The 57,671-nt window shown below is 57.9% G+C and carries 51 protein-coding genes (2 of these 51 running past the window's edge); 28 read left to right on the top strand and 23 right to left on the bottom strand.

Annotated features, from left to right (window positions below):
• Nucleotides 1-1,086, bottom strand: partial view of a toxin VasX gene (locus GHN86_RS05980; protein WP_323369206.1) — the 5' end (the start) only. It extends 2,589 nt beyond the left edge of the window; the window shows 1,086 of its 3,675 coding nt (coding positions 1-1,086); its start codon is at nt 1,084-1,086; the stop codon falls past the left edge of the window.
• A gap of 354 nt (nt 1,087-1,440) precedes the next feature.
• Here GHN86_RS05980 and GHN86_RS05985 point away from each other — a divergent pair, with 354 nt between their 5' ends.
• Entirely contained in the window at nt 1,441-2,481 is a 1,041-nt protein-coding gene (locus tag GHN86_RS05985) for a threonine aldolase family protein (protein WP_153377950.1), read from the top strand.
• A 111-nt stretch (nt 2,482-2,592) separates the two neighbouring features.
• On the opposite strand, the gene GHN86_RS05990 is transcribed toward GHN86_RS05985, so the two are convergent.
• The 3 genes from GHN86_RS05990 to gbcB form a co-directional block, all read right to left on the bottom strand.
• Nucleotides 2,593-2,895, bottom strand: a complete 303-nt coding sequence (locus GHN86_RS05990) for a cell division protein ZapA (protein WP_153377949.1) — start codon at nt 2,893-2,895, stop codon at nt 2,593-2,595.
• Nucleotides 2,892-3,122 carry a hypothetical protein gene (locus GHN86_RS05995; RefSeq protein ID WP_122785406.1) on the bottom strand — a complete coding sequence of 77 codons (231 nt, stop codon included), beginning with the start codon at nt 3,120-3,122 and terminating at the stop codon, nt 2,892-2,894. The genes GHN86_RS05990 and GHN86_RS05995 overlap by 4 nt, the downstream gene beginning before the upstream one ends.
• A gap of 123 nt (nt 3,123-3,245) precedes the next feature.
• On the bottom strand, nt 3,246-4,346 hold the full coding sequence (gene gbcB, locus GHN86_RS06000; protein WP_153386229.1) for a glycine-betaine demethylase subunit GbcB: 1,101 nt from the start codon (nt 4,344-4,346) through the stop codon (nt 3,246-3,248).
• A gap of 246 nt (nt 4,347-4,592) precedes the next feature.
• On the opposite strand from gbcB, the gene gbcA reads away from it, so the two are divergent.
• Nucleotides 4,593-5,885: a glycine-betaine demethylase subunit GbcA gene (gene gbcA / locus GHN86_RS06005; RefSeq protein WP_153377947.1), complete on the top strand. Its 1,293-nt coding sequence runs from the start codon at nt 4,593-4,595 to the stop codon at nt 5,883-5,885.
• A gap of 1 nt (nt 5,886) precedes the next feature.
• On the opposite strand, the gene GHN86_RS06010 is transcribed toward gbcA, so the two are convergent.
• The 7 genes from GHN86_RS06010 to GHN86_RS06040 form a co-directional block, all read right to left on the bottom strand.
• The gene (locus GHN86_RS06010; RefSeq protein ID WP_153377946.1) at nt 5,887-6,456 is read right to left on the bottom strand and encodes a GNAT family N-acetyltransferase; all 570 of its coding nucleotides are present in this window, start codon (nt 6,454-6,456) and stop codon (nt 5,887-5,889) included.
• Nucleotides 6,457-6,978: 522 nt separating this feature from the next.
• Nucleotides 6,979-7,749: an electron transfer flavoprotein subunit beta gene (locus GHN86_RS06015; RefSeq protein WP_153377945.1), complete on the bottom strand. Its 771-nt coding sequence runs from the start codon at nt 7,747-7,749 to the stop codon at nt 6,979-6,981.
• A 192-nt stretch (nt 7,750-7,941) separates the two neighbouring features.
• Entirely contained in the window at nt 7,942-9,153 is a 1,212-nt protein-coding gene (locus tag GHN86_RS06020; RefSeq protein ID WP_153377944.1) for an electron transfer flavoprotein subunit alpha/FixB family protein, read from the bottom strand.
• Entirely contained in the window at nt 9,150-11,093 is a 1,944-nt protein-coding gene (gene dgcB / locus GHN86_RS06025; protein ID WP_153386231.1) for a dimethylglycine demethylation protein DgcB, read from the bottom strand. Before dgcB ends, GHN86_RS06020 begins: the two co-directional genes overlap by 4 nt.
• Before the next feature lie 118 nt (nt 11,094-11,211).
• Nucleotides 11,212-13,272, bottom strand: a complete 2,061-nt coding sequence (gene dgcA, locus GHN86_RS06030) for a dimethylglycine demethylation protein DgcA (protein WP_153386233.1) — start codon at nt 13,270-13,272, stop codon at nt 11,212-11,214.
• A 15-nt stretch (nt 13,273-13,287) separates the two neighbouring features.
• The gene (locus GHN86_RS06035) at nt 13,288-13,818 is read right to left on the bottom strand and encodes a 4-vinyl reductase (RefSeq protein WP_153377941.1); all 531 of its coding nucleotides are present in this window, start codon (nt 13,816-13,818) and stop codon (nt 13,288-13,290) included.
• 178 nt (nt 13,819-13,996) lie between these two features.
• On the bottom strand, nt 13,997-14,974 hold the full coding sequence (locus GHN86_RS06040) for a dipeptidase (protein WP_153377940.1): 978 nt from the start codon (nt 14,972-14,974) through the stop codon (nt 13,997-13,999).
• Between the two features lie 193 nt (nt 14,975-15,167).
• Here GHN86_RS06040 and GHN86_RS06045 point away from each other — a divergent pair, with 193 nt between their 5' ends.
• Together GHN86_RS06045 and GHN86_RS06050 are read left to right on the top strand one after the other, a co-directional pair.
• Nucleotides 15,168-15,569 carry a lysozyme inhibitor LprI family protein gene (locus GHN86_RS06045; RefSeq protein ID WP_153377939.1) on the top strand — a complete coding sequence of 134 codons (402 nt, stop codon included), beginning with the start codon at nt 15,168-15,170 and terminating at the stop codon, nt 15,567-15,569.
• Nucleotides 15,570-15,753: 184 nt separating this feature from the next.
• Nucleotides 15,754-16,161 (top strand): DUF3010 family protein, encoded by a 408-nt coding sequence (locus GHN86_RS06050; RefSeq protein ID WP_153377938.1) that lies wholly within the window; start codon nt 15,754-15,756, stop codon nt 16,159-16,161.
• Here the strand turns inward: GHN86_RS06050 and GHN86_RS06055 are convergent.
• A complete protein-coding gene (locus tag GHN86_RS06055) occupies nt 16,151-17,185 on the bottom strand; it encodes a hypothetical protein (RefSeq protein ID WP_153377937.1) in 1,035 nt (344 codons plus the stop codon). The genes GHN86_RS06050 and GHN86_RS06055 overlap by 11 nt on opposite strands.
• 177 nt (nt 17,186-17,362) lie before the next feature.
• Here GHN86_RS06055 and GHN86_RS06060 point away from each other — a divergent pair, with 177 nt between their 5' ends.
• Complete coding sequence (locus tag GHN86_RS06060) at nt 17,363-17,620, top strand: hypothetical protein (RefSeq protein WP_153377936.1); 258 nt, start codon at nt 17,363-17,365, stop codon at nt 17,618-17,620.
• Nucleotides 17,621-17,642: 22 nt separating this feature from the next.
• On the opposite strand, the gene GHN86_RS06065 is transcribed toward GHN86_RS06060, so the two are convergent.
• Nucleotides 17,643-18,749 carry a GlxA family transcriptional regulator gene (locus GHN86_RS06065; protein WP_153377935.1) on the bottom strand — a complete coding sequence of 369 codons (1,107 nt, stop codon included), beginning with the start codon at nt 18,747-18,749 and terminating at the stop codon, nt 17,643-17,645.
• A 662-nt stretch (nt 18,750-19,411) separates the two neighbouring features.
• Here GHN86_RS06065 and GHN86_RS06070 point away from each other — a divergent pair.
• On the top strand, nt 19,412-19,762 hold the full coding sequence (locus GHN86_RS06070) for a DUF6124 family protein (RefSeq protein ID WP_153377934.1): 351 nt from the start codon (nt 19,412-19,414) through the stop codon (nt 19,760-19,762).
• A gap of 79 nt (nt 19,763-19,841) precedes the next feature.
• Here the strand turns inward: GHN86_RS06070 and GHN86_RS06075 are convergent, their stop codons facing one another.
• The gene (locus tag GHN86_RS06075) at nt 19,842-20,939 is read right to left on the bottom strand and encodes an RHS repeat-associated core domain-containing protein (protein ID WP_153386235.1); all 1,098 of its coding nucleotides are present in this window, start codon (nt 20,937-20,939) and stop codon (nt 19,842-19,844) included.
• Nucleotides 20,940-21,199: 260 nt separating this feature from the next.
• On the opposite strand from GHN86_RS06075, the gene GHN86_RS06080 reads away from it, so the two are divergent.
• The 3 genes from GHN86_RS06080 to GHN86_RS06090 are packed head-to-tail and all read left to right on the top strand — an operon-like array spanning nt 21,200 to nt 23,611.
• Nucleotides 21,200-22,348 carry a DUF2515 family protein gene (locus GHN86_RS06080; protein ID WP_153377932.1) on the top strand — a complete coding sequence of 383 codons (1,149 nt, stop codon included), beginning with the start codon at nt 21,200-21,202 and terminating at the stop codon, nt 22,346-22,348.
• Nucleotides 22,345-22,980: a hypothetical protein gene (locus GHN86_RS06085; protein WP_153377931.1), complete on the top strand. Its 636-nt coding sequence runs from the start codon at nt 22,345-22,347 to the stop codon at nt 22,978-22,980. The genes GHN86_RS06080 and GHN86_RS06085 overlap by 4 nt, the downstream gene beginning before the upstream one ends.
• Nucleotides 22,916-23,611, top strand: a complete 696-nt coding sequence (locus GHN86_RS06090; RefSeq protein ID WP_228384919.1) for a hypothetical protein — start codon at nt 22,916-22,918, stop codon at nt 23,609-23,611. Before GHN86_RS06085 ends, GHN86_RS06090 begins: the two co-directional genes overlap by 65 nt.
• 4 nt (nt 23,612-23,615) lie before the next feature.
• On the opposite strand, the gene GHN86_RS06095 is transcribed toward GHN86_RS06090, so the two are convergent.
• The gene (locus GHN86_RS06095) at nt 23,616-24,992 is read right to left on the bottom strand and encodes an L-serine ammonia-lyase (RefSeq protein ID WP_153377930.1); all 1,377 of its coding nucleotides are present in this window, start codon (nt 24,990-24,992) and stop codon (nt 23,616-23,618) included.
• A 370-nt stretch (nt 24,993-25,362) separates the two neighbouring features.
• Between GHN86_RS06095 and GHN86_RS06100 the strand changes: the two genes are divergently transcribed.
• The 3 genes from GHN86_RS06100 to choV all read left to right on the top strand — a co-directional run bounded on the left by GHN86_RS06100 (nt 25,363) and on the right by choV (nt 28,401).
• Nucleotides 25,363-26,310 carry a choline ABC transporter substrate-binding protein gene (locus GHN86_RS06100; protein WP_153377929.1) on the top strand — a complete coding sequence of 316 codons (948 nt, stop codon included), beginning with the start codon at nt 25,363-25,365 and terminating at the stop codon, nt 26,308-26,310.
• A gap of 70 nt (nt 26,311-26,380) precedes the next feature.
• The gene (choW, locus tag GHN86_RS06105) at nt 26,381-27,226 is read left to right on the top strand and encodes a choline ABC transporter permease subunit (protein WP_153377928.1); all 846 of its coding nucleotides are present in this window, start codon (nt 26,381-26,383) and stop codon (nt 27,224-27,226) included.
• On the top strand, nt 27,223-28,401 hold the full coding sequence (choV, locus tag GHN86_RS06110; protein WP_153377927.1) for a choline ABC transporter ATP-binding protein: 1,179 nt from the start codon (nt 27,223-27,225) through the stop codon (nt 28,399-28,401). Before choW ends, choV begins: the two co-directional genes overlap by 4 nt.
• 164 nt (nt 28,402-28,565) lie before the next feature.
• Here choV and GHN86_RS06115 read toward each other — a convergent pair whose 3' ends face one another.
• Nucleotides 28,566-30,503 carry a BCCT family transporter gene (locus tag GHN86_RS06115; RefSeq protein WP_323369216.1) on the bottom strand — a complete coding sequence of 646 codons (1,938 nt, stop codon included), beginning with the start codon at nt 30,501-30,503 and terminating at the stop codon, nt 28,566-28,568.
• Nucleotides 30,504-30,885: 382 nt separating this feature from the next.
• On the opposite strand from GHN86_RS06115, the gene betI reads away from it, so the two are divergent.
• The 11 genes from betI (at nt 30,886) to GHN86_RS06170 (ending at nt 46,050) form a co-directional block, all read left to right on the top strand.
• Nucleotides 30,886-31,479 carry a transcriptional regulator BetI gene (gene betI / locus GHN86_RS06120; protein WP_153377925.1) on the top strand — a complete coding sequence of 198 codons (594 nt, stop codon included), beginning with the start codon at nt 30,886-30,888 and terminating at the stop codon, nt 31,477-31,479.
• Nucleotides 31,480-31,588: 109 nt separating this feature from the next.
• Nucleotides 31,589-33,061: a betaine-aldehyde dehydrogenase gene (betB, locus tag GHN86_RS06125; protein WP_153377924.1), complete on the top strand. Its 1,473-nt coding sequence runs from the start codon at nt 31,589-31,591 to the stop codon at nt 33,059-33,061.
• Between the two features lie 157 nt (nt 33,062-33,218).
• A complete protein-coding gene (gene betA, locus GHN86_RS06130) occupies nt 33,219-34,910 on the top strand; it encodes a choline dehydrogenase (protein ID WP_153377923.1) in 1,692 nt (563 codons plus the stop codon).
• 292 nt (nt 34,911-35,202) lie between these two features.
• Entirely contained in the window at nt 35,203-35,898 is a 696-nt protein-coding gene (locus GHN86_RS06135) for an RraA family protein (protein ID WP_122785430.1), read from the top strand.
• 126 nt (nt 35,899-36,024) lie between these two features.
• Nucleotides 36,025-37,467 (top strand): TldD/PmbA family protein, encoded by a 1,443-nt coding sequence (locus tag GHN86_RS06140; protein WP_153386237.1) that lies wholly within the window; start codon nt 36,025-36,027, stop codon nt 37,465-37,467.
• Nucleotides 37,467-38,804, top strand: coding sequence for a TldD/PmbA family protein (locus GHN86_RS06145; RefSeq protein ID WP_153377921.1), 1,338 nt, complete (start codon nt 37,467-37,469; stop codon nt 38,802-38,804). Before GHN86_RS06140 ends, GHN86_RS06145 begins: the two co-directional genes overlap by 1 nt.
• A gap of 188 nt (nt 38,805-38,992) precedes the next feature.
• On the top strand, nt 38,993-40,423 hold the full coding sequence (gene mdtD / locus GHN86_RS06150) for a multidrug transporter subunit MdtD (protein ID WP_153377920.1): 1,431 nt from the start codon (nt 38,993-38,995) through the stop codon (nt 40,421-40,423).
• 150 nt (nt 40,424-40,573) lie between these two features.
• Complete coding sequence (gene dbpA / locus GHN86_RS06155; protein WP_267129101.1) at nt 40,574-41,911, top strand: ATP-dependent RNA helicase DbpA; 1,338 nt, start codon at nt 40,574-40,576, stop codon at nt 41,909-41,911.
• Nucleotides 41,912-42,055: 144 nt separating this feature from the next.
• Nucleotides 42,056-43,234: an NAD(P)/FAD-dependent oxidoreductase gene (locus GHN86_RS06160; RefSeq protein WP_153377918.1), complete on the top strand. Its 1,179-nt coding sequence runs from the start codon at nt 42,056-42,058 to the stop codon at nt 43,232-43,234.
• A gap of 108 nt (nt 43,235-43,342) precedes the next feature.
• Nucleotides 43,343-45,517 carry a YccS family putative transporter gene (gene yccS, locus GHN86_RS06165; RefSeq protein ID WP_153377917.1) on the top strand — a complete coding sequence of 725 codons (2,175 nt, stop codon included), beginning with the start codon at nt 43,343-43,345 and terminating at the stop codon, nt 45,515-45,517.
• A 65-nt stretch (nt 45,518-45,582) separates the two neighbouring features.
• Nucleotides 45,583-46,050: a GNAT family N-acetyltransferase gene (locus tag GHN86_RS06170; protein ID WP_323369203.1), complete on the top strand. Its 468-nt coding sequence runs from the start codon at nt 45,583-45,585 to the stop codon at nt 46,048-46,050.
• Here GHN86_RS06170 and GHN86_RS06175 read toward each other — a convergent pair.
• Complete coding sequence (locus tag GHN86_RS06175; RefSeq protein ID WP_153377915.1) at nt 46,041-46,337, bottom strand: winged helix-turn-helix domain-containing protein; 297 nt, start codon at nt 46,335-46,337, stop codon at nt 46,041-46,043. The genes GHN86_RS06170 and GHN86_RS06175 overlap by 10 nt on opposite strands.
• A gap of 19 nt (nt 46,338-46,356) precedes the next feature.
• The gene (locus GHN86_RS06180; protein ID WP_153377914.1) at nt 46,357-46,854 is read right to left on the bottom strand and encodes a M48 family metallopeptidase; all 498 of its coding nucleotides are present in this window, start codon (nt 46,852-46,854) and stop codon (nt 46,357-46,359) included.
• A gap of 174 nt (nt 46,855-47,028) precedes the next feature.
• On the opposite strand from GHN86_RS06180, the gene GHN86_RS06185 reads away from it, so the two are divergent.
• Together GHN86_RS06185 and GHN86_RS06190 are read left to right on the top strand one after the other, a co-directional pair.
• Nucleotides 47,029-47,697, top strand: a complete 669-nt coding sequence (locus GHN86_RS06185) for a polysaccharide lyase family 7 protein (protein WP_153377913.1) — start codon at nt 47,029-47,031, stop codon at nt 47,695-47,697.
• Nucleotides 47,698-47,855: 158 nt separating this feature from the next.
• Nucleotides 47,856-48,230 carry a hypothetical protein gene (locus GHN86_RS06190; RefSeq protein ID WP_153377912.1) on the top strand — a complete coding sequence of 125 codons (375 nt, stop codon included), beginning with the start codon at nt 47,856-47,858 and terminating at the stop codon, nt 48,228-48,230.
• Nucleotides 48,231-48,417: 187 nt separating this feature from the next.
• Here GHN86_RS06190 and fba read toward each other — a convergent pair whose 3' ends face one another.
• The 5 genes from fba to tkt form a co-directional block, all read right to left on the bottom strand.
• On the bottom strand, nt 48,418-49,482 hold the full coding sequence (gene fba, locus GHN86_RS06195) for a class II fructose-bisphosphate aldolase (RefSeq protein WP_047278209.1): 1,065 nt from the start codon (nt 49,480-49,482) through the stop codon (nt 48,418-48,420).
• 124 nt (nt 49,483-49,606) lie between these two features.
• On the bottom strand, nt 49,607-49,825 hold the full coding sequence (locus GHN86_RS06200; RefSeq protein ID WP_153378034.1) for a hypothetical protein: 219 nt from the start codon (nt 49,823-49,825) through the stop codon (nt 49,607-49,609).
• A 32-nt stretch (nt 49,826-49,857) separates the two neighbouring features.
• Nucleotides 49,858-51,021 (bottom strand): phosphoglycerate kinase, encoded by a 1,164-nt coding sequence (locus tag GHN86_RS06205; protein WP_153386239.1) that lies wholly within the window; start codon nt 51,019-51,021, stop codon nt 49,858-49,860.
• 26 nt (nt 51,022-51,047) lie between these two features.
• Nucleotides 51,048-52,103, bottom strand: coding sequence for an erythrose-4-phosphate dehydrogenase (gene epd, locus GHN86_RS06210; protein WP_153377910.1), 1,056 nt, complete (start codon nt 52,101-52,103; stop codon nt 51,048-51,050).
• 146 nt (nt 52,104-52,249) lie between these two features.
• Nucleotides 52,250-54,247 carry a transketolase gene (gene tkt / locus GHN86_RS06215; protein WP_153377909.1) on the bottom strand — a complete coding sequence of 666 codons (1,998 nt, stop codon included), beginning with the start codon at nt 54,245-54,247 and terminating at the stop codon, nt 52,250-52,252.
• A gap of 261 nt (nt 54,248-54,508) precedes the next feature.
• Between tkt and GHN86_RS06220 the strand changes: the two genes are divergently transcribed.
• The 3 genes from GHN86_RS06220 to ligB form a co-directional block, all read left to right on the top strand.
• Nucleotides 54,509-55,504: an ArsR/SmtB family transcription factor gene (locus GHN86_RS06220; protein WP_153377908.1), complete on the top strand. Its 996-nt coding sequence runs from the start codon at nt 54,509-54,511 to the stop codon at nt 55,502-55,504.
• Between the two features lie 19 nt (nt 55,505-55,523).
• Nucleotides 55,524-56,714 (top strand): methionine adenosyltransferase, encoded by a 1,191-nt coding sequence (gene metK, locus GHN86_RS06225; RefSeq protein WP_153377907.1) that lies wholly within the window; start codon nt 55,524-55,526, stop codon nt 56,712-56,714.
• A gap of 144 nt (nt 56,715-56,858) precedes the next feature.
• Nucleotides 56,859-57,671, top strand: partial view of an NAD-dependent DNA ligase LigB gene (gene ligB, locus GHN86_RS06230; RefSeq protein ID WP_153386241.1) — the beginning only. Its footprint extends 852 nt past the window's final position; the window shows 813 of its 1,665 coding nt (coding positions 1-813); its start codon is at nt 56,859-56,861; the stop codon falls past the right edge of the window.

The following is a 57,671-nucleotide window of genomic DNA, read 5'->3' on the forward strand; positions in this document are numbered from 1 at the left end:
CATCAGCCCGCCTTTGTTGACGTATTCCAGCATCGCTGCTTTGGTCACGCCCCGATCCGGCTCTGGCATGTTCTCCAGCTCGGCAAACATGGCCTTGATCGCCGGGTCATCGGTGGCTCCGGCCAGCACCGACACATCCGGATCGCTCAGTTGGCTGAGGGATTCGATGTAACACGCCAGCAGGTAATCGCGTTCGTTGTGGCCTTCCTGCGCGCCATCTTTGCCGCCGCCATTGGCCCAGTCACCGACCCAGCCTGCGACCTCATCCTGATAATTGGCCAGGTCGCGCAAGACACCCAAGGTGTCATCAAGCACCAGGTACAGCGTGTCAAAGTGGTACTGCGGCTGAATAGCGTTCTTTAAATGAGCAAAATAATAAGGCCTAAAACGCGGCGGGTTTTCCCACAGGTAGGGACGACGTTCGTGCTCGGGTAGCTCAGCCTGCAAACGGCGCCGCTCACTAAAGACGGCGTGCTCGGCCAATGACGCATCAGCCCCCAGATGATCCTGCTCCTGCTCGACCCGTTCGGTGGCGTGCTCTGCCAGCCATCGCTCGACCATCGGCTCAGTCAGCAAGTGCTTGGCGCCTTTGACGCAGTCCGCCTGACTCAGGTCCACGGCCTGCATAAAGTGATTGCGCTCGGCGGGATCATTAATCACTTGCCGGCATTTGTTGGCCGACCATTGCACCTCGGCATACCCGACATACAAGGTGCTGGTTTTGGGGAAGATCAACGTTGGCGAATTGATCGGGTCTTCACGTTCGTCCTCGACCACCTCCTTACCCTGAAACAGCATCGACTCCACCACGCCGTTATAGACCCGGTACTCCGTTAACTCGCCGTTGCCGCTGTCGATCACATAGAGCCAGCCATCACGCAGCAGGCGAATGCCCAACGGACGACTCTTCAGGCTGTAGGGCATGGCGATTTCAGCGCAGGGGTCAAGGGCCGGGTTATCCACCAACCCATAGCGCAGGGGCAATAGTTGAAGGGTGCTTTTCCTCAGCGGGCAAACACCCAGGGCGGTTCTGGGAGTGCGTGAGTAATTGATGTGGTTAGGGTTGGGTCGAGTGGGTTTGCTCACAAATCAGACTCCTGTAGGCCAAAGAGTTACAACGGGCAATATCAATGACGCTGTTAACGAGATGATATGAACCCGTAACTTCACGGCGATCACCCACCCGAAGTTCGATACATGTGCATCCGCGCAGACAGCATTAGTTGTTTCATAAAATGACAAACATGAAATAAAAGTGCGCAAGAAGTTGCGCAGTTGAACCAAGCTTAATTATCAAAACCGTCAATAAAGTCAGTTCTGCGTTTTACCACGAAGTAGGGTTATTTATATGTAGGATCTTTCCGCATCTTGAGGCGTGTCTGTGCACCCGCCAGATTCTTGGATAAAGTGCATCACGATCTTCGACCCAGGAACCGGGAAATGACTGACAAGAGCCAACAATTCGCCAGCGACAACTACTCCGGTATCTGCCCTGAAGTCTGGTCTGCCATGGAAAAAGCCAACCACGGCCACCAGCGCTCCTACGGCGACGATGAGTGGACCCTGCGCGCCGCCAATGACTTTCGCACGTTGTTCGAAACCGACTGTGAGGTGTTTTTTGCTTTTAACGGCACGGCGGCCAACTCGCTGGCCCTGTCGTCGCTGTGCCAGAGCTTCCACAGCGTGATCTGCTCCGAAACCGCCCACGTCGAGACCGACGAATGCGGTGCGCCGGAGTTCTTTTCCAACGGCTCAAAGCTGCTGATTGCCCGCACTGAAAACGGCAAAATCACGCCTGAGTCCATCCGTGAAATCGCCCTCAAACGCAAAGACATTCACTACCCCAAGCCGCGTGTCGTGACCATTACCCAGGCCACGGAAGTGGGCAGCGTTTACCGCCCGGAAGAAATCCGCGCCATCAGCGCGACCTGTAAAGAGTTGGGCCTGCTGCTGCACATGGATGGCGCACGCTTTTCCAACGCTTGCGCTTTTCTCGGCTGCTCACCGGCAGACCTGAGCTGGAAAGCCGGGGTCGATGTGCTGTGTTTTGGCGGGACTAAAAACGGCATGGCCGTGGGCGAGGCAATTTTGTTCTTCAACCATGATCTGGCGGTGGATTTTGACTACCGCTGCAAACAGGCCGGCCAATTGGCGTCCAAGATGCGCTTTTTGTCAGCCCCGTGGGTGGGCCTGCTGGAGAACGATGCCTGGCTGAAACACTCGCGCCACGCGAACCATTGCGCGCAGTTGTTGAGCCAGTTGGTCAGTGACATTCCGGGGGTTGAGTTGATGTTCCCGGTGGAAGCCAATGGTGTGTTTCTGCAACTGTCGGAACCGGCAGTGGTGGCGTTGACGGCCAAGGGCTGGCGCTTCTACACCTTTATCGGCAAGGGCGGGGCACGTTTCATGTGCTCATGGGACACCGAAGAAGCCCGCGTGCGGGAGCTGGCGGCGGATATTCGCGAAGTGATGGCGGGGTAAGGTCAAACACACCCTCACCCCAACCCTCTCCCAAGGGGAGAGGGGGCTTGAAATGCGGTGCTGCGGATGTTGCGCTTTTAGCCCCCTCTGGGTGAGGGGGCTTTGGATCACTCAGGATTGACCCAGCGTTCGCTCAATCACATCGACCGTGGCGCTGACTTGCTCTTGATAACGGTCGAGTTCCTGTTTGTGGCACAGCTGCAATTCAATCTGCTGGGAACACAGGTTCAACGCGGCCAATACCAACAATTTGTCCCCGATCAAGCTCGGGTACTTTCTTTTCGTTTCGGCCAGGGCTGCCTTCAACATGACCGTGGCGGCCATCAGGGTTTGCTGCTCCCCCTCCGGCGCTTTGATCGTGTAGTCGTTACCCAGAATCGAGACGACATTTACACCGTCTCTGTCCGCGCTCATGCGTTGACAGGGCTCACGCTCGCGCGATCAACCAGTGCTTGAATACGGGCAGCCGTAGCGCCTTGCTTCTCTTCCTGTTCCATCAGGCTCAGTTGCAGGCTTTCGTTTTCGTCTTTGGCCTGAACCAGTTCAGCGTTCAGTTGTGCGTTGGTGTCCAGCAGCTCTTGCTTTTGCTGTACCAGGTCGCTGACCAGTTGTTCCAGTTTGCTAAGGGATGACTCAATCATGGTGATGTTCTCAAGCAGTTTCAGAGGGCGCGTACGATAAAGAAAAGTCAGCCGCTAAGCTAGCGGCCACCCACCTTTAAGCCCCCTAAAGACTGTGGTTTCGTACCTTTGTTCCTACAGGGTTCAGAATTCAATCCTTACATCGCCTTTGGGCACGCTGCAGCACGACAGGATGTAGCCTTCTGCTACGTCTTCGTCGGTAATGCCGCTGTTGTGCTCCATGTCCACTTCGCCGCCCAGCTTGAGCACTTTGCACGTGCCGCAAATGCCCATGCCGCACGCTTTGGGAATCAACAAACCCAGTTTGGCCGCCGCCGCGTGCACTGTTTCGGCCGGGCCCACGCGGATGCTTTTACCTGAAGCGGTGAACTCCACCTGATTCAAGTCCGCCGCGTCCAACTCCGGCGCATCGGCCGCCTGCTCGGCCTGTTCCACCGCATCGGCCCGCGCTTCGGGCGGCGTCGCGCCAAACGACTCTTCGTGATAACGGCTCATGTCAAAACCGTTGCTATCCAGCAGGCGTTTGACCGCATTCATGTAGGGCGTCGGCCCGCAGCAAAACACTTCGCGTTCCATAAAATCGGGGGCCATCAGCTCCAGCATTTTGTGATTCAGGTAGCCGCGATAGCCCGCCCACGGCTCGCCCAGCCCGTGTTTTTCACAGATCAGGTGCAGGCTGAAGTTGTCGATGCGCGACGCCATGTGCTCCAGCTCGCGGTGGTAAATGATGTCTTTGGGCGAACGGGCGCTGTGGATAAACACCATGTCGACATTGGCGTTGGTGTCGTAAAACCAGCGCGCCATCGACATCACCGGAGTAATGCCCACGCCACCGCTCAAATACAACACCTTGGGGCTCGGCGCATCAATGGCGTTGAACAACCCCACCGGCCCATGCACCGCCAGCTCCTGGCCTTCTTGCAGGGTGTCGTGCAGCCAGTTGGACACGCGCCCGCCCGGCACCCGCTTGATGGTCACCGAAAAACTATACGGCACCGAAGGTGAGCTGGAGATGGTGTACGAACGCATGACCGCCTCGCCGTCGATTTCCAGCTCCAGGGTCACGAATTGCCCCGGCTTGAAAAAGAACAGAATTGGCTGATCCGCCATAAAGCAGAAGGTGCGCACATCCCAGGTTTCCTGAATCACTTTGACGCAACGCACGATGTGTCGGCCATTGGCCCAGGTCTGGGTGGTTACCGGGTTCAGAAAGCTGTTGGACATGCGCTTCTCCACGGCCGACTGTCGGCCTCATGCTGGCGATTCTGCGCAGGCCCCGAGGCGACCATTTACCTATTCGCGACATTCACATACTTATCGCGACCAGCCCCTGAAAACAGGCCCTCACGCGTCGGGAACAGATGGGGCCATGTCGCCCGTGGATATGGCATCGCCACGCGCTGAACGCACACTCAGCGCAACCGATCAGCCACTGCCAGGCCACACCCGATGGCCATGAGGACGACAACGATGGACATCACCGCCACCCTAAGCCTGGGCGACCCGCTGGAACCCGCACGTTTGGCCACCACCCAGATGCTGCACAGTCGCGAACGGACATTTTCGCTGCCGCAGCCCTTCTACAACGACGAGCGATTGTTCGAGATCGACATGCAGGAAATCTTCCAGAAGGAATGGTTGATTGCCGGTATGACCTGCGAGATCCCGACCAAGGGCAACTTCCTGACCCTGCAAGTGGGCAAAAACCCGATCATTGTCATTCGCGGTGCCGAGGGGCAGGTTCATGCCTTCCATAACGTGTGCCGCCATCGTGGCTCACGGCTGTGTACCAGCGAGAAAGGTAAAGTCGCCAAGCTGGTGTGTCACTACCACCAGTGGACCTACGAACTGGACGGGCGTCTGTTGTTTGCCGGAACGGAGATGGGCGCAGATTTCGACATGAAGCAGTACGGCCTCAAACCCGTGAACGTGAAGACCGCAGGCGGTTACATCTTTATCAGCCTGGCCGACAACCCGCCCGCCATTGACGAGTTTCTGGCCACGCTGAATCACTACATGGAACCTTACGACATGGAGAACACCAAGGTGGCGATTCAAACCACCCTGGTGGAAAAAGCCAACTGGAAACTGGTGCTGGAAAACAACCGCGAGTGCTATCACTGCAACGCGTCACACCCCGAGCTGCTGAAAACCTTGCTGGAGTGGGATGACGTCACCGACCCGCGTGCCGATCAAGCGTTCAAGGATCATGTAGCCGCCTCTGCAGCGGCTTGGGACGCCGAGAAAATTCCCTATGCCCACGCCAGCTTTGGCCTGCGTAACCGCATCGTGCGCATGCCCCTGCTCAAAGGCACCGTGTCGATGACGCTGGATGGCAAGCAAGGCTGCACGAAATTGATGGGGCGGATCAAAAACCCGGATTTGGGTTCGATGCGCATCCTGCACCTGCCCCACTCGTGGAACCACTGCATGGGCGACCACATCATCGTCTTCACGGTATGGCCGATCAGTGCGCAAGAAACCCTCGTGACCACCAAATGGCTGGTGCACAAGGACGCGGTGGAAGGTGTGGATTACGACGTAGAGCGGATGCGCAAGGTCTGGGACGCCACCAACGATCAAGACCGCCGACTCGCCGAAGAAAACCAGCGCGGTATCAACTCCATCGCCTACCAGCCGGGGCCGTATTCCAAAACCTACGAATTTGGTGTGGTCAACTTTATCGACTGGTACAGCGAGCGCTTGCTCAACAACCTCGGCGCGGCACCCGCGCCGTACCTCAAGGGCGTGGTTGCTCAGTAGCCTACAACGTACAGAACATCAAATACGCCTCCCCGGTGACACGAATCAACGGGTGAGGCGTGACCTCACAGGTTTTGACGATATGGAAGCCATGGCGCTCGTAAAAGCGCCGGGCGCCGCTGTTGGCTTCATAGTCGATCAGACTTAACCCCTTGAGGCCCAACTCATCACAGCGCGCATGGGCGTACTGCAGAAACTGCTGGCCTAACCCACGGTTACGCCAGCCCTCATGCAACGCCAGGCTTGAAATATAAAGTGTGTCGGGGATTTCCATACCGGCGTAGGCCGCCAGCACCGGGTCGGTTTCTGGCTGTGCCTCGGGATCGTGGCGCATTTCAAAACTGTGCATCATGCCGATGACCTGGCCCTCAGCTTCGGCGATCCGGCAGTTTTGGTAAGAAAAAATAACCCCCTCGCGGGCATAGCGCATCTCGCCTACATCCAACAAGGGTTGCCCCGGCTGCGCAGTCAGGCTCCAGATGTAATCAGCACAGCCTTCGGAGGAAATTTGAAACAGTCGCGCTATTTCTCGCGCATCACTGCGTCGAGCTGGACGAAAACAAACAGCCATATCGGAAACTCCGCAGGTATCGAGCAGGGTTTTTAGCCTGATCTCACTGCGCGCAGCAATACGCCTTTACGTCGGCTTTATATCCAGTTGTGACATAGCTGATTATTTTTTAACCAGCCTTGCACACGCCATACATTTAAAGGCCCGCAGCCCTTCACCAACATCTTATCCACAGCCACACCCACAGTAATTGTGGGGAAGTGGACAAATCGGCTGAAAAGACTTGATTGGCTGTTTTTTGTACAAATGCATGTAAGCCACGTTATACGTGGCTTGCAGCGACTCGCGAACACCTTATCCACATAACCGCCAACAGAGAATGTGCGCAACTTATGCACCGCGGCCCTTCTTTGTGGAAAACCTTTTTAAAGCACCGTAATTCAAGGGTTAAGCAGAGAAGCAGTGGATAACAACGAGAATTGTCTATTTTTTGACCAGAAGCTTGAAAGCCCCGTCCTGTATAGCGCTTAGCCGACAGCAAACAACTTATCCACATAAGCGCTAACAGACTTTGTGGGCAAGTCAGCGAACCACACCTTCTTCGATGAATAACTTCAAAATGGCTTGAGCGCCCTCTTCTGCCGTCACATCTTTGAGCACTTGGCCAGAACCGCCCACGGCCTTGGCCGTGGCCGCTTTCATGCGCTCGGCGCCACTTTTGGCCTTAATCACTTTTAAGCGCTTGGGCCGCGGCTTGGCAGGTTGAAAAAGGGGTGATGTGGATAACTCTTCCACCGTCACCTCCACTGAATCTATATTCACTTCACCCCGCATGGCCGGACCATAAGCGCTTTGCCGGGGCTTGGGGGCGGCGTTATCCACAGTGGCCATAAAGGGCAGCCGCACTCTCAGACGACGACGCTGGCCACGGGGCAGCGCTTGCAGCACCAGAGCGACACCGTTGTGGATAGATTCAATCTGCGCGATGCCCACCAGCAAGGGCCAGCCCAATTGTTCTGCCAACAGATAGGGCAACATGCCTGAGCCTTCGCCGGTTTCAGCCTGACTGCCAGCGAGCACCAGTTGCACACTGGATTCACGCAGGTAATTGGTTAACGCTGGTAACGCGTCGACACCGGGGGGTTGTTCCAGCACGTGCAACTCGGACAGGCCCATGCCCAGATAGGCGCGCAATGCCGGTTCGTGAGGGTTGCCGGCATGCAGCACGTGCAGGTTATCCCCCGCCAGCTGCAAGCCCAGTTCGACCGCACGGGCATCGTGTTCAGCGTGGCGCGCACGGCCGGAAGCGGGGTGTGCGCCAATGGATACCAGTGCAACGGTGGCGATAGTCATTTATTGATCTCCAAAGCAAAAGCCCCTCACCCTAGCCCTCTCCCGGAGGGAGAGGGGACTGACCGCACGCGGTTTCACAAACCCTCACCCTAGCCCTCTCCCAAAGGGAGAGGGGACTGACCGCACGCGGTTTCGAGAACTCCGCAAATCTGCCCCCTCTCCCTCTGGGAGAGGGTTGGGGTGAGGGGCTTTTCAGGCTGCATCACGCTTAACCCCAGACCGCCACTTATCCACAGCCGCAATCAACGCCTGAAGAATCGCCCCACCCTCCCCAATCACTGACAAATCCGCCCGTTTGACCATGTCGCAGGCCGGGTCCAGGTTAATGGCCACCACCTTGTCGCAAGCGCCAATGCCTTGCAGGTGCTGGATCGCGCCACTGATACCCACCGCCACATACACCCGTGCGGTAACCCAGGTTCCACTGGCACCCACCTGCCGCTCGCGGCCCATAAAACCATCGTCCACGGCCACACGCGAGGCGCCCTCCGTCGCCCCCAAGGCCGCCGCCGCCCTGTGGAAAAGTTCCCAGTCTTTAACGCCATTGCCACCGCTGAGAATAAATTCCGCTTCGGCCATGGGAATGGCAGCCGGATCGACCTCCACCGCGCCTAAATCCTCGATACGCGCCAAACAGGGCACCACGGTTGTGGATAACTGCACCGGGATAACTTCGTGCCGCGTCTCACTCACCGGCTCGGCGCATTCAACCGCCGCCAGAATGATGCGCGGCACAACCCGCGTCACATCCTGTAAACCCGCCCCGGCGCGTCCCACACATTGATCGGCTTTAACTTGCCAAACCCGCGTGGCGGGTCGCTCGCCGACACCGGCGGCAAATCGCCGGCCCAATTCGCCCCCGCCGCTGCGGCTGTCTGGCAACAACCAATGCCGGGGCGCAAACTGGTTATCCACAGCCCGTAAGCTCAGGACCTGCTGCTCCGGTGCATACCCTTCGCTGTCGAGCAACAACAGCCGGTCAACACCGGCGCGGTCAAAGGCCGTTTCTTTTACCTCACCAAACACCACCGCCAACACCGCACCGTCTGCACCTGCCAGTTGCCGAGCCAGCCCCAGCACATCGCGGTCGTGGCTACTGAGCCGCCCGCCGATCATGTCCGGCACCACGGCGATGAAAAACGCCGGGGCAGCGACTTGATGCAGCGGCACTTGAACCTCAATGCTAGCTGAACGCTTGGTGACGCCAGCCTGCTGCGCACCGCTGCGGTCTATGCGTTTGATGCCGTTGGGACCCATAAACCCGACGGCGTGGACGTTCTTGCGGATCACGCCATTGGGCCCCATCCAGGACGACTGCGCCGGTTGCATGGCGGCATGCAGCGGATGCAGGCGATTACGCGCAATACGCTCAGCACGCGGGTCGCGGCGAATGATGTCACTCATGCAATCACCTCAGGTTCCAGGCGTTTAGCCGGTTTGGCGGGCACGGCAGGTTCGATCAGCGCGTCGGCCACCAGTTCGGCAATGTCTTTGACCTGCGGCCGGGGTTCGACCACGCCTTCGAGCATCGCGGTGCATTGCGGACAGCCCACAGCCACCCGCTCGGCAGCTGTCTGGCGAATATCGTCCATGCGCATATCGGGAATGCGCTGTTTACCGGGAATGTCGGTAATCGGCGCCCCACCGCCGCCGCCGCAGCAGCGCGAGCGAAAGCCCGAACGCTGCATTTCTTTGACCTCGATCCCCAGTGCACGCAATACCGCACGCGGTGCCTCGTATTCGCCGTTATAACGGCCCAGGTAACACGGGTCGTGATAGGTCATGCTGCCTCCCGTGTCGGCCTTCAAATCCAGCAACCCGGCGCTGATCAGTTCGGCCATATAGGTGCTGTGATGCTGGACCCGGTAGTCGCCGCCAAAGGCGCCGTATTCGTTTTTCAGCACATGGAAACTGTGCGGATCACAGGTCACGATACGGTTGAACCGATACTGCGCCAGCGTCTGGATATTGCGCTTGGCAAGCCCCTGAAACGTGGCTTCATCACCCAGACGCCGGGCTACGTCACCGCTGTCGCGCTCTTCCAGCCCCAGCACCGCAAAGTTGACCCCCGCCGCTTTCAGTACTTTGACAAAGGCGCGCAAGGTGCGCTGGTTACGCATGTCGAATGCCCCGTCACCGACCCAGAACAACACGTCCACCGCCGGGGTGTCGCGCATCAGATCCAGGTTCAAATCCGCCGCCCAATTGAGTCTTCCGCCGGGGGCAAAGCCGCCGGGGTTGTCCGTAGCAATCAGGTTATCGAGCACCTGTGCACCGTTGTTCGGGGTGGCGCCTTTTTCCAGCGTCAGAAAACGGCGCATGTCGACGATGGCGTCTACGTGCTCGATCATCATCGGGCACTCTTCAACACAGGCCCGGCAGGTGGTGCATGACCACAATGTGTCGGCGTCTACCAAGCCATTGACGATGGGTTGGTGCGGGTTGCCGCCGTGTTCGCCAATCGGCTTGCCGGGGTAGGGGCTGCCGGCAAAATGCGCGTCGGTGCCGCCCGCCAGACCCACCACCATGTCCTGAATCAACTTTTTCGGATTCAACGGCTGGCCAGCCGCGAAGGCCGGGCACGCGGCTTCGCACTTGCCGCATTGCACGCAGGCATCAAAGCCCAGCAATTGGTTCCAGGTGAAATCCTTGGGTTTTTCCACGCCCAAGGGCGCACTGCGATCATTCAAATCCAAAGGTTTTAAACCGGTGGAGCGACCGCCACCAAAGCGCTCGGGGCGGCGGTGCCAGGCCAGATGCAGAGCACCGGCAAAGGCATGCTTCATCGGTCCGCCCCAGGTCATGCCCAAGAACATCTCCGACACGCCCCACGCTACGCCCACGGCCAACACTGCCGCCAACATCCAGCCGCCAAATCCCTCGGGCAACAGTCCCGCAACCGGCAAGGTGAGGATGAAAAAACTCGCGCTGAACACCAGCAAACTTTTTGGCAAGCGCATCCACGGGCCTTTGGACAGGCGCGAAGGGGGATTGAGGCGGCGCTTGAAGACGAACACCGCGCCGACAAACATCAGCACCGTGGCGAACAATAAGGCGTAACCGAGGATGCGGTTATGCAGGCCCAAACCGTGAGCCAGAATCGCCAGAATCGCTGCCAGCACAAACCCGCCCGCCGTGGCGACGTGGGTGTTGGCCATGTATTTGTCGCGGGCGACCACATGGTGCAGGTCGACCATGTAACGACGCGGCATGGCCAGCAGGCCGCCGAGCAGATCAACGTTGGACGGGCGGCCACGACGCCACATCTGGAGGCGGCGAATGGCGCCGATGACGGCCAGGCTGAGCGCGGCGAAGAGCAGCAGTGGCAGTAGAACATTCAGCATGGGGGGCTCCCCTTGAAATTCGGTGGGGTCACACGACCCTCACCCTAACCCTCTCCCAAAGGGAGAGGGGACTGACCGCACGCGCAGCATTAGCCTGGGGTGAGGACCAAGGATGTACTCAAAAATCCTTGCACAACCGCAGCGCGTCATAGATCGCCGCATGCACGTTGCGCTGAGCCACGCAGTCACCAATACGGAACAGCAAATAACCCTCCCCCGCCACGTTCAAACACGGCTGCGGCTGGATCGCAAACAGCGCCTCAACATCAATCTGGCCCTTGTTGCGTGAGTCCGGTTTAAGCGCGTAATACAGCTCCTCATCCGGACGCACGCCGTTTTCAATGATCACCTGATCGACCACCCGCTCTTCTTTGGCGCCCGTGTATTCGTTCTCCAGCACCGCCACCAATTGATCGCCTTCGCGGTAGACCTTCTCCAGCATCATGTCGCCGGTCATGATCACTTCTTTGGGGTACAAGCTGCGGTAATAGGTGGGGAAAGACGTGCCGCCAACCGCCACGCCAGGCTTGGTGTCGTCGGTCACGATCTCGACCTGCGCGCCCTTATCCGCCGCAAAGTCGGCCACCGACATACCGGTAAATTCGCAAATGGTGTCGTACACCAAGACGTTTTTCCCCGGCGCAACCTTGCCGTCCAGCACGTCCCAACTGCTCACCACCAGCCCCTCGGCCGCCCCCCAATGCTCGTTCTGCTCCACAAAGGAATGGCCGCCGACCGCCAGCACCACGATGTCCGGGCGCAGGTCGAGAATCGTCGGCAAATCCGCCGCCGTGCCCAACCGCACATCGACGTTCAAACGCGCCAGCTCCAATTGAAACCAGCGTGTGATACCGGCCATTTGATCGCGCTGCGGGGCTTTGGAGGCCGTGGTGATTTGCCCGCCAATGGCGTCTTTTTTCTCGAACAGCGTCACGTCATGGCCGCGCTCAGCCGCCACCCGCGCCGCCTCCATGCCCGCAGGCCCTGCACCGACGATCACCACCTTGCGTTTAGGCCCAGTGGTTTTCTGAATGATGTGCGGCACGCCCATGTATTCGCGGGACGTGGCCGCGTTTTGGATGCACAGCACGTCCAGCCCTTGATACTGGCGGTCGATGCAATAGTTGGCGCCCACGCATTGTTTGATCTGGTCGACCTGACCCATTTTGATTTTGGCGATCAGGTGCGGGTCGGCAATGTGCGCGCGGGTCATGCCGACCATGTCGACGTAGCCGCCCTCCAGAATCCGCGTCGCCTGATTCGGGTCCTTGATGTTTTGCGCGTGCAGCACCGGCGCCTTTACCACTTCCTTGATGCCAGCCGCCAAATGCAAAAACGGCTCCGGTGGATAACTCATGTTGGGGATCACGTTGGCGAGCGTGTTGTGGGTGTCGCAGCCCGAACCGACCACACCGATAAAATCCAGCATGCCGGTGTCGTCGTAGTACTTGGCGATCTGTTTCATGTCCTCATGGCTGAGGCCGTCGGGGTGGAATTCGTCACCGCACAGGCGGATGCCCACGCAGAAATCCGGGCCGACCTCAGCACGCACGGCCTTGAGCACTTCGAGGCCAAAACGCATGCGATTTTCAAAACTGCCGCCCCATTCATCCGTGCGCTTGTTCACCCGCGGGCTCCAGAACTGGTCGATCATGTGCTGATGCACCGCCGACAGCTCCACCCCGTCCAGCCCACCGGCCTTGGCCCGGCCTGCGGCGCTGGCGTAATTGCCGATGATGCGCCAGATCTCTTCTGGCTCAATGGTCTTGCACGTGGCCCGATGCACCGGCTCACGCACACCCGAGGGCGACATCAGGGTCGGCCAGTTGAACCCGTCCCAGCGCGAGCGACGGCCCATGTGGGTAATCTGGATCATGATTTTGGCGCCGTGCTTGTGCATGGCATCGGCCAAATTCTGGAAGTGCGGGATGATGCGATCGGTGCTCAGGTTGACCGAACTCCACCACTCTTGCGGGCTGTCGATGGCCACCACCGAAGAACCGCCACAAATGGCCAGACCGATACCGCCCTTGGCTTTTTGTTCGTAGTACTGCACATAACGCTCGGTGGTCATGCCGCCGTCGGTGGCATACACCTCGGCGTGAGCAGTGCTCAGCACACGGTTGCGGATGGTCAGTTTGCCGATTTGAATCGGCTCAAACATTGCTTCGAACGCCATATCCCGATCCTCGACTTACAACGGCTTGACGATAAACAGACCGTGGTCGTGGCCTTCTTCCGAACCGCTGTACACCTGCTCGGCCACGGTGCGAAGGCTGCTGCCACGGGCGTGCAGAATCTGGTCCATCGCGCCTGCAAACCAGCCCGTGAACATGTAATCCACCTTGCGCCCGACCTTGCCGTACACATAGACGAAACAGGAGTGTTCCAGCTTGATCGTGGCCGTGCCCTTGTCGAGGTCGATGTCCAGTAACGTGAACAGCCCCCAGCCGCGTTGCGACAGGCGTTTCATGTAGTGCTCAAACACCGCGACCCCTTCAAGGCCGTGGCATTCGGCTTCTTTTTCGCACCAGTGCCAAGCGGATTTGTAGCCCGCCTTGTAGAGGATTTCGGCGTAGGCCTCGGCCCCCAGCACCTCCTCGATGCCCCTATGGTTGTTAACGAAAAAGTGCCGTGGCACATAGAGCATGGGCAGCGCGTCGGAGGTCCAGACGCCGGTTTCGCTGTCGACTTCGATAGGCAATTGCGGGGCGATTTTAGCCATGACATCAAACTCCAAATATTATTAAGCCCCGTAGCAGCTGCCGAAGGCTGCGTTCGGGCGCGAAGCGGTCGTGAAACCAGCCACCGCGCTCTTGCGGGAAAATTTTGCAATACGGGTTTACGACTGCTTCGCAGCCGGACGCAGCCTTCGGCAGCTGCTACGCAAACAGTGGTTGCGGTTACTCGCCCCAGACGTCTTTCAGGACATTGACCCAGTTCTCGCCCATGATCTTGCGCACCACGCGTTCGCTGTGGCCGCGCTTGAGCAAGGTGTCGGTGAGGTTGGGAAACTCACCCACGGTTCGGATGCCCAGCGGGTTGATGATCTTGCCGAAGCTGGTCAGACGCCGGGCGTAGCCCTTGTCGTGGGTCAGCATTTCGAAAAAGTCCTGACCGTGCCCTTGGGTAAAATCAGTGCCAATACCAATCGCGTCTTCGCCGACGATATTCATCGTGTATTCGATGGCTTCGGCGTAGTCGTCAATGGTCGAGTCGATGCCCTTGGCCAGAAACGGCGCAAACATGGTCACGCCGACAAAACCACCGTGGTCGGCGATAAATTTGAGTTCAGCGTCGGATTTGTTACGAGGATGTTCTTTCAGGCCGGAAGGCAGGCAGTGCGAGTAGCACACTGGTTTTTTGGAGGCCAGAATCACCTCTTCAGAGGTGGTGGAACCCACATGGGACAGGTCGCACATGATGCCCACGCGGTTCATTTCGGCCACCACTTCGCGGCCAAAACCCGATAACCCACCGTCGCGTTCGTAGCAGCCCGTGCCCACCAGATTCTGGGTGTTGTAGCACATCTGCACCACACCCACGCCCAGCTGTTTGAAGATCTCGATATAGCCCAGTTGATCTTCAAACGCATGGGCATTCTGAAAGCCAAAAATGATCCCGGTCTTGCCCTGTTCCTTGGCGCGGCGAATGTCGGCGGTGGTTTTGACCGGGATTACCAGATCGCTGTTATCGCGAATGAGGGTCTGGCTGGCGACGATATTGTTGATGGTGGCCTGAAACCCTTCCCACACCGACACGGTGCAGTTGGCGGCGGTCAAGCCGCCCTTGCGCATGTCTTCAAACAACTCGCGGTTCCATTTGGCAATGATCAGCCCGTCGATAACGATGCTGTCTGCGTGCAACTCGGCTGGGCTCATCAGGCGTCCCCTTATCGGCGATTGCTGCGCCGAATCGTCTGCCGGCGCTTTGGGGCCAGCATAGGCTTGGGGTCAAAAACAGCCGGGTGCAAAAGCGACAGCGCGATTGCCGAAAGCGTCAATGAGCACCTTGGCTGTTCATTGGCCGACGCATCAGCCAGAATCGGCCCCAACTCTGGATTAGGAAGCCGCAATGAAATCGATTCTCCTGGCCTTGGCGTTGATCACCAGCGGCGCCTACGCAGCCGATGATGCCGACTACAACCCGTGTGATGCCGTCGAAAACGACCAGCAAACGCTGGCGTGTTCCGTGTTCAGCAAAAATGCCGCCGAGCAATTGCTGACCGAAAACTACGAGGCCCTGCAAACACGCATGACCTCGTTGTATGGCTCAAACCCGACCCAGCTCAATAACATCATCAGCAAGATCAAAGCCGCGCAAGCGCTGTGGCTGCATCAGCGTGACGCCGATTGCGCCATTGCGGTGTTCCCGGCCACCGCCGGCACCGACACCTACAACATCGCCCTCAATGACTGCATGGCCGCCATCAGTGACGACCGCTCAGAGTTTCTGGAATCCATCGGCCAGGAGTGATCACCGCATTTGATTCCCGTAGCAGCTGCCGAAGGCTGCGTCCGGCAGCGAAGCGGCCGTAAAACTGCAGATTGCGACCTTGCTGGCAGAATATGTCTGGTGGGTTTACGACTGCTTTGCAGCCGGACGCAGCCTGCGGCAGCTGCTACGGATCGGCACTTGAATTACTGAGCACAGGTTTTTTATGACTATTTGCGGTATTGAAATCAAAGGCAGCGAAGCGATCTTCGCCCTGGCCACATCCAACCTTGAGCACGTGGCCGTTGCCACCAAAAAAATCGCTCTCGACGACGATGAAGACGCGGCCAGCGTCAAAGCCTTCGCGGCCAGCCTGGCAGCCTTTGTAAAAGCCCAGGGCATCACCCGCATCGTGATCAAAAAACGCAGCAAAAAAGGTGAGTTTGCGGGCGGCCCGACCACCTTCAAAATCGAAGGCATCCTCCAGTTACTGTACGATTGCGACGTGCAATTGCTGTCACCGCAAACCCTCAACGCACAGTTCAAAAAGCACGCCTTCGAGCTGCCTGCCACGCTGAACAAATATCAGCATGAAGCGTTCAAGGCCGCGTGCGCGGCGTGGCTCAAGGGTTAAGCCACTGCCGTTGTGGCTCGGCCACCGGCGCCGTGTTTTGACTCAGGGCACACTCGACACGGGCAAAGAATGCAGGTACCTGCAGGTCCTCTTCAAAGAAGGCCTGCACGCTGTCAACGTCTACCCGGTGGTTGTCGGTCAACACCACATTCTGGCTGGGGCCGATAAAGATAACCGCAGCATTGCCCGGCACATTGGCACAACTGTGTTTGCTGTTGAAATCCAGCACATGAGCCAATTTGTAGGCCACTTCAGGCAAGCGTTCGGCGCTCAATCGATTGCCGCCCCAGCCAAAGTAAAAGCCCATCACCAGGCACGCAAACAACAGAAAGCACGCAGAACTGACCAAGGGCCCCTCAGGGTATTTGCCCTTGAGCAACGCCTTGAACCACATAAACAGGTTGAGGGCATGGAGTGCGGCGAACACACCAATAAGAAAGATGAACGGCGACAGGTTTTTAAAAAAAATGAACCCCGTCATAAACGTCAGGCTGAGCGGAAACGCCGTCGCGTCGATACCAAACACACCATTAATCACCCCGGCCGCCTTGCCCGTGGAAAACACCAATAACGCCGAGGCGCCGATAGACACGATGATTTTGGTAAAGCCAAACCCCCAGAGCACCTTGAAGAACGCGGTGCGTTCGATCTGAACCAGCACAAAAATCAACGCCAGCAATGTTCCCGTCACTTTGAAGGCGAATCGTTTTTCATCCAGCCAGTCCCAGCCACTGCTGTTCAGCAGGGCCAAGTAGATGAACACAGCCGCCGCCATTCCCAACAGAATCAACGCACGCCAAAAATGACTTTCCTGCTCCTCGTCATCCCGGCGTTTGCTGCGAGCAGACGCGCGCATCAATTGAACCATTTCGATCACATAACCCTTGAGGGTCTTGCGAGTCACAGCCGAGTCCTTGTCTTCACCCTGGGCCACTTCTTCATACAGCGCCTCAATATGTTCAGGGCCTGTGGTGGGTGTGTTGTATTGATACTTGCGCTCTTTGTTTTGCTGACGCTCCAGCATGGCTCAACCCTTGTGGTGATTAAACGATCGTCACACGGCCCTGACACAAAGCACAGACGGCGGGCGCTGATGCCTCAAAACGACCTGCAGTTAGGCAAACCGGACACCGCCCTTGCCGCTTTGCCAAAGCCCTACCAGAATCAAGGCTCCAACGCGTTTCACAGAAGGATAAAAAGCATGATGCACGCGGATTTGATTGATCAGCACGACTTGCTTAACCAACTGCGCTCACTGGGATTTGAAGTGTCGGGCAGCGCCGACGAGGCGTGTAAAGCCGTGGTGTGTGGATTGAACGACACTAACGTGCGCGCGCTCAAGGGGCTGGTGGAAAAACTCTATACCGGCAGCGCAACCATTTTGCCCGCTGTGCGCGAGGCCATTGACCGGCACTTGCTGCCGGGGCTCGCGCAGTTCAAGCACCCCTCGCCCCATTGAGAGTGAGGGGTGTGTGAGTGCTTTAAATTCTCACACTGGCAAAGGTTGATTCATTGCGCGCCTGATGCAACGCCGACATCGGCCCCGCCAAAGGCGCCAGCAGCAGTGATTGCGTAATCGGCACCAGGGTTGTCGTCTGCTGAGTCGTATTGGAACCGACGCGCTCATCGCGTGGCGGGATGCCGAAATATTCGCGGTAACACTTGGAAAAATGCGGCGTCGACACAAACCCGCATACCGCCGCCACTTCGATAATCGACATCGGCGTTTGCTTAAGCAACTGGCGCGCCCGCACCAACCTCAACTTGAGGTAATAACGCGACGGCGAACAGTGCAAATACTTCTGAAACAGCCGCTCCAGCTGGCGCCGGGACACCGTCACGTACACCGCCAGCTCGTCCAGATCTATCGGTTCTTCAAGATTGGCCTCCATCAGCGCGACGATTTCCTGCAACTTCGGCTGATTGGTGCCCAGCATGTGTTTAAGCGGTACACGCTGGTGATCCTGCTCGTTGCGAATGCGTTCATACACAAACATTTCCGAGATGGCCGCCGACAACTCCCGGCCATGATCGCGGCTGATCAAGTGCAGCATCATGTCCAGCGGCGCGGTGCCGCCCGAACTGGTAAACCGGGTGCGATCAAGGGTGAACAGTCGCGTGCTCATGGCCACCCGCGGAAAGGCCTCCTGCATCGACGCCAGGCATTCCCAATGCACGCTGCAATCAAAGCCATCGAGCAAGCCGGCATAGGCCAGCGCCCAACTGCCAGTGCACACCGCGCCGAGGCGACGCGACTGGCGCGCCTGACTTTGCAGCCATGACACATGCTCGCGGCTTACCGTGCGCTGAATTCCGATACCGCCGCAGACAATCACCATGTCCAGCGCTGGCGCCTTGTGCATGCTGGCATCGGGGGTCACTTGCAGACCGTCGCTGGCCCACACCTGACTGCCGTCCGCGCTGAGGGTGCTCCAGCGATACAGTTCACGGCCTGACAACTGATTGGCCATGCGCAAGGGTTCAATCGCAGACGCCAAAGAAATCAGCGTGAAATTGTCCAGCAGCAAAAAGCCGATGGATTGAGGCGTACGGTTCTGGGGTTGGGCCCCGGAGTTGAACGACGTCATCGCGGTATCTCCTCACACAAGCGGGTGATGGCCTCAGGCGCAGGCTCTTGTTCTGGCTCCCGATTCAGGGGCTTGGCAATCACAACGCAATTGCCATGCCTAAAATTGAATGGCCATTCAACAACACCTGAAAACGACGTCGCAAAGGGTCTAGTCAAAGGGGCCGCAAACCCACGGCTAAACGCGATTTAAACTGACGCGGCTGCGGGCGACGACCGTGTTGAGCACATCGGTAGCATTTGTGGGAAGGTTCAGGCCTTGGGCTGTGCACACCTGTCACCCAACGCACAGTTGCGTGCGCCATAAAAGGTCGTCATGCCCTTAAACAGCGCTCGATTGAGTGCTTTGTACGACGTGTCCCTTTCAATCCCATGAAACTTCCGAGAAAATCCTGTTCGCTTGCGCCTGCCAAAATCGAGGTCTAGTCTCGGCCCATCGCTGTCCATCAGCGGTCGGGTTTAGTAGCTCGACGATGTGATCAGGCGCAAGGCGCCACCTTAGCGAGGCGCTTTTTTTCGGCCAAACTTTATGGTGGCCGTGCGCAGGGCACCCTTGTGGTGCGCCGGTTCCCTGATCACCGGTCTACTAACCTGCGTACGGCTGCCACCCATTCGTTTAGTAGCGACAGGTGACAGCTCCTTTGATTGATTAGGAGTTGTGCCATGAAAAAGATTGCCCCCGATCCACCCTGTTTGACCCTGCACGATGCTGCTCAGCGCGATGCACAGTCGCTGGACCGCGCCGCCGCTGATCGCGCCCTCGATTTTTACCTGCTCACCCCTAAGCCTCCACGCCCCGTGGGCATGCCCACGTATGCCATCCCCGACAGTGTCAATGTAGAAGCGGCTTTGGCCCAAGCGTCAGACTTGTTGCGCTGCGCGGGCGCTTCGGCGAGTGAGGCGGGGAAGGGATTGAGCGGGTTGCAGCGCGATCTGGTGTTATCGGTGATGCATTTGGCGGAGCTGGCCAAAGCGTATGTCGATAAGTCGCTGGACGGTCTGACGACGCACTGAGCCGCGCGCGCCTGAGGCAAGCAGGCGCGTTAAAACCGGTCAGCCCTGACGCTGTGTGTTTGACCTCAATAGGCAGGCACTATCTGGCATTTCTGGGCGAAGGTAGAAACCTGACGGGATTGTAGGAACCACCCTGTAGCCCCTCTCGGATAATGGTCGCGTTATCCAGAACAAAGCCGCCCGGGATTAATAATTTTCTAGACAAGGGTTGTATTCGAGCTATTTGTTCCACGAGCCATTCTGGCTCTCGACGAGCGGGACTGTTCAGATAGCCGGTGACCGGAAGCCCCATTTCATTCGCCAAGCGCTGCGCATAGGAAGCCTCTTTTAAATTTGCGGAGGTACACATCACTAAATTTATTTCTTTGATGTCCTTCAAACTTCTGTTTTTCATTAAAAGTTTGCCGAGTTTGGGTGCAACGACCGGGCCGTCTCCTGAGACCATATAACCTAGGGTCCTACCATCATTGAATGTATGAATACCCCCATGCCCTGTGACCAAAAGCGTGGTGAATTTACCGAATTCATCTTGCTGCCTTCCCACGTGGATGCCCGGTACCAACTCTCTTAAATCCTTCAGTACGTCAATCCCTACATCTGTCAAAGAACGAGGTGCCGCGGCGAGTGCTACCGTCTTTGCGGTTGAACGCCTACTCGCCAGCCCGGTCACTGCGCCTAATAATCGCCGCCAGAAATGCCCGCTCGGATCTACTCGATTAACTGGATCGCCTTCGCAATAGCCATAGCAATTAATTCCGCCGCGCCCAAACGGGCTCCAACTGTCCGGGCTGTTGAATCGCATCAGAATCGGGTTAAACGCCCGATAACCATTGCCCAATAAGTAATGCCCCGTCACCGAGTCGGCACGTTCGCCGTTAAACCCAAGCTCACCGCGCTCGTCACAATGGCCATACGCGCTATACGCAATACCGCGACTGCCATCAGCGCTGACCTCGTGCAAGACCGACCGCTGCAAGCCGGTAGCCAATAATCTGCATTCACTGCCCTCTGCGTCATCGCGGGTCTGAGCCAATACAGTGTCGCCACTTTGGAAAACGCTGTAACGCTCGACGCCCTGGATCTCAGTCGTCATGCGCAAATGATTGTAGAAACGCTGAATATTTGCCGAATGAGTCAAGCGGTTCAAAGGGTCGTAACGGTAATGATGAGTCAACATGGCCAGGCTTCGGGATGGGTTAGGAAGGTGAAACGAGAGTGCTCCCGACTGCGCCGCCTGCCTACTGGCCGTTCTGAGTAAAAACTCGTACTCGCAAGGCCTACAAATGCTGTTAAACCGTCACGTTAAAAAGCCCGCCACACGCAGACAGGCCGAGCGATTAATCCTCTAACAAAGTAGGAGATGTCTGGATTTCTTTGACGATGATCCGCGCACTGCCGGGGCTGTTAGGGTCGCCAGATTCCCAATGGAGCCGGCCCATGACCCAGTGTTTTAAAGACCATCCCAGCGACACCCAAATACTCAACGAAAACACCAAGCCGCTGGACGAATGCGAGACCCGCATCATGGAGCTGTATGGCGTCGAGATGGAGGTGACGCAAGTTCCGATTCTGACCTGTGATTGCCTCTGGCGTATTTACCAGCGTGAAGCCGAAGAAATCGTCGCCCCTGGCGGCGTGTTGATCGCCGACCCCATCGAACGAAACCGCGCCATCAATGCCGCCTATGCACGCCTGTGGCTACATAACTCGCGCTTTCAATGGGCCGGGCTGGCGGCGTTTGCCTCCAAACAAGTGGGCTGCGGGTTGCTGCATGCGGCGAACGTGACGGAGCTTATTGAGGCAGAGCACGAAGCCCGCCAGCCGTTGCGTGACAACCGACGCGAGTGGGGACTGTTCACAAAGCACAACATGGATGACCAGACTATTTTGGTGCAAAAATACAAAGCCACCGATGACCTGAACCCGATGCCAGCGGATTGGCGATGCAACTCGGATGAACCGTCCGTGGCCCAGAACCAGTTTCAGTATGTGAACGAGATGATGGCGCTGGGCAATACCACGCTGTTTCTGGATATCTTTCCGTTACATGCGTTTTATAAAAAACGCGGGTTGGCTGAGTTGAAGAAATGCCTGCAAAACCGGGCGGCGATTTATGGGCATCCGAAGTTTCCGGTGCTTTGGTTGGTTGATCCTATAAAGCTTCCATTTGGCGAGGTTTATGAAGAAATTCTCAAAGCCTTCACGGCAATCGAAGCAGGAGAGATAGCTGAAAGCGTGAAACTTTTAGCTCATCACGAACAAAAAAACATATTGCAGCCAACGATTTACAAGGAGTCACGACTTGCCTTACTGCTTCGTGCCAATCATGCATCATTTGTTACAGATATGCCCTCAGGTGTCGCTCAAGCGATTGAACTAACCCTTTCCAATAAATGCCAACGCGCTGACGATGACAGCACAATAGGGTTTAGCGACAACCCACTGGCAGATCTCTCTAATGTTGAACAGCGTATGGAATTCGTACTTCGAGCAGCCAAGCGCTTTAACACAATGCTGCATGACCACAACCGCTCAGCGCTGGAGCAATCGATCAAAGAAATTGCACAAGCCGGTGCAGTGCAATGAATCCGGCATTGCCTGTTTACGACAGGCGCCGAAAAGTAGCCCTGATTCTTGTTGTGCTTTTAGCGGTCATGACCGTGCGCTGGGTGGTGCAGGCATTTGCCGATGACCCGGAAATCGCACTGATTTACGGCGAGCCTTGGGAGGACATGCGTCAGCGTTCCAGCGCGAAAATTAACCCAGCCATCCCTAATGAAACAGGGTTTCGCATCCCCAAAACTGACGCCCGCTTAAGATACATGCATCCGCAATATGGCTTTGATACACCTTTAGCTCGTTTCTTCACCATCAGCTTTAAAGACGAGCGAGTATCCAGCATCCGCATGTCCCCGCAAATCGAGCCTTTATTGCTCGATGACGCCATGAAAATTGTGCTGGATTTACAGGACCAATGGCGCCGTCGAGGCTGGGAATTAACCTCACCCAAAACTGACCCGGCCATAGCCGATACCCCCGAATGGCGTACACGGCTGCGCGACATAAATAAAGGCGGGACCACTTTCTGGCAGGCCGATGACACCTACCAGACCATGCTGAGCCTGCACCGATTCAAGGACGATAGGCACCCAGATGAAGAGCGTTATCTCATCAGCCTCTCCATCGGCAATATTTGGGTGCCGCGTGAAAAAGAATAAGTTCAGCGTTGCTCGACTAAGCCGCCGACAACAGCTGGCGTTCGTTCTGTTCATACTTGTGGCCGTTATCACCGTGCGCTGGGTGGTGCAGGCATTCGCCGAAGACCCGGAGATCGCACTGATTTACGGCGAGCCTTGGGAAGATATGCGCCAGCGTTCCAGCGCGGCAATTAACCCAGCCATCCCTGATGAAACAGGATTTCGCATCCCCAAAACTGACGCCCGCTTACGTTACATACATCCGCAATATGGCTTTGAAACGCCATTGGCTCGTTTCTTCACCATCAGCTTTGAAGACGAACGAGTCTCCAGCATTCGAATGTCTCCGCAAATCGAGCCCTTATTGCTCGATGACGCCCTGAAAATTGTGCTGGACTTACAAGACCAATGGCGCCGGCAAGGCTGGGTTTTAACCTCTCCCAAAACTGACCCGGCCATAGCCGACACCCCCGCATGGCGTGCCCAGCTTCGCAATGAAAACACTCGCGGGCGTACCTTCTGGCAGGCGGAAGAGAAATACCAAATCATGGTGCTGCTGGCTCGTTTTCAGGATGACCGGCACCCTGATGAAGAGCGTTATCTCATTACTTTGGGAATCGGCAATATTTGGGTGCCGCGTGAAAAAGACTAACCCCTCAACACTCCACCGCACTCACCGCCAGCCCGCCCCGTGAGGTTTCCTTGTATTTGTCGTGCATGTCGGCGCCGGTGTCGCGCATGGTGCGGATCACGCGGTCCAGCGAGATAAAGTGCTGGCCGTCGCCACGCAGGGCCATTTGGGCGGCGTTGATGGCTTTGACAGCCGCAATGGCGTTGCGCTCGATACACGGCACTTGCACCAGCCCGCCCACGGGGTCGCAGGTCAGACCGAGGTTATGTTCCAAACCAATTTCGGCGGCGTTGCACAGTTGCTCCGGCGTGGCGCCGAGGATTTGCGCCAGCCCTGCGGCCGCCATGGCGCAGGCCGAACCCACTTCGCCCTGACACCCCACTTCGGCCCCGGAGATGGAGGCGTTCTTTTTGCACAAAATGCCGATCGCCGCCGCACTGAGTAAGTAGTCCACCACGTGGGCTTCGCTGACTTCATCGCTGAATTTCATAAAGTAGTGCAACACCGCCGGGATGATGCCCGCCGCGCCGTTGGTGGGGGCGGTGACCATGCGCCCGCCCGCGGCGTTCTCTTCGTTGACGGCCAGCGCGAACAGGTTGACCCATTCCATGGCGCTCAAGGTTGAGCCGATGACGTTGGGTTTACCCAGCTCCTGCAAGCTTCGGTGCAAGCGGGCCGCCCGGCGGCGCACGTTCAAGCCGCCGGGCAGGATGCCTTCGTGTTTGAGGCCCTGTTCCACGCAGTCCTGCATGGCATGCCAAAGCTTCATCAGGCCACAGCGGATTTCGTCTTCGCTGCGCCAGATACGTTCGTTGGCCATCATTAATGCAGCGACGCTCAGATGATGTTCGCGGCACAGGTCGAGCAATTGCGCCGCACTGCCAAAGTCATAGGGCAAGGCCGTGCGGTCCATGTCCAGCACACCGCTGGCCGCTTGCGCCGCATCCACCACAAAGCCGCCACCCACCGAGTAATACGTATCGCGATGCAGTTCGCCCTGGGCACTGTCTGCGATCAAGGTCATGGCGTTGGGATGGAAGGGCAGGTTCTCGTCGATCAGGCGCATGTCCTGCGACCACTCGAAGGCAATGGGTACATGACCGTCCAACAGCAACGTTCGACGCTCACGCAGTTGCGCAATGCGCGGGCCAATGCAGGACGGGTCAATCGCGTCCGGCCACTCGCCCATCAAGCCCATGATCACGGCGTTGTCGCTGCCATGGCCAATGCCGGTGGCCGACAGCGACCCATAGAGCTGCACTTCAACGCGGCGCACCTGTGGTAACTGGCCCCGCTCACGCAAGCCCTGCACAAACAGCGCCGCCGCCCGCATCGGGCCCACGGTGTGGGAGCTGGAAGGGCCAATGCCGATTTTGAACAGGTCAAACACGCTGATAGCCATGAACAGGAACCTCGACAGTGAATGCCTGCATCATCGGCTCTTTGTGGCGCGGCAAAACGTCCAGCTACGACCCGCTATTGCCTGCCAGCGCCTTGGCCGTTTTGGCCGGTGCAGACACGCGAATCCATCACTTTTTGGCTCATAAACGTCCAGATACGACCTCGCAGGTATCAGATACGACCCTACCTGTACTGGATGCGACGCCCCCTGTAGGCGTTTGATTTTCGCTGTTACATGATCAGCCTCGACTCGATTGCAAGATGCGTGGGCCTCACCGGGCCGGGCATCGCCCAACCGCAACTGTTACGGGCGGGTTTTCGTATCGTTTTTCATACCGAAAGCCGCTAATTAGACACTCAGGAGTCGTTCCATGAAACATTCCTCATCGTTGTTGTTGGCTGCATTGCTGAGTCTGAACGTCTCTGCCCAGGCCGCAGAGCCGGCGCAATGCAGCACGGTCAATTTCTCGGATGTCGGCTGGACCGACATCACCGTCACCACCGCCGTGACCAGCGAGGTGCTCAAAGCCCTCGGTTATAAAACCAAAACCACCATGATTTCCGTGCCCGTCACTTACAAGTCGCTGGCCGATGGCAAGAACATGGACGTGTTTTTGGGTAACTGGATGCCGACCATGGAGAACGACATCAAGGCCTACCGCGACGCGGGCACCGTCGAAACGGTGCGCGCCAATCTGGAGAACGCCAAATACACCCTCGCCGTTCCGCAAGCGCTGTATGACAAGGGTTTGAAGGACTTCTCCGACCTGCCTAAATTCAAACAGGAGCTGGACGGCAAGATCTACGGCATCGAGCCGGGTAACGATGGCAACCGCATGATTCAAACCATGATCGACAAGAACGCCTTCGGCCTTAAGGACGCCGGTTTCAAGGTGGTGGAATCCAGCGAAGCGGGCATGCTTTCGCAGGTGGATCGCGCTCAGCGTCGGGGCACAGACGTGGTGTTTCTAGGCTGGGAACCGCACCCGATGAACACCCGTTTCAAGATGAAATACCTCACCGGCGGTGATGAGTTTTTCGGCCCCAACTACGGTCAGGCCACCATCTACACCAACACGCGCAAGGGCTACACCGAGGAGTGCGCGAACGTGGGCCAATTGCTGAAAAACCTGGTGTTCACTCTGGACATGGAAAGCACCCTGATGGGCAAGGTGCTGGATGACAAGGTCAAGCCGGACGTGGCCGCCCGGGCGTGGCTCAAGCAGAACCCGCAGGTGCTCGACACTTGGCTGGCAGGCGTGACCACCGTGGATGGCAAGCCGGGCGCCGAGGCCGTCAAAGCCAGCCTCGCGCAGTAATCGCGGCTGCCGTGCGGTTTCTGGCCGTGCGGTGCCGTTTCAATTCCCCTGCATGCGGACGTTCACTACCATGCTGATCGATCAAAAAATCCCGCTAGGCGAGCACATCGCAAGCTTCGTTGACTGGCTGACCCGACACGGCGCCAACACCTTCGACGCCATTGCGTACACCCTCGAAACGATGATCCACGGCGTGACGTTTGCGCTGACCTGGTTCAACCCTTTTGCCTTTATCGGGCTGGTGGCCCTGCTCGCTCACTTGATTCAACGCAAGTGGGGGCTGACGGTGTTTGTCGCCCTGTCGTTTCTGCTGATTCTCAATCTGGGTTATTGGCAAGAAACCATGGAAACCCTGGCGCAGGTGCTGTTCGCCACCTTTGTGTGCGTGATCATTGGCGTGCCGCTGGGGATTCTTGCCGCGCACAAACCGATGTTTTACACCTTTATGCGCCCGGTGCTGGACTTGATGCAGACCGTGCCGACCTTCGTTTACCTGATTCCCACCCTCACCCTGTTTGGTCTGGGGGTGGTGCCGGGGTTGATTTCAACGGTGGTGTTTGCGATTGCGGCGCCGATTCGCCTGACCTATCTGGGCATTCGCGACGTGCCCCATGAGCTGCTGGATGCCGGTAAGGCGTTTGGTTGCTCGCGGCGCCAGTTGCTGACGCGCATTGAACTGCCTCACGCCATGCCCAGCATCGCGGCGGGGATTACCCAATGCATCATGTTGTCGCTGTCGATGGTGGTGATTGCTGCGCTGGTGGGCGCCGATGGCTTGGGCAAACCAGTGGTCAATGCCTTGAACACCGCCGACATCGCCCTGGGCTTTGAAGCCGGTCTGGCAATTGTGTTGCTGGCCATCATGCTTGACCGGATCTGCAAGCAGCCCGAAGCCAAAGCAGGAGCCGACGCATGAGCATTATTCGTTTCGATAACGTCGACGTTATCTTCGCCAAAGACCCGCGTGCGGCGCTGGGCCTGCTCGATGAAGGCTTGGCACGCAATGAAATCCTGAAAAAAACCGGGCAGATTGTTGGCGTCGAAAAGGCCAGCCTGGACATCGAAAAAGGCGAGATTTGCGTCTTGATGGGCTTGTCCGGTTCGGGCAAATCCAGCTTGTTGCGCTGTATCAACGGCCTTAATACGGTGAGCCGCGGTCAGTTGTTTGTGGAGCATGAAGGCAAGCAAATCGACATTGCCTCGTGTACGCCTGCCGAGCTGAAAATGATGCGCACCCAACGCATCGCCATGGTGTTTCAAAAGTTCGCGCTGATGCCGTGGCTGACCGTGCGTGAAAACATCAGCTTCGGTCTCGAAATGCAGGGCCGCCCTGAAAAAGAGCGGCGCGCGTTGGTGGATGAAAAGCTGGAGCTGGTGGGCCTGAGCCAATGGCGCAATAAAAAACCGGATGAACTCAGCGGCGGCATGCAGCAGCGGGTCGGCTTGGCCAGGGCACTGGCGATGGATGCCGATATTTTGTTGATGGACGAACCGTTTTCGGCGCTGGATCCGTTGATTCGCCAAGGCTTGCAGGACGAGCTGCTGGCACTGCAACACAAGCTCAACAAGACCATTGTGTTTGTCAGCCATGACCTCGACGAAGCGCTCAAGCTCGGCAGCCGTATTGCGATCATGAAAGACGGCAAGATCATCCAGTACAGCAAGCCGGAAGAAATCGTGCTCAACCCGGCGGACGATTATGTGCGCACCTTTGTCGCCCACACCAACCCGCTGAACGTACTGTGTGGCCGCAGCCTGATGCGCACACTGGCTAACTGCAAACGCGTCAATGGCTCGGTGTGCATTGATCCGGGGGATGACTCGTGGATCGATTTGGCTGAAGGCAACACCATCAAAGGGGTGCGCCAAGGTGCGGGTGCGCTGGACTTGCAGCATTGGCGCAGCGGGCAGGCGGTTGAAGGGCTGGGACGCGGGCCGACGCTGGTGGACAGCAACATTGGCATGCGCGATGCGTTGCAGATTCGTTACCAGACCGGCAACAAACTGGTGTTGCATGACAATCATCAAGTGGTGGGAATATTGGGGGATACGGAGTTGTATCACGCGTTGTTGGGCAAGAATCTGGGTTAGCTGAAAAGCCCCCTCACCCTAGCCCTCTCCCAAAGGGAGAGGGAACTGATTGGGGGATATTGGCGTTTTACATCGACCTGACTGGATGCAGTTGAATCCACAAACGACGCGGTCAGTCCCCTCTCCCTTTGGGAGAGGGTTAGGGTGAGGGGCTTTGGCCTTGCTCAGCTATAAACCCTGCCAAGCAGTTGGCGATGGCTTTCAAACTGATCAAGCACGTCGCGACTGATTTGCTCTTGGGTGAACCCCATCAGGTCGTACTCCTGATTGCCGTTGTGCAAGTACACCTCGGCGCGGTAATAACGACTGCGCACTTCGTCATCACCCGAGTCACTCGGCGCCGCCAAATAGCCGTCCAGGCTGACCTCATAGACAAACGGATTGCCTTCGTCCATCTCCACCCGCAAGCCCATGCAACGCTTGGCGCTGCCCAAAAGGGTTTGCACGTCCAGTCCCTGACTGCGCAGTTGTACCGCGGCTTCTTCCAGTGCCGGGGTCACGTGTTTGTCCATAAACCGCTGCACCACGGCCTGGGTCGGTTGCAGATCTTGCGCGGTCAAACGCTCGCTGAAACCCCGACGACCCCGCGCCGCCAGTTCAGCCTGCTCCAACTCCATCTGGGTGTCCTGACGCATGGCCTTGTGCAGGCCAAACATAAACAGCACCAACACCACCGAAAACGGCAAGCCTGCCAACACGACCATGGTTTGCATGGCGGCAAAGTTACCGGCGAATAACAGGCCTATGGTCACCAGCGTAATCACCGCCGACCAGAAAATACGCAACCAGTGCGGGGCGTCTTCATCAACGTCACCGCCTTTGCACGACAGGTTGGCCATCATCACCGCGCTAGAGTCTGCCGGGGTCAGAAACAGCACAAAGCCGACAAAAATCGACACACCAATCACGATTTTCGACGCTGGGTAATGCTCAAGCAATTGGTAGATGGCCATCGACGGTTGTTCCAGCGCGGTTTTGCCCAGTTCCACCGCCCCTTGGTTCACCACCAGCTCCAACGCCGAGTTCCCGAAGATCGACAGCCACGCCAAGGTAAAGCCCAGCGGGATCAGCAACACCCCCGCCACCAGTTCCCGCACGGTACGGCCACGGGAGATACGCGCGATAAACATGCCCACAAATGGCGCCCAGGAAATCCACCACGCCCAGTAGAACAAGGTCCACAGGCCCAGCCAGCCTTCCGTGCGAGGCGTATCACCCACGTACACGTACAGGTCGAAGGTTTTCATGATGATGCCGTTCAGGTAATCACCCGTGTTCTGCACCAGGCCGTTGAGCAGGTGCAACGTAGGGCCGAACAACAGCACGAAAATCAGCAAACCACTGAACAGAATGATGTTGAGGTTGGAGAGCCGACGAATGCCGTTTTCAACCCCAGAGACCGCCGCGATGGTGGCTACGGTACTCATCACGATGATCACGATCAGCAAGTTGGTGTTGCTGTGCTCCATGCCGAACAGATTCTCAAGCCCCGACGACACTTGCATCGAACCAATCCCCAGGTTGGTGACCAACCCGAGCAGTGTCACGAACATGCCGAAACCATCTACTGCATGGCCCGCAGCACCTTTGACCCAACGCTCGCCCATCAACGGGTACAGCGCCGAACGCAAGGCCAGCGGTTGGTTATGACGGTAGGCAAAGTACGCCACCGCCAGGCCCACCAACGCATAAATCGCCCAGCCATGCAGGCCCCAATGCAGGAATGTCAGTTGCAAGGCCTGACGCGCGGCTTCATGGCTGCCCGACACGCCTTCAGGCGGATTGAAGTAGTGGTCCAGCGGCTCCGAGGCACCGAAGTACAACAGCGAAATACCGATACCCGACGAGAACAACATCCCCGCCCAGGCGCCGTAGCTAAAGTCGGGGGTGTCCTGTTTGGTGCCCAGTTTCAATTTGCCGTAGGAAGAGAACGCCAGCCCGACGACAAAAATCAGGTAAGCGGCGATCACTACCATGTAGTACCAACCGAAGCTGCGCGACAGCCATTGCTGGGCAATCCCCAGAATACGGCCCGCCTCTTCGGGGGCCGCGATCAAAATGGCTGTGAGCAACAATATCAAGGCAGTGGAGGTGTAAAACACCCAACCGTTGACCGTCACCTTTTGCGGTGGGGTCTTTATTAGAGAAGCAGAACTCATGGCACGGATGCTCCAGGCAGCGCGAGAGAAAAACTTGTGGCAGCACGCCACCCGACCATCTTCTTAGATAGCGACCAACGGTCGGGTGATATAAAGACACCGCTAATTAATTGGATCCACCCTGTCGGATGCGTAGGCACCGACAGGGGTTACCGGAATTAAAAGTGTCGTTTTGCGCCATTCACGCTTAGGAAAACGGCATGAATCGCGACGAATTGTCGCAGAGCTTATTCTTTGTTGATTGAACGTTCAATCAAAACAAAATAGACTGGCCGTCGTTCAGTGATTGCTTTGCACTGCTCGCCGGCCCAAGGAGACGCACGAAATGCCCAAGGTCGGTATGCAACCCATACGCCGCCAGCAGTTGATCGAAGCCACGTTACAGGCGGTCGATCAGGTCGGGATGGCGGATGCCAGCATTGCGCTGATTGCCCGTTTGGCCGGTGTGTCCAACGGCATCATCAGTCACTACTTCAAAGACAAGAACGGTCTCATTGCCGCCACCATGCGGTACTTGATGAACGCCTTGATCGATAACGTCACCGAACGCCGTCAGGCGCTGAGTGACGACAGCCCGCGCGCTCATTTGCAGGTCATCGTCGAGGGCAACTTCGACGCCAGCCAGGTTAATGGCCCGGCAATGAAAACCTGGTTGGCCTTTTGGGCCGCCAGCATGCACCAGCCGTCGTTGCACAGATTGCAGCGCATCAACGACCACCGTTTGTATTCCAATCTGTGCTGCCAATTTCGACGTGTTCTGCCCCAGGCCCAGGCCCGCAATGCGGCGCGCGGTCTGGCGGCACTGATTGATGGTCTATGGTTGCGGGGTGCCCTTTCCGGTGACGGTTTCGACACCGATCAGGCACAACGCATCTGCTACGAATATATGGATCTACAACTGGCGAAACAGGTGAGTTAGGCCTCAATAAACGCTTAACCCCTGAACTGTCGTGACGTTGAGTTGCCCCAGTTAGATGGCAACCGCGTCGCGATTACCGCCAACTACTTTATGCACTTGCGAGGATTTTATGGCCCGTTTCGAACTGCAAAAACTCTACATCGACGGTGGCTACACCGACGCCGGTAGCGACGCTACCTTCGATGCCATCAACCCGGCTAACGGCGAAGTCCTCGCTCAAGTGCAACGCGCCACTAAAGAAGACGTGGAACGTGCCGTAGTCAGCGCCGAAAAGGGCCAGAAAATCTGGGCCGCCATGACCTCCATGGAGCGTTCACGCATTCTGCGTCGGGCGGTCGACATCTTGCGTGAGCGCAACGATGAGCTGGCCGCGCTGGAAACCCTGGACACCGGCAAGGCGTACTCCGAAACCCGTTATGTCGACATCGTCACCGGTGCTGACGTGCTGGAGTACTACGCGGGCCTGGCACCTGCCATCGAAGGAGAGCAAATCCCGCTGCGCGACACTTCGTTTGTCTACACCCGTCGCGAGCCGTTGGGCGTCGTGGCCGGTATCGGTGCGTGGAACTACCCGATTCAGATCGCGCTATGGAAATCCGCCCCCGCACTGGCGGCCGGTAACGCGATGATCTTCAAACCCAGCGAAGTCACGTCCCTGACCACCCTTAAGCTGGCTGAAATCTTCACCGAAGCTGGCCTGCCAGACGGTGTGTTCAACGTGCTGACCGGCAGCGGCCGTGAAGTGGGCGCCTGGCTGACCGAGCACCCGCGTATCGAGAAAATCTCGTTCACCGGCGGCGTTGAAACCGGCAAAAAAGTGACCGCCAGCGCCACGCAGTCCACGCTCAAAGAAGTGACCATGGAGCTGGGGGGCAAGTCGCCGCTGATCATTTTCGACGACGCGGACCTGGACCGTGCGGCCGATACCGCGATGATGGCCAACTTCTACAGCTCGGGCCAGGTGTGCACCAATGGCACCCGCGTGTTTATCCCGACGGCGCTCAAGGCCGCGTTTGAAGCCAAGATTGTGGAACGCGTTGCGCGCATCCGCATCGGCAACCCGGAAGATGAAAACACCAACTACGGCCCACTGGTCAGCTTTGCTCACATGGAAAGCGTGCTGGGCTACATTGCCAAAGGCAAGGAAGAAGGCGCGCGCCTGCTGTGCGGCGGCCAACGTCTGACCGAAGGCGAGCTGGGCAAAGGCGCTTTCGTGGCACCGACCGTGTTCAGCGACTGCACTGACGACATGACCATCGTTAAAGAAGAAATCTTTGGCCCGGTGATGAGCATCCTCACCTACGACACCGAAGAAGAAGTGATCCGCCGCGCCAACGATACCGAATTCGGTTTGGCCGCAGGCGTTGTGACCAAGGACCTGAACCGCGCTCACCGCGTGATTCATCAGTTGGAAGCGGGCATTTGCTGGATCAACGCGTGGGGCGAGTCCGACGCAAAAATGCCGGTGGGCGGTTACAAACAGTCGGGCATTGGCCGTGAAAACGGTATCAGCTCGCTGGCGCAATACACCCAGGTCAAATCGGTGCAGGTCGAGTTGGGCGATTACGTTTCGGTGTTCTGAACCGACTCGGCTGACTGACTACCTGGCTGATTACCTGTAGTCGCTGCCGCAGGCTGCGATGAGGTCCGTGGGGGCTTCGGGAAAACGGGTTGCTGAGCAACCCTTCGCAGCCTTCGGCAGCGACTACAGGCTTGTTTATTTCAAAGAGGGTGCATTTATGTCCCAAGAATTCGATTACATCATCATTGGTGCCGGCTCTGCCGGTAACACTCTGGCGGCCCGTCTGACTGAAGACCAAGGCGTCACCGTGCTGCTGCTTGAAGCTGGCGGCCCGGACTACCGTTTCGACTTCCGCACACAAATGCCAGCGGCGCTGGCATTCCCGTTGCAAGGCCGCCGCTACAACTGGGCCTTTGAGACCGATCCAGAACCGCACATGGACAACCGCCGCATGGAATGTGGCCGCGGCAAAGGCCTGGGCGGCTCGTCGCTGATCAACGGCATGTGCTACATCCGTGGTAACGCCATGGACTACGACGGCTGGGCAAAAAACCCTGGCCTCGAAGACTGGTCGTACCTGGACTGTCTGCCGTATTTCCGCAAAGCGGAAACCCGCGACATCGGCCCCAACGACTACCACGGTGGCGATGGCCCGGTCAGCGTGACCACGCCTAAACCTGGCAACAATGTGCTGTTCCACGCCATGGTTGAAGCGGGCGTGCAAGCCGGTTATCCGCGTACCGAAGACTTGAACGGTTATCAACAGGAAGGCTTCGGCCCGATGGACCGTACCGTGACGCCAAACGGCCGTCGCGCCAGCACTGCGCGCGGTTATCTGGATACGGCCAAGCAGCGTTCGACACTGACCATCGTCACCCACGCCCTGACCGACAAGATTATCTTCGAAGGCAAGCGTGCGGTCGGCGTGCATTACATGACCGGCGACAACCACGTGCGCATTGAAGCCAAGGCGCGCAAGGAAGTGCTGCTATGCAGCGGCGCCATCGGTTCGCCCACCGTGCTGCAACGCTCCGGTGTTGGCCCGGCTGAACTGCTCAACAGCCTCGAAATTCCTGTGGTGCATGACCTGCCGGGCGTGGGTCAGAACTTGCAGGACCACCTTGAGTTGTACCTGCAATACGCCTGCACTCAGCCGGTGTCGCTGTACCCTTCGCTGCTCTGGTACAACCAGCCTGCGATTGGCGCTGAGTGGCTGTTCCTGGGCAAAGGCATTGGTGCGAGCAACCAGTTCGAAGCCGGTGGTTTCATCCGTACCCGCGAAGAGTTCGAGTGGCCGAACATTCAGTACCACTTCCTGCCGGTGGCGATTAACTACAACGGCAGCAACGGTGTGAAAGAGCACGGGTTCCAGGCGCACATGGGTTCCATGCGCTCGCCTAGCCGTGGCCGGGTCAACGTCAAGTCCAAGGACCCGCGTGAGTACCCGAGCATTCTGTTCAACTACATGGCCGCCGAGCAGGACTGGCAGGAATTTCGTGACGGCATTCGTCTGACCCGCGAAATCATGCAGCAACCGGCACTGGACGCTTACCGTGGCCGCGAAATCAGCCCCGGCATCGACAAGCAAACTGATGAAGAGCTCGACACCTTCATTCGCGAGCACGCTGAGACCGCGTTCCACCCGTCTTGCTCGTGCAAAATGGGCACCGATGAGATGGCTGTCGTGGATGGCGAAGGCCGTGTTCACGGGATGCAGGGTTTGCGTGTGGTGGATGCCTCGATCATGCCGCTGATCACCACCGGCAACCTGAACGCGCCGACGATCATGATCGCCGAGAAAATCGCCGACAAGATCCGTGGTCGCCAGCCGCTGGCGCGCAGCACCGCCGACTACTACGTGGCAGGCGATGCGCCGGTACGTGGCAAACCGCTGCGTGCTGCGCAGTAAGCAGTCTGCGTAGCAGTTGACGAGCGGAGCGAGGCTACGTTCGGCGGTGCAGCCGTCGTAAATTCAGCTGACGCGGTTCGTTTTATGAACCGCGTCCTCTGGTTTCACGGTCGCTTCGCAACCGGACGCAGCCTCGTTCCTTCGGCAGCTGCTACGAATGCTATGTAACTTTTGAGTTTCATCTTGCCCCGCTTGCTCCCGCTTCAGCGCAGGCCTACTCTAGTGCCTCGTTTCGCGTAACACCCCCCCGCCCCACCCGACATGCCAGCCTTGCCTGGCCAAGAGGTTTTCTATGTTTGATGTTGTCTCATCCAGCAAATGGCCGACCGGCTTTCTGATTAATCCAAACGCAGAACCTCTCGATCCAAAATGGCTCACCGAATTCAGCAAAATCCCTGCCGCCGCCGTCAGTGACTGTCTGGGCCGCAACGTAGGCGGTCTGGGCCTCAAGCCTTTCCACGGCACCCGCCCGATGCTGGGCAGCGCGCTGACCGTACGGGTTCGCCCCGGCGACAACCTGATGATTCTTAAAGCCATGCAAATGGCCCGCCCCGGCGATGTGCTGGTGATTGACGGCAGTGCTGACCTGACCCGCGCCGTATTCGGCGGCATCATGCGCGCTATGGCGCTCAAGGCCGGCATTGTTGGTGTGGTCATCAACGGTGCCCTGCGCGACCTCGACGAGTGGCAAACCGGTGAACTGCCGGCCTACGCCATTGGCGGCGTACACCGTGGCCCGAGTACCGATGGTGGCGGCGAAATCAACGTGCCCATTTCGTGTGCAGGGATGTTGGTGATGCCCGGTGACTTGATGATTGGCGACGGTGATGGCGTGGTCGCAGCGTCGCGCAGTGAACTGCCGGAATTGCTCAAGCGCTGCCACGATTTGCTGGCCCGCGAGCAAGCGACGCTCAAAGCCATTGAAGCCGGTACGCTGGACCCTGACCGTTTTGACGCGATTTTGCGCGCCAAGGGTTGCCCGGTTTAACTGCAAGCCCCTCACCCCAACCCTCTCCCGGAGGGAGAGGGAGCTGACCGGCTTCGGCTTTTAGTCCCCTCTCCCTCCGGGAGAGGCGTGGTGAGGGGCTTTTCGTTCTTATCAGGAGGTCTGTGCATGTTCGACTTTTACCCTCAGCTCAAACAGCGCTTTGACGCACTGCGCACCTGGGCCGAGTTTTTCTCCCTTCGCTACGTCAGCGAAGCCGGGCAATACCTGTCAGTGCGCAAGAACGTCGCAGAACCTCCCGCCTTCAAGCACGATCAAGGCGCCATGCTGACGGTTCGCCTGCGCGGCATTGAAGCCTACGCCGCCACCAATGACCTGTCGCAAACCGGTCTGCAAGCCGCACTGGATCGCGCCGAAGCGCAGGCACAATTGATTGCCGCCCATGCCCTACTCAATTTGAGTCAGGAGCCGGTGTCCCATGAGCGCGCCGACTATTTCTCACCCGATCTCGATCAAGCTTTCCCGTCGCTCAACCACTGTTTTGAGTTGCTCGCCGCAGAATCCGCCGGTGTGCCCAAGGATGAACGACTGGTGAGCTGGGTTGTGTCGCTGGGCCTCAACACTGTCGAGCAGATCTACCTCAACAGCGCGGGCGCCGAGTTGCGTCAGGTGCAGCGCTTCGTTTACCCCGGCATGACGGTCACCGCCTACGACGGGCAAGACAGCCAAACCCGCAGCTTGGGTCGCGACAACTTCGGCCAACAAGGCGGCGTGGATGTGATCAGTCGCTGCGGCTTGATCGGCGCGGCGCCGACCGTCGCCGATCAAGCCCTGCAATTGCTGATGGCGCCCAATACGCCAGCAGGCAAACGCGACCTGCTGCTGATGCCCGACCAGATGATTCTGCAAATCCACGAATCCATCGGCCACCCGCTGGAACTGGACCGCATCCTCGGCGACGAGCGTAATTACGCGGGCACCAGCTTTGTCAAAACCAGCGACTTTGGCAGCCTGCAGTACGGCTCCGACCTGCTGAACGTGACCTTCGACCCCGACATCCCGGAACAACTCGGCAGTTATAGCCATGACGACGACGGCACCCCGGCGCACAAACAGTTCCTGATTCGCCAAGGGGTATTGTTGCGACCGCTGGGCAGCGCACTGTCGCAGTTCCGCTCTGGCCTCGAAGGGGTGGCCAACAGCCGCGCCAGCAGTTGGAATCGGCCGCCAATCGACCGCATGGCCAACCTCAATATCGAGCCGGGCGATCAGTCGATGGCGCAGATGATTGGCGGTATCGAAAACGGTATTTTGATGGCCACCAACCGTTCCTGGTCGATTGACGATGCGCGCAACAAATTCCAGTTCGGCTGCGAATGGGGCCAACTGATCGAAAACGGCGAGCTGAAAGGCGTGGTGAAAAACCCCAATTACCGGGGCATTTCCGAACAGTTCTGGCGCAACCTCAGCGCCGTGGGCGACGCCAGCACCTTCAAGGTGCTCGGAACGCCCAATTGCGGCAAGGGTGAACCCAATCAGGTGATCCGCGTGGGGCATGCGTCCCCGGCCTGTGTGTTCAGTCAAATTGATGTGTTTGGAGGCGATGCCTGATGAATCCACTACTGAGTCAGGCCGAGCAGTTCGACGCGCTGGTGCAGTGGCTACGCGCTGCGATCAAGGCCCCGGAGCAGTTCACTCTGGGCTACGACGCCGAGTCGTCGGAATTTATCCGTTTCAACAAGGGCAAGGTGCGTCAGGCCGGTCAGGTGCAGCAAGCCAGTTTGAGCCTCAAGCTGATCAACGAAGGTCGTCATGCTGACGTGACCCTTACCTTGGGCGGCAACCCGGCGGTCGATCAATTGCGACTGGCTCAGGCGCTTGCACAGCTGCGCGAAACCTTGCCGTTGTTGCCCACCGACCCGTATCTGCTGCTCAACTCCGAACCTTGGCACAGCCACAAGGTGCAGGCTCAGCCGCTGCCCGATACCGCTGCCGTGCTGGAGGACATTCGTCGCGCCGCTGACGGCGTCGATCTGGTCGGATTCTATGCCAGCGGGCCCATTTGTTATGGCTACGCCAGTTCCGAAGGCGCATTCGGCTGGCATCAGGCCAACAGTTTCAACTTCGACTGGAGCCTGTTCCATAGCAATGGTCAGGCGGTCAAAGCCAGCTACGCCGGAGCTGAATGGAACAGCCTGCGCTTCACCCAACGCATGCAACTGGCCCGCGAGCAGTTGTCGTTTCTGGATCGTCCGGTGCAGGCCTTGGCACCCGGCGAGTACCGCGCCTATCTGGCTCCGGCAGCACTGGAAGAAGTAATGAGCATGCTGTGCTGGGGCGGTTTCTCGGCCCAAGCGCTGGCCAGCAAATCCAGCCCGTTGCAAAAACTCTATGCCGGGGACGCTGAGTTGAGCCCGCTGGTGTCTTTCGATGAACAGGTCAGCCAGTCGCTCAGCCCGGCCTTTTCCGGTGAAGGCTACCCGCGTCAGGATTTGTCCCTGGTCAAACACGGCAAGGCCAATCAGCAATTAGTCGGCTCGCGCAGTGCTGCCGAGTATGGCCTTGAGGTCAACGGTGCTCCGGAGGGCGAAGCGCCGAGCGCACTGGCGATGGGTGCAGGCACGCTCGAACAGGCCGACATTCTCAAGCAACTGGGCACCGGGCTGTACATCAGCAACCTGTGGTACTTGAACTACTCTGACCAGCCCGCGGCACGCCTGACCGGCATGACCCGCTTTGCCACATTTTGGGTGGAGAACGGCGAGATCAAGGCCCCGGTCAATACCATGCGCTTTGATGACAGCGTCTATAGTCTGCTGGGGTCGCAACTCGAAGCCCTGACCGCCGAGCGCGAGTTACTGCTGTCGGCCAGCACCTATGACCAGCGTCAGACCGCCTCCAACCTGCTGCCGGGGGCACTGGTCAACAAGCTGACCTTGACGTTGTGACGTTCTCGTAGCAGCTGCCGAAGGCTGCGTCCGGCGACGCAGTCGTCGTAAATCGGTTGCACCGTCATCCTGTAAAACCACGTTCACAGCTTTGACGATTGCTGCGCAACCGGACGCAGCCTTAGGCAGCTGCTACGAGAATCCGGTAAATCCAATAACTCCGGTAAGCCCAATAACAAAGAGGTCCTATGCCCGCACGTCCGGTTCTCAGTCCTGAAACCCTTCGCTGGTTGCCGTGGGTGGTCGCCATCGCGTTTTTCATGCAGTCGCTCGACGGCACCATCCTCAATACGGCCTTGCCCGACATGGCCCGCGATCTCGATGAAAACCCGCTGCGCATGCAGGGCGTCATCGTCGCTTACATGCTCACGGTGGCCTTGCTGATCCCGGCCTCCGGCTGGATCGCCGATCGCTTTGGCACCAAAAAAATCTTTTTCAGCGCCATTTTGCTGTTCAGCCTCGGCTCATTGCTGTGCGCCCTATCCGGCACCCTCGATCAACTGATCGGTGCGCGGGTGATTCAAGGGCTGGGCGGCGCCCTGATGCTGCCGGTCGGGCGGCTGGTGGTGCTCAAAGCGTACCCGCGCTCGGAGCTGGTGCGCATCATGGGTTTTATCACCATCCCCGGCCTGCTCGGCCCGCTGATCGGGCCGACGATGGGCGGCTGGATGGTGCAGTACCTGAGCTGGCACTGGATTTTCTTGATCAACCTGCCGGTGGGCGCGTTCGGGTGCTGGGCGGTGTGGCACTTTATTCCTGACCTGCGCGGTAACGAGCGTACCCGTTTCGATGCGCTGGGCTTTGTGCTGTTCGGCGCGGCAATGGTGTTTATCACCATAGCCATGGAAGGCTTGGGCGAGCTGCATTTGCCGCACCTGCGGGTGATGCTGCTGTTGTTCGCAGGGATGGCTTGCCTGGCGGCGTACTGGTTGCGCGCAGGCAATATCAGTAACCCGCTGTTCTCCCCCGTGCTGTTTAAAACCAAAACCTTTGCCGTGGGCATTCTGGGCAATCTGTTCGCCCGTCTCGGCAGCGGTGCCTTGCCGTTTCTGGTGCCGCTGTTGTTGCAAGTGGCGCTGGGCTATTCACCGTCCCAGGCCGGCATGAGCATGTTGCCGCTGGCCGGTGCGGCGATGCTGGCCAAGTGGGTGGCGCGCCCGCTGATTGAGCGGGCGGGCTATCGCACCGTGCTCACGGTCAATACCTTTGCGCTGGGGATCATGCTGGCCAGTATGGGGCTGGTCACTGAGCACACGCCGTACCCATTGCTGCTGGGGATGCTGGCCGTGCTGGGCGCGATCAATTCCTTGCAGTTCACGGCGATGAACACCGTGACCCTGATCGACCTCGATGACGCCAGCGCCAGCAGTGGCAACAGTTTGCTGTCGGTGGTGGCGCAGTTATCGCTGAGCCTGGGGGTGGCCTGTGCCGGTGCCTTGCTGGGCGGGTTTACCGGCGACGGTGGCGGGGATGGCGTGGACACGGTGCTCGGGGCGTTTCAGCTGACCTTTCTGACCGTAGGGATCATGGCCATGCTGGCGGCGGCGATTTTCCTGCAACTGTCACCGCAGGACGGGCGTAAACCCAAGGCCCATTCGGAGCACGAGCTGGAACATTAAGGGCTTTTTTGAAGCGATCTGGATGACATCTCGTCCAGAATCTTCTGGCGAGGGGCATGGGACTGGTACACTGCGCGACATTTTGTTTTGCAGGCCAGTCTCGTGACCACCATTGCCACCGCTTTTAACACTCTCCCTCTGTCCGCCGCCATGCTGGCTAACCTCGACTCCCTCGGTTATGCCCAGATGACGCCGATTCAGGCGCAGAGCTTGCCGGTGATCCTCAAAGGCATGGATCTGATCGCTCAAGCCAAGACCGGTAGCGGCAAGACTGCCGCCTTCGGCATCGGCCTGCTGAACCCGATCAACCCGCGTTTCTTCGGTTGCCAGGCGCTGGTTATCTGCCCGACGCGCGAACTGGCCGACCAGGTTGCCAAAGAAATTCGCCGTCTGGCCCGTGCCGAAGACAACATCAAAGTGCTGACCCTGTGTGGCGGCGTGTCGTTCGGCCCGCAAATCGGCTCGCTGGAACACGGCGCGCACATCATTGTCGGCACGCCGGGTCGTATCCAGCAGCACTTGCGCAAAGGCTCGCTGGTACTGGACGGTTTGAACACGCTGGTGCTCGACGAAGCTGACCGCATGCTCGACATGGGTTTCTACGACGCCATCGAAGACATCATCCGTCAAACCCCGGAGCGTCGTCAGACGCTGCTGTTCTCGGCCACTTACCCGGTCGGCATCAAACAGCTGTCGTCGAAGTTCATGCGCAACCCGCAGCAAGTCAAAGCGGAAGCGATGCACACCGACAGCCAGATTGAACAGCGCTTCTACGAAATCTCCCCGGAAGAACGCATGGACGCCGTGACCAAAGTGCTCGCGCATTTCCGTCCGCAATCGTGCGTGGCTTTCTGCTTCACCAAGCAGCAGGTTCAAGAAACCGTCGACCACCTGACCTCCAAAGGTATTTCGGCGGTTGGCCTGCACGGCGATCTGGAACAACGCGACCGCGATCAGGTGCTGGCCATGTTTGCCAACCGCTCGACTTCGGTGCTGGTTGCCACTGACGTAGCCGCCCGTGGTCTGGACATCGACGCACTGGACATGGTGATCAACGTTGAGTTGGCGCGTGATTCGGAAATCCACATTCACCGTGTTGGCCGTACCGGCCGTGCCGGTGAAAAAGGCATCGCTATCAGCCTGGTCGCGCCGTCCGAAGCCCATCGCGCCCAAGCCATTGAGCAGCTGCAAAAAGCGCCGCTGAACTGGGAAACCCTGGACACCCTGAAATCTCAGGGCGGCGCACCGCTGCTGCCGTCCATGAGCACGCTGGTGATTGGCGCTGGTCGTAAAGACAAAGTGCGTCCGGGCGACATTCTCGGCGCACTGACCGGCGACGCCGGTATCCCCGGCGCTCAGGTCGGTAAAATTGCGATCTTCGATTTCCAGGCCTATGTCGCCGTTGACCGTACCATTGCCAAGCAAGCCGCCCAGCGTCTGAGCGAAGGCAAAATCAAAGGCCGCGTGTTGCGGGTTCGGGTTTTGTAAAACGCTTTAAACGCCCCCTCACCCCAACCCTCTTCCTGAGGGAGAGGGGGCAGATGTACACAGCATTTGAAATCACCTCTACCAAGCTCCCTCTCCCTATGGGAAAGGGCTCGGGTGAGGGCCGCTTTTACCGAGGACACCGCTTTGCGTACCACCGACGTTGTGATTATTGGCGCAGGCGCCGCAGGTTTGATGTGCGCGCTGACCGCCGCTGCGCGTGGGCGCTCGGTAATGCTGATCGACCACGCCAACAAGGCCGGAAAAAAAATCCTGATGTCGGGCGGCGGTCGCTGCAACTTCACCAACATGTACACCGAACCCTCCAATTTCCTGTCGCAGAACCCGCACTTCTGCAAGTCGGCGCTGGCCCGCTATACGCAGTGGGACTTTATCGAGATGGTCTCCAAGCATGGCGTGCCGTATCACGAGAAGAAACTGGGCCAGCTGTTCTGCGATAACAAATCCAGTGACATCCTTGAAATGCTCCTCGATGAGTGCAAACAGGCGGGCGTCAGCCTGCACCTGGACACCTCGGTGGAGCAGATCGAAAAAACCGAAACAGGCTATAGCCTCAAGACCACGCTGGATCAGTTGAATTGTCAGTCACTGGTGATCGCCACCGGCGGGTTGTCGATTCCGACCTTGGGCGCGACCGGGTTCGGTTATCAAGTGGCCCGCCAGTTTGGCCACACCGTGCTGCCGACCCGCGCAGGGCTGGTGCCGTTCACCATCACCGACCAGCTCAAAGAGATCTGCACCGAGCTGTCGGGCACTTCGGTGGACTGTCTGGTGAGCTGCAACGATCAGAGCTTCCGCGAAAACATCCTGTTCACCCACCGTGGATTGAGCGGCCCGGCGATTTTGCAAATTTCGTCGTTCTGGAACCCCGGCGATACGGTTGAGATCAACCTGCTGCCCGACCTTGACGCACTGGAGTGGTTGCACACGCAACAGGCTGAGCGCCCGAACAGCGAGCTAAAAACCCTGCTCGGCGAAATCTTCACCAAGAAGATGGCTAACTTGCTGGCTGAGCATTGGTTTGTGTCCAAACCCATGAAGCAGTACACGCCTACTGAATTGGCCGAGATCGCCGACAAACTGGCGTGCTGGAAAGTCGTCCCCGCAGGAACCGAAGGCTACCGCACGGCCGAAGTGACGCTGGGCGGGGTCGATACCCGCGAGGTGTCATCCAAGACCATGGAGTCGCTGAAAAGCCCCGGTTTGTATTTTGTCGGCGAAGTGCTGGATGTGAGCGGGCATTTGGGCGGGTTCAACTTCCAGTGGGCGTGGGCATCGGGTTACGCAGCCGCGCAGTTTGTGTAGCACCCTGTAACCGCCAAAAATATTTTGCGTTAGATGTGAACAGTGTCATTGCACTGTCGTCATATCTGGCTCAATTTAGCGAATCGACTCGCAAGGCACCGCCACTTCATGTCATCAAAAAGCGTTAGTCACTCCCTGCGCCGCCTGTGGGCGCGGGACAAGTTCAGTTACAGCGTTCGTGTGTTTATCGCTCTGACCGGCAGCATGGCTTTTTGCTGGTATCAAGACGAGATGTCGCTGTTGATCCCGCTGTTTTTGGGGATCATCGCCAGCGCACTGTCGGAAACCGATGACAGTTGGCAAGGCCGCCTGAATGCCTTGTTGGTCACCCTGGTGTGCTTCAGCGCTTCAGCGTTGACGGTCGAATTACTCTTTCCTTATCCGCTGCTTATGGTCTGCGCACTGGCGCTGGCCGCCTTTGCCCTGACCATGCTGGGCGCGCTGGGCGAGCGTTACGGTGCGATTGCCTCGGCCACTTTGATTCTGGCTGTGTACACCATGATCGGCGTCGATCAGCGCGGAGGGCAAGTTACCGATTTTTGGCACGAACCGCTGTTGCTGGTAGCGGGGGCCGCCTGGTACGGGCTGCTGTCGGTGCTGTGGCAGGCGCTGTTTTCCAATCAGCCGGTGCAGCAAAGCCTGGCGCGGTTGTTCTGGGAACTGGGCCTGTACCTGAAAATCAAATCCTCGCTGTTTGAGCCGATCCGCAACATGGATGTCGAGGCCGGACGATTGGAGCTGGCGCAACAGAACGGCAAAGTGGTGGCTGCGCTCAACACCGCCAAGGAAATCATTTTGCACCGCGTCGGCAATTCGCGGCCGGGCTCCAAGCTGAGCCGATACCTCAAACTTTACTTCCTCGCCCAGGACATTCACGAGCGCGCCAGCTCGTCGCATTACCCGTATAACGCGCTGGCTGACGCGTTTTTCCACAGCGACGTGATGTTCCGCTGCCAACGCTTGCTGCGTCAGCAAGGCGTCGCCTGTCAGCGCCTGTCGGAGTCGATCAAGCTGCGCCAGCCATTTGTCTATGACGACAGCTTTGCCGAAGCCTTGGGCGACTTGCACGCCTCCCTCGAACACTTGCGCATTCAAAGCAACCCGGCCTGGCGCGGGCTGTTGCGTTCGCTGCGGGCGCTGGCCGCGAACCTGGCGACCCTCGACCGCTTGCTCAGCGATGCCAGCAACCCGGATACGTTGGCCGATGCTACTGACAGCAGCCTGCTGGATCGCTCACCGCGTAATCTCAAGGACGTCTGGTCTCGCTTGCGCCAGCACCTGACACCCACCTCACTGATCTTCCGCCACGCGCTGCGTTTGCCGCTGGCCCTGAGCATCGGTTTTGCGATGGTGCACTGGATTCACCCCAGTCAGGGTTACTGGATCATTCTGACCACGCTGTTTGTCTGCTCGCCCAGCTACGGCGCGACGCGACGCAAGTTCAGCCAGCGCATTATCGGCACCGCCATCGGCCTGGCCGTGGGCTGGGCGCTGTTTGACCTGTTCCCCAACCCGCTGGTGCAGTCGATGTTTGCGGTGGTGGCCGGGGTGGTGTTCTTTATCAATCGCACCACGCGCTACACCTTAAGCACCGCGGCTATCACGCTGATGATCCTGTTTTGCTTCAATCAGGTGGGCGATGGTTACGGCTTGTTTCTGCCAAGGCTGTTCGACACGTTGGTAGGGAGCGTGATCGCCGCGGCTGCCGTGTTCCTGTTCCTGCCCGACTGGCAAGGGCGCCGCCTGAATAAGGTATTGGCCAATACCTTGAGTTGTAACAGTCAATATCTGCGCCAGATCATGCATCAATACGCACAAGGAAAAAGTGACGATCTGGCCTATCGACTGGCTCGACGCAACGCCCACAACGCCGACGCAGCGCTGTCCACCACACTGGCCAATATGCTGATGGAGCCAGGGCACTTCCGTAAGGATGCCGACATGGGCTTTCGCTTTTTAGTGCTCTCGCACACGTTGCTCAACTATCTGTCCGGCTTGGGCGCGCACCGCGATACCCAGTTGCCCGCTGAGGTGCGCGAGCAGTTGATCGAAGGTGCCGGGCGTAAAATTGCCGACAGCATCGACCTGATCGCGCAAGGGCTGAACACCAAACACCCGGTTGCCGTACAAAGTGACGACGAAGAGGCGCTGGCCAACGAACTTGAGCAGATGCCCGATGACATCGACGAAAACCAGCGTCTGGTGCAAACCCAACTGGCATTGATATGCCGCCAGCTCGGCCCTTTACGCACACTGGCGGCGCACTTGATCAAAGCACCTTAGAACTTGGCGAGAACAAAGATGGCGCCTACTATCGGGGTCATCGTTTCTATAACAAGGATAAGACTGTGACCACTGACTGGCTGTGCAAACACCACAACGATTTGGGCAAAGAGCAGCTCTACGCCATCCTCGAACTGCGCTCAAAAGTCTTTGTTGTAGAGCAAAAGTGCGCCTATCAAGACGTTGACGGGCAAGACCTCACGGGCGACACCATGCATGTGATGGGCTGGCAGGACGATCAACTGGTGGCGTATGCACGCCTGCTCGATCCGGAATCACAAGGTGGTGACGTGGTCATTGGCCGCGTGATCGTTGCACCCGAAGGACGAGGACAAAAACTGGGGCATACGCTCATGTCCAAAGCATTGGAAAGCATCGAAGAGTACTGGCCGGAGATGCCGATCTTCATGTCCGCTCAAACGTATCTGACACCGTTCTATGAGCGTTACGAGTTCGTCACTGTCGGCGATCCCTACATGGAAGACGGGATTGAGCACATCGGCATGCGCCGTGCCGAGGCGACTCAGGGATAACCCAAAACCTGTTTGATCTGGGCGACATGTTCGCCCACCCAGGCCTTGTCAATCGGGCCCCAGCTGCGAATCTGATAGCGTCCGGCATGATTGCGGGCGCCATCCTGCTGCTCGAACTCGCAGACAATATCCAGATCGGCCAATGCGGCAATGGTGTCTTGTGCTGTGCGGCGCGGCATACCGGTCACCTCGGTCAGCGCCGGCACACTGCTGGCGATTTGACTGTCAATCAACCAGGCCACATACAAGCGCCGATAGAAACTGCTTTTGGTTTTGCTGACGTCCATCACACACTCCCTTTAACTACTATTTGCTCTGCATATCCCGCCAGGTGAGGTACACCCGCAGGTCAAACTCCAGTTGGTGATAACCCGGCAGCATGTATTCGCACAGCTTATAAAACGCCTTGTTATGGTCCGACTCTTTCAAATGCGCCAGCTCATGAACCACGATCATCTTTAAAAACTCGGGCGCTGCCTCTTTGAACAACGACGCCACGCGCAATTCCTTCTTGGACTTAAGCTTGGCACCCTGCACCCGCGAAATAGTGGTGTGCAGCCCCAGCGCACGATGAGTCAAGTCAAGGCGATTATCAAACAGCACCTTATCGAAAGAGGGGGCATTACGCAGATGTTCCTGCTTGAGTTCCAGCGCGTAGGCGTACAGAGCTTTGTCACTTTGCACGGCATGACGTTGTGGATAACGCTCACTTAAGTAGCTACCTAACTGATCCCGCTCAATTAATTGATGTACTTGATCCTGTAAGGTCTGGGGATAAGCCTGAAGGTATTTGAGAACAATCATGAGGCGAAAACCTACAGCCTAAAAGGTCGACAGTGTAACGAATTTGAGAATTAGGTGGTGCCACCACTGTTACTGGCCACCCGCTACGTTTTATAAAGAAATCCCTTCCAAGCCTTGGTCTAGACCCTTCAACCGGGTTTCATGCCTGTAAGTGCCAATAATTTGAGGCTCGTAATGATCGATTTGGCTACCTGGAATTTGAGCGTTCCTGTCGGCAATCCTCCCGCGACGATCACTACCCCGCGGTTGCTCAACGGCTATAAAAACAACTACTTTCACTCACACACTGGCACCTTGTTTTTCTGGGCTCCCGTGACCGGTAGCAAAACTGAAAATGCCATTTATTCACGCAGCGAATTGCGTGAAACCCGCTCGGACGGCGCCTTGCGTAACTGGCTTTACACAAGCGCCGACAACTTTTTGAATGCGACGCTGACAGTCAATCAGGTGCCTTCCTCGGGCAAAGTGGTAATCGGGCAAATTCATGCCTTCCAGAGCACACAACCTCTGCTCAAGCTTGAATACCAATACAAGGCCAGCAAAGAGAGTGGCAATGTGGTCGCTAAAGTACGCCTTCGGCCCAATGAAAACTCCCGGGTCGTGACCATCGCCGAAAATATCCCCTTAGGTAAAGATTTCAGTTACGTAATCAACCTCACGCCCGATGGTGCCCTGAAGATCAAGGCCGCCAATAAACAGTGGGCACGAGATATCAGTGCAAAATGGCGTACCAAACCGCTTTACTTCAAGGCGGGTGCTTACGTGCAGGACAACTCAGGAAACAGCAGGGAAGGCGCCCAAGTCACGTTCAGCAAGCTGGACATTGACCACAACAAATTCTGAACACGAATAGAAAAGTCAGACGTTTATCCTGAAAAAAGCAGGATGCTTCCGAGAAAGTGTGTTCACCTCAAGCGCGGCTTGCGGCATGGAAAGTCACGGGGCTATCTTCTTGAGTCGCCGTGGCCTCTGGCGCAAATGATGATCCCCGTGGAGAACACATGAAAGCTTCCAAGCCAAAACGCCCTCGGCGCGATGATCATAAACACGATGAAGCCACCCGGCGCATTCTGGATGATCTGAGCGCCAACCCTCCTGACATCGATACACTTCAACCGACTCAAGCACAGCCTGTTGGTGCGCAATCGCCCTTTGCCGTAATGGCGGATGTCCGTGCACTGGAGGCCTTGCAGCATATAGCGATCATGCTTAAAAGCGCGGAAGAAGTGTCTGATGAAATCACCGAACGGGGCAGCGGCCTGGAGCGCGGGCTGGTGTGGTCGCTGGTGCATTCAGTAGAAATGTCGCGCTCGCTGGTGAATGCGCTGCTGAGGGGTAACGGCATAGACCCGCAAAAGGTTCAGCCCTCACCCTAGCCCTCTCCCAGAGGGAGAGGGGACTGATTGGGGGATATTGACGCTTTTCAGCAATAGCCAATTTGGTCACTGAATCAACGTTTAACTGGGTCAGTCCCCTCTCCCTCCGGGAGAGGGTTAGGGTGAGGGGCTTTCTGAAACTCACAAAAAAACCCGCATCACTGCGGGTTTTTTGAAGCGTCAGGTCTTAGTTGACCTTGGCGTTCAGCTCACCTTTGAGGTAACGCTGGTACATGGCTTCGAGGGAGATCGGCTTGATCTTCGAAGCATTACCTGCGGTGCCGAACGCTTCATAACGAGCGATACACACGTCACGCATGGCAGTTACGGTTGCGCCGAAGAATTTGCGCGGGTCGAACTCGCTTGGGTTGGTGGCCATCAGACGGCGCATGGCGCCGGTCGATGCCAGGCGCAAGTCAGTGTCGATGTTGACCTTGCGCACGCCGTGCTTGATGCCTTCGACGATTTCTTCGACCGGCACACCGTAGGTTTCTTTGATGTCACCGCCGTATTCGTTGATGATCTTCAGCCACTCTTGCGGCACCGACGACGAACCGTGCATCACCAGGTGAGTATTCGGAATGCGCTTGTGGATTTCCTTGATACGGTCGATGGCCAACACGTCGCCGGTAGGCGGCTTGGTGAACTTGTAAGCGCCGTGGGACGTACCGATGGCAATGGCCAGGGCATCCACTTGAGTGCGCTTGACGAAGTCAGCGGCTTCTTCCGGGTCGGTCAGCATCTGGCTGTGATCCAGAACGCCTTCAGCACCGATACCGTCTTCTTCGCCAGCCATGCCGGTTTCCAGAGAGCCCAGGCAACCCAGCTCGCCTTCAACCGACACACCGCACGCGTGGGCCAGAGCAACGGTTTGCTGCGTCACACGTACGTTGTAGTCGTAGTCAGTCGGGGTCTTGCCGTCTTCGCCCAGCGAGCCGTCCATCATCACCGAGCTGAAGCCCAGTTGGATGGAGCGTTGGCACACGTCAGGGCTGGTGCCGTGATCCTGGTGCATGCACACCGGAATATGCGGGAATTCTTCGATGGCAGCCAGGATCAAGTGGCGCAGGAAAGGAGCTCCAGCGTACTTGCGCGCACCGGCCGAAGCCTGAACGATCACCGGGGAGTCAGTCTTGTCAGCGGCTTCCATGATGGCGCGCATCTGCTCAAGGTTGTTGACGTTGAAAGCTGGAACGCCGTAACCGAATTCGGCGGCGTGGTCCAACATCTGGCGCATGCTAATAAGTGCCATGGTACGTATCTCTCCCGGACGAGGGTCGTTAATCGTGCAAGCCTGCCGTAGCGGCGGCTGCTATTCAAGTTATTGCAGATCGGGGGTTAGCCGCTCTGCGTGTATTCCATTTGGCCCGTAACTGTTACGGGCACCCGCGCTCTTTGGAAGGTTGGGGTGTCTCGTATTTTTCCAGCGCTTCAGGCCCTGAGCGCTTGTTGACCAATGGCACGCTCTGCGCCTGCCAGTCTGCCTGGTAGCAGCCGCTCTCTTCGGGCGTAGCCGCTTCGGGCGACGGTTCAGGTGAACCGGCGCAACCGGCCAAAAAGCCCGCAATCATTAACAGCGGTAACACCTTGACCATATCCATGCTTCCTCTCAGGGCCTGCATCACATTCAACCTTTAGCGCGGCTTTCCAGCACTTCAACGGCAGGCAGCACTTTGCCTTCAACGAACTCAAGGAACGCACCGCCGCCGGTAGAAATGTAGGAAATTTGATCAGCCACACCGTATTTGTCGATCGCGGCCAAGGTGTCGCCACCGCCCGCAATAGAGAATGCCGAGCTGTCAGCGATGGCATGGGCCAATACTTTAGTGCCGTTACCGAACTGGTCGAACTCGAACACGCCCACCGGGCCGTTCCACAGAATCGTTTTCGAGGACTTCAACAGCTCAGCGAAGTTGGCCGCGGTTTGCGGGCCAATGTCCAGAATCATGTCGTCTTCGGCCACATCAGCGACCAACTTCACGGTGGCGGCGGCGGTTTCGGCAAATTCCTTGGCGACCACCACGTCAACAGGCAACGGCACGTTGACCTTGGCCGCGATGGCGCGGGCGGTGTCCAGCAAGTCCGGTTCGTACAGCGATTTGCCCACCGGGTGACCGGCCGCGGCGAGGAACGTGTTGGCGATACCGCCACCCACAATCAGCAGGTCGCAGATCTGGCTCAGGCTGTTCAACACGTCGAGCTTGGTCGACACTTTGGAGCCGGCAACAATGGCAGCCATCGGCTTGGCCGGGGCACCCAGCGCCTTGCCCAGCGCATCCAGTTCAGCCGCCAGCAGTGGGCCTGCAGCGGCCACCTTGGCGAACTTGGCTACGCCATGGGTCGAGCCTTCAGCGCGGTGAGCCGTGCCGAAAGCGTCCATCACAAACACGTCGCACAGGGCCGCGTATTGCTTGGCCAGTTCATCAGCGTTTTTCTTTTCGCCCTTGTTGAAGCGCACGTTCTCGAACAGCACGATGTCGCCGGGCTTTACGTCAACGCCATTGAGGTAATCACTCACCAACGGCACTTCGCGCTCCAAGGCTTTGCTCAGGTAATCAGCCACTGGCTTGAGGCTGTTATCGGCCGAGAACTCACCTTCAGTCGGGCGCCCCAAATGCGAGCAGACCATGACCGCTGCGCCTTTTTCCAACGCCAACTTGATGGTCGGCAGCGAAGCAAGGATGCGTGCATCGCTGGTGACTACACCGTCCTTGACCGGGACGTTGAGGTCTTCGCGAATCAGTACGCGTTTACCTTGCAGATCGAGGTCGGTCATCTTCAACACGGTCATGGGTCGCAATTCCTGAGTTTCTAATGTTATGGAGCAGATTGGGGTTGAGTAACGTGCAAATAGTGCTCTGCCACATCGATCATTCGATTGGCAAATCCCCATTCGTTGTCGAACCACGCCAGCAGGTTTACCAGCCGGGGGCCGGAAACACGGGTCTGGCTGGCATCAACAATCGCCGAATGCGGGTCATGGTTGAAATCACAACTGGCGTGCGGCAATTCGGTATACGCCAACAAGCCTTTGAGCGGGCCGCTAGTAGCCGCCTCGCGCAGTACGCGGTTAACTTCTGCGGCGTCAGTGTCGCGCGCCGTGATCAGGGTGATGTCCAGGCACGACACATTCAAGGTCGGTACCCGTACGGCTTTGGCCTGAATTCGGCCAGCAAGTTCCGGCAACAAACGCTCAATGCCTTTAGCCAGGCCCGTAGACACCGGAATTACTGACTGAAACGCCGAGCGCGTGCGACGAAGGTCTTCATCGTGGTAAGCATCAATCACCGGCTGATCGTTCATCGCCGAGTGAATGGTGGTGATCGACACGTATTCCAGACCGAACGCCTGATCCAGCAAACGCAACAGCGGTACGCCGCAGTTGGTGGTGCAGGACGCGTTGGAGATTAGACGCTCCTGGCCCGACAGGCTGTGCTGGTTCACGCCAAACACGATGGTGGCGTCAACATCCGCCTCACTGCTCATCGGTTGCGAAAACAAGACAGCAGGTGCCCCGGCGTCGAGAAAACGCTGACCATCGGTGCGGGTGTTGTAAGCGCCGGAGCATTCCAGCACCAGATCAACGCCCAACGAGGCCCAGTCGATCCCCTCAGGAGTGGCACTGCGGAACACTTTCACGCAGTCGCCATTGATATGCAGGCAGTCGCCTTCGATCCGTATCTCGCCCGGAAACCGGCCGTGAGTGGAGTCGAAACGCGTCAAATATTCGAGACTGGCCATATCGGCCAAATCATTGAGTGCAACAATTTCAAACCCGGCAGCAGCCCCTCGCTCAAACAATGCACGCAAGACGCAACGGCCAATTCGGCCATAGCCGTTGAGTGCAACTTTGTAAGGACGCGGTTCAGGCATGGGGTTCTCTTATTCAAAACCTGTAGTCGCTGCCACAGGCTGCGAAGGGTTGCTCAGCAACCCGTTTCTTGAGGACCCTGCGGCCCTTCGCAGCCTGCGGCAGCGACTACGGGGAACGCGGCGGCCAAGGGCCACCGCGGCTTACTTTAGTCTTCCAGCAGCTCTTCAGCCTGACCCAGGATGTTTTCCAGAGTGAAACCGAACTCTTCGAACAACGCCGGCGCAGGCGCCGACTCGCCGTAGGTGGTCATGCCGATCACGCGACCTTCCAGACCCACGTACTTGTACCAGTAGTCAGCGTGGGACGCTTCGATGGCAATACGGGCGCTGACTTGCAGCGGCAGAACCGACTGCTTGTAGCCTGCGTCCTGAGCCTCATAAACGCTGGTGCAAGGCATGGAGACAACACGCACCTTGCGACCTTGTTCGGTCAGCTTTTCCCAAGCCTGAACGGTCAGACCCACTTCGGAACCGGCCGAGATCAGGATCAGTTCAGGCTCGCCTGCACAGTCCTTGAGCACGTAACCACCGCGGTTGATGTCGGCAATTTGACCGGCATCACGGGTTTGGTGGTTCAGGTTCTGACGCGAGAAGATCAACGCGGACGGACCGTCGTTGCGCTCCAGTGCGAACTTCCAGGCCGCTGCGGATTCCACCGCGTCGGCTGGACGCCAGGTGTCCAGGTTCGGCGTCGTACGCAGGCTGGTCAGTTGTTCAACCGGCTGGTGCGTCGGGCCGTCTTCGCCCAGACCGATGGAGTCGTGGGTGAACACATAGATCACACGCTGCTTCATCAGAGCCGACATGCGGATAGCGTTACGAGCGTATTCCATGAACATCAGGAAGGTTGCGCCGTATGGCAGCAGACCGCCGTGACCGGCTACGCCGTTCATGATGGCGCTCATGCCGAACTCACGTACGCCGTAGTACATGTAGTTACCGCTGGCGTCTTGCGCCGAAACGCCTTTGCAGCCTTTCCACAGGGTCAGGTTGGAACCGGCCAGGTCAGCCGAGCCGCCCAGCAGCTCTGGCAACAGCGGGCCAAAAGCGTTCAGGGTGTTCTGGCTGGCTTTACGGCTGGCGATGGTCTCGCCTTTGGCCGCCACTTCATTGATGTAGGCAGTGGCCTTGGCATCAAAGTCAGCCGGCAGTTTACCGCTCAGACGGCGGGACAACTCAGCCGCCAGCTCAGGGAATTCGGCCGCGTAGGCAGCGAAACGCTTGTCCCACTCGGACTCAACCGCAGCACCGGCTTGTTTGGCATCCCATTCGGCGTAGATATCAGCCGGGATTTCAAAAGGACCGTGGTTCCAGTTAAGCGCTGTACGGGTCAGGGCGATTTCGTCGTTGCCCAGTGGAGCACCGTGGCAATCTTCCTTGCCCTGCTTGTTCGGCGAACCAAAACCGATTGTGGTTTTGCAGCAGATCAGCGTTGGTTTATCGCTTTTGCGTGCAGTTTCGATGGCGGTTTTGATTTCTTCCGGATCGTGGCCGTCTACGTTGCGGATCACTTGCCAGTTGTAAGCTTCAAAACGCTTAGGCGTGTCGTCGGTGAACCAGCCTTCCACTTCACCGTCGATGGAGATGCCGTTGTCATCGTAGAAAGCAATCAGTTTGCTCAAACCCAAGGTGCCGGCCAACGAGCCTACTTCGTGGGAAATGCCTTCCATCATGCAGCCATCACCCATGAACACATAGGTGTGGTGATCGACGATGTCGTGGCCTGGACGGTTGAACTGCGCACCCATGACTTTTTCTGCCAGGGCAAAGCCCACAGCATTGGCAAAGCCCTGACCCAATGGGCCCGTGGTGGTTTCAACGCCCGGGGTGTAGCCCAGTTCCGGGTGACCCGGGGTACGGCTGTGCAACTGGCGGAAGCTTTTCAGATCGTCAATCGACAGGTCATAGCCGGTCAGGTGCAACAACGAGTAGATCAACATCGAACCGTGGCCGTTGGACAGCACGAAGCGGTCACGGTCAGCGAACGACGGGTTGCTCGGGTTGTGCTTCAGATAATCGCGCCACAGTACTTCGGCGATATCCGCCATACCCATAGGGGCACCTGGATGGCCGCTGTTGGCTTTTTGCACGGCATCCATGCTGAGTGCACGAATGGCGTTGGCACGCTCACGACGGCTGGGCATCGCTGTTCTCCTGGGTATTTAATAAATAAAACGGAACGGAAAAAAGGCGAGCATTTTCCCTCACCCACTGCCGCTGGGCAATGACAGATAGTCGCTTGAGGCGTTTTTCCTGTGCTTAACCGTTCCACCTGTTAAGGATCGGACATTTCATTTCGTTATTTCACTCACGTAACCCGACAAACGCGCCCTCTACCCATCAATATCAAAAAGTTTTGATATTGAACTTGCGAGCGGCGAACCGGGTAACTAGACTGCGGCCCCATGAACCTACGCGTACCTTCAATCCGTCATGACGATTGCGATGAGCTTTCCGCCCTGTGCAAGGCCGGTGGCGACCCGTTACGACTGAATGTACTGCGTGCACTGGCCAACGATTCGTTCGGCGTGCTGGAACTGACACACATTTTTGCAACCGGCCAGTCCGGCATGAGCCATCACCTCAAGGTGTTGTCCCAGGCCGGGCTGGTGGCAACTCGACGCGAAGGCAACGCGATTTTTTACCGTCGCGCCCTGCCCCACACGGACCAGTTGGGCGGCAAACTGCACGCGGCCCTGCTCGAAGAAGTCGACAATCTGACCCTGCCTGCCGACGTCCTCGCACGCATTAGTGCCGTACACAGCCAACGGGCAGCGGCCAGTCAGGATTTTTTCTCGCGCATCGCCGAAAAATTTCGCGCTCAACAGGATTTGATCGCAGGTTTGCCACAGTACCGGGATAGCGTTCTGGCCTTGTTGGACAAACTGAGCTTCAACCCAGTGGCCACGGCCCTGGAAGTGGGCCCCGGGGACGGCAGTTTCTTGCCCGATCTGGCCCGTCGCTTTCATCAGGTCACGGCACTGGACAACAGCCCTGTGATGCTTGAGCTGGCCCGCCAGCTATGTGAACGCGAGTGTTTGAAGAACGTCAGCCTGATCCTGGCCGACGCGTTGCAGGATGCACAGATCCACGCCGATTGCGTCGTTGTGAACATGGTCTTGCACCATTTCGCCGCACCGGCCGAAGCACTCAGGCAACTGGCCAACCTGCTGCATCCTGGCGGTAGCCTGCTGGTAACAGAGTTGTGTAGCCATAATCAGGCGTGGGCCCGCGAAGCCTGCGGCGACCTTTGGCTTGGTTTTGAACAAGATGATCTGGCCCGTTGGGCCACCGCTGCGGGACTCGTTCCCGGGGAAAGCCTTTATATAGGCTTACGTAATGGTTTCCAGATTCAGGTCCGCCACTTTCAGCGGCCAACTGGCGACACTCACCATCGGTAAATATTAGGAAACCGTCGAGATGAGCGAATACTCCCTTTTCACCTCCGAGTCCGTGTCTGAAGGGCATCCGGACAAAATCGCCGACCAGATTTCTGATGCGGTGCTGGACGCTATCATTGCCGAAGACAAGTTCGCCCGTGTGGCGTGCGAAACTCTGGTGAAAACCGGCGTAGCCATCATCGCCGGCGAAGTCACCACGTCGGCCTGGGTTGACCTGGAACAGATCGTTCGTGATGTGATCACTGACATCGGCTACACCAGTTCCGACGTGGGCTTCGACGGCGCAACCTGCGGCGTGATGAACATCATCGGCAAGCAATCGCCTGACATCAACCAAGGTGTTGACCGTGCCAAACCTGAAGATCAGGGCGCCGGCGACCAGGGCCTGATGTTCGGCTACGCCAGCAACGAAACCGACGTGCTGATGCCAGCACCGATCACTTTCTCGCACCAACTGGTTCAGCGCCAGGCTGAAGCCCGTAAATCCGGCCTGCTGCCTTGGCTGCGTCCGGACGCCAAGTCCCAGGTGACTTGCCGTTATGAAGGCGGCAAGGTTGTAGCCATCGACGCCATCGTGCTGTCGACCCAACACAACCCGGAAGTCTCCAACAAAGACTTGCGCGAAGGCGTGATGGAGCTGATCGTCAAACACGTGCTGCCTGCTGAACTGCTGCACAAAGACACCCAGTTCCACATCAACCCGACCGGCCAGTTCATCATCGGTGGCCCGGTAGGCGACTGCGGCCTGACCGGCCGCAAGATCATCGTCGACACCTACGGCGGCATGGCCCGTCACGGTGGTGGCGCGTTCTCCGGCAAGGACCCATCGAAGGTTGACCGTTCGGCCGCCTACGCTGGTCGTTACGTAGCCAAGAACATCGTGGCAGCCGGTCTGGCTGAGCGCTGCGAGATTCAGGTTTCCTACGCTATCGGCGTCGCTCAACCGACTTCGATTTCGTTGAACACCTTTGGTACCGGCAAAATCTCTGACGAGAAAATCATCAAGCTGGTACGTGACGTATTCGACCTGCGTCCATACGCCATCACCACCATGCTGGATCTGCTGCACCCGATGTATCAGGAAACCGCAGCCTACGGCCACTTCGGTCGCACGCCGCAAACCAATACAGTGGGCAATGACACCTTCACCACGTTCACGTGGGAGCGCACCGACCGCGCTGAAGAGCTGCGCTCTGCGGCTGGCTTGTAAGTAACCCTGCTGCACCCAAAAGCCCCGGACAGGCGACTGTCCGGGGCTTTTTCATGCGCCCGAAATACGGCGTAATGCAGTCCCCGTCCGCGTCAAAAACCTTTCACTAGCCTTAAGCGTTCACTCCGGGCAAGGACGCTCATGATGCTGACCAGACTTTCTCTTCTCTGCGGGCTCTTGCTCGCCGTTCTAACCTTTCACACGCAGGCACAACCATGCCCCGACAAGTCGGCCTACCAAGCACTGCAACAACAGCTTGAAAGTTGGGACGACAGCTATCACCGCCTCGGCATATCCCAGGTCAGCGATGCGGTTTACGACGCTTCACGTACGCGATTTGAACAGTGGCAAAGCTGCTTCAAAGAGTTGCCTGTGGATAACCCATTGCTCACAGCAGGCGGGCCAGTGACTCACCCGGTGGTGCAAACCGGTCTGGCTAAACTGGCGGATGACAAGGCGGTAAAAGACTGGCTAAAAGGCCGACAGGATCTGTGGATTCAACCCAAAGTGGATGGTGTGGCCGTGACGCTGGTCTATCGCCAAGGGCGTTTGCAACAGGTCATCAGCCGGGGCGATGGCGTGCAGGGTCAAAACTGGGAGCGCTCGGCCCGCTCTATCAGCGCCATCCCGCAACAGTTGCCGCAGCCTGTGGACATCGTGCTGCAAGGCGAACTGTGCTGGCGCTTGCCCGGCCATATTCAGGCAGTTGCAGGCAGCATCAATGCCCGCAGCACCGTGGCGGGCCTTATGGCACGCCAGCACCTGAGTGCCGAACAAGGTCAAGGCATTGGCCTGTTTGTCTGGGACTGGCCTGAAGGCCAAGGTACGCAAGCTGAACGACTGCACCTTTTGGGCACGCTGGGCTTTGCTGACAGCCTGACGTACAGCCAGTCCATCGAGCATTTCGAACAGGCCAAACTCTGGCGCGAAAAATGGCATACCACTGCGCTGCCGTTT

It is taken from the genome of Pseudomonas helleri (genome assembly GCF_009600315.1).
Taxonomy (GTDB): Bacteria; Pseudomonadota; Gammaproteobacteria; order Pseudomonadales; family Pseudomonadaceae; genus Aquipseudomonas; species Aquipseudomonas helleri_A.

Coding starts and splice junctions, on each gene's coding strand:
- GHN86_RS05985 (WP_153377950.1), top strand. CDS start 1,441: ATGACTGACAAGAGCCAACAATTCGCCAGCGACAACTACTCCGGTATC.
- GHN86_RS05990 (WP_153377949.1), bottom strand. CDS start 2,895: ATGAGCGCGGACAGAGACGGTGTAAATGTCGTCTCGATTCTGGGTAAC.
- GHN86_RS05995 (WP_122785406.1), bottom strand. CDS start 3,122: ATGATTGAGTCATCCCTTAGCAAACTGGAACAACTGGTCAGCGACCTG.
- gbcB (WP_153386229.1), bottom strand. CDS start 4,346: ATGTCCAACAGCTTTCTGAACCCGGTAACCACCCAGACCTGGGCCAAT.
- gbcA (WP_153377947.1), top strand. CDS start 4,593: ATGGACATCACCGCCACCCTAAGCCTGGGCGACCCGCTGGAACCCGCA.
- GHN86_RS06010 (WP_153377946.1), bottom strand. CDS start 6,456: ATGGCTGTTTGTTTTCGTCCAGCTCGACGCAGTGATGCGCGAGAAATA.
- GHN86_RS06015 (WP_153377945.1), bottom strand. CDS start 7,749: ATGACTATCGCCACCGTTGCACTGGTATCCATTGGCGCACACCCCGCT.
- GHN86_RS06020 (WP_153377944.1), bottom strand. CDS start 9,153: ATGAGTGACATCATTCGCCGCGACCCGCGTGCTGAGCGTATTGCGCGT.
- dgcB (WP_153386231.1), bottom strand. CDS start 11,093: ATGCTGAATGTTCTACTGCCACTGCTGCTCTTCGCCGCGCTCAGCCTG.
- dgcA (WP_153386233.1), bottom strand. CDS start 13,272: ATGGCGTTCGAAGCAATGTTTGAGCCGATTCAAATCGGCAAACTGACC.
- GHN86_RS06035 (WP_153377941.1), bottom strand. CDS start 13,818: ATGGCTAAAATCGCCCCGCAATTGCCTATCGAAGTCGACAGCGAAACC.
- GHN86_RS06040 (WP_153377940.1), bottom strand. CDS start 14,974: ATGAGCCCAGCCGAGTTGCACGCAGACAGCATCGTTATCGACGGGCTG.
- GHN86_RS06045 (WP_153377939.1), top strand. CDS start 15,168: ATGAAATCGATTCTCCTGGCCTTGGCGTTGATCACCAGCGGCGCCTAC.
- GHN86_RS06050 (WP_153377938.1), top strand. CDS start 15,754: ATGACTATTTGCGGTATTGAAATCAAAGGCAGCGAAGCGATCTTCGCC.
- GHN86_RS06055 (WP_153377937.1), bottom strand. CDS start 17,185: ATGCTGGAGCGTCAGCAAAACAAAGAGCGCAAGTATCAATACAACACA.
- GHN86_RS06060 (WP_153377936.1), top strand. CDS start 17,363: ATGATGCACGCGGATTTGATTGATCAGCACGACTTGCTTAACCAACTG.
- GHN86_RS06065 (WP_153377935.1), bottom strand. CDS start 18,749: ATGACGTCGTTCAACTCCGGGGCCCAACCCCAGAACCGTACGCCTCAA.
- GHN86_RS06070 (WP_153377934.1), top strand. CDS start 19,412: ATGAAAAAGATTGCCCCCGATCCACCCTGTTTGACCCTGCACGATGCT.
- GHN86_RS06075 (WP_153386235.1), bottom strand. CDS start 20,939: ATGTTGACTCATCATTACCGTTACGACCCTTTGAACCGCTTGACTCAT.
- GHN86_RS06080 (WP_153377932.1), top strand. CDS start 21,200: ATGACCCAGTGTTTTAAAGACCATCCCAGCGACACCCAAATACTCAAC.
- GHN86_RS06085 (WP_153377931.1), top strand. CDS start 22,345: ATGAATCCGGCATTGCCTGTTTACGACAGGCGCCGAAAAGTAGCCCTG.
- GHN86_RS06090 (WP_228384919.1), top strand. CDS start 22,916: ATGAAGAGCGTTATCTCATCAGCCTCTCCATCGGCAATATTTGGGTGC.
- GHN86_RS06095 (WP_153377930.1), bottom strand. CDS start 24,992: ATGGCTATCAGCGTGTTTGACCTGTTCAAAATCGGCATTGGCCCTTCC.
- GHN86_RS06100 (WP_153377929.1), top strand. CDS start 25,363: ATGAAACATTCCTCATCGTTGTTGTTGGCTGCATTGCTGAGTCTGAAC.
- choW (WP_153377928.1), top strand. CDS start 26,381: ATGCTGATCGATCAAAAAATCCCGCTAGGCGAGCACATCGCAAGCTTC.
- choV (WP_153377927.1), top strand. CDS start 27,223: ATGAGCATTATTCGTTTCGATAACGTCGACGTTATCTTCGCCAAAGAC.
- betI (WP_153377925.1), top strand. CDS start 30,886: ATGCCCAAGGTCGGTATGCAACCCATACGCCGCCAGCAGTTGATCGAA.
- betB (WP_153377924.1), top strand. CDS start 31,589: ATGGCCCGTTTCGAACTGCAAAAACTCTACATCGACGGTGGCTACACC.
- betA (WP_153377923.1), top strand. CDS start 33,219: ATGTCCCAAGAATTCGATTACATCATCATTGGTGCCGGCTCTGCCGGT.
- GHN86_RS06135 (WP_122785430.1), top strand. CDS start 35,203: ATGTTTGATGTTGTCTCATCCAGCAAATGGCCGACCGGCTTTCTGATT.
- GHN86_RS06140 (WP_153386237.1), top strand. CDS start 36,025: ATGTTCGACTTTTACCCTCAGCTCAAACAGCGCTTTGACGCACTGCGC.
- GHN86_RS06145 (WP_153377921.1), top strand. CDS start 37,467: ATGAATCCACTACTGAGTCAGGCCGAGCAGTTCGACGCGCTGGTGCAG.
- mdtD (WP_153377920.1), top strand. CDS start 38,993: ATGCCCGCACGTCCGGTTCTCAGTCCTGAAACCCTTCGCTGGTTGCCG.
- dbpA (WP_267129101.1), top strand. CDS start 40,574: ATGCTGGCTAACCTCGACTCCCTCGGTTATGCCCAGATGACGCCGATT.
- yccS (WP_153377917.1), top strand. CDS start 43,343: ATGTCATCAAAAAGCGTTAGTCACTCCCTGCGCCGCCTGTGGGCGCGG.
- GHN86_RS06175 (WP_153377915.1), bottom strand. CDS start 46,337: ATGGACGTCAGCAAAACCAAAAGCAGTTTCTATCGGCGCTTGTATGTG.
- GHN86_RS06180 (WP_153377914.1), bottom strand. CDS start 46,854: ATGATTGTTCTCAAATACCTTCAGGCTTATCCCCAGACCTTACAGGAT.
- GHN86_RS06185 (WP_153377913.1), top strand. CDS start 47,029: ATGATCGATTTGGCTACCTGGAATTTGAGCGTTCCTGTCGGCAATCCT.
- GHN86_RS06190 (WP_153377912.1), top strand. CDS start 47,856: ATGAAAGCTTCCAAGCCAAAACGCCCTCGGCGCGATGATCATAAACAC.
- fba (WP_047278209.1), bottom strand. CDS start 49,482: ATGGCACTTATTAGCATGCGCCAGATGTTGGACCACGCCGCCGAATTC.
- GHN86_RS06200 (WP_153378034.1), bottom strand. CDS start 49,825: ATGGTCAAGGTGTTACCGCTGTTAATGATTGCGGGCTTTTTGGCCGGT.
- GHN86_RS06205 (WP_153386239.1), bottom strand. CDS start 51,021: ATGACCGTGTTGAAGATGACCGACCTCGATCTGCAAGGTAAACGCGTA.
- epd (WP_153377910.1), bottom strand. CDS start 52,103: ATGCCTGAACCGCGTCCTTACAAAGTTGCACTCAACGGCTATGGCCGA.
- tkt (WP_153377909.1), bottom strand. CDS start 54,247: ATGCCCAGCCGTCGTGAGCGTGCCAACGCCATTCGTGCACTCAGCATG.
- GHN86_RS06220 (WP_153377908.1), top strand. CDS start 54,509: ATGAACCTACGCGTACCTTCAATCCGTCATGACGATTGCGATGAGCTT.
- metK (WP_153377907.1), top strand. CDS start 55,524: ATGAGCGAATACTCCCTTTTCACCTCCGAGTCCGTGTCTGAAGGGCAT.